The 57,470-nt window shown below is 70.5% G+C and carries 52 protein-coding genes and 3 pseudogenes (1 of these 55 running past the window's edge); 33 read left to right on the top strand and 22 right to left on the bottom strand.

Features of this window, described 5'->3' with window-relative positions; all coding sequences use genetic code 11:
* Window positions 1-527 carry the beginning of a tetratricopeptide repeat-containing diguanylate cyclase gene (locus ACNTMW_RS29430; protein WP_426637177.1) on the bottom strand. The gene continues 1,207 nt to the left of window position 1, outside the view, so only the first 527 of its 1,734 coding nucleotides appear in the window; it begins with the start codon at window positions 525-527; the stop codon falls past the left edge of the window.
* A gap of 216 nt (window positions 528-743) precedes the next feature.
* Between ACNTMW_RS29430 and ACNTMW_RS29425 the strand changes: the two genes are divergently transcribed.
* The 3 genes from ACNTMW_RS29425 (at window position 744) to ACNTMW_RS29415 (ending at window position 6,180) form a co-directional block, all read left to right on the top strand.
* Window positions 744-2,093 carry a carotenoid oxygenase family protein gene (locus ACNTMW_RS29425; protein WP_426637176.1) on the top strand — a complete coding sequence of 450 codons (1,350 nt, stop codon included), beginning with the start codon at window positions 744-746 and terminating at the stop codon, window positions 2,091-2,093.
* Between the two features lie 253 nt (window positions 2,094-2,346).
* Window positions 2,347-3,039 carry a SprT-like domain-containing protein gene (locus ACNTMW_RS29420; protein ID WP_426637175.1) on the top strand — a complete coding sequence of 231 codons (693 nt, stop codon included), beginning with the start codon at window positions 2,347-2,349 and terminating at the stop codon, window positions 3,037-3,039.
* A gap of 54 nt (window positions 3,040-3,093) precedes the next feature.
* Entirely contained in the window at window positions 3,094-6,180 is a 3,087-nt protein-coding gene (locus ACNTMW_RS29415; protein ID WP_426637174.1) for a DEAD/DEAH box helicase, read from the top strand.
* 33 nt (window positions 6,181-6,213) lie between these two features.
* Here the strand turns inward: ACNTMW_RS29415 and ACNTMW_RS29410 are convergent, their stop codons facing one another.
* The 8 genes and pseudogenes from ACNTMW_RS29410 to ACNTMW_RS29375 form a co-directional block, all read right to left on the bottom strand.
* Window positions 6,214-6,522, bottom strand: coding sequence for a hypothetical protein (locus ACNTMW_RS29410; protein ID WP_426637173.1), 309 nt, complete (start codon window positions 6,520-6,522; stop codon window positions 6,214-6,216).
* A gap of 206 nt (window positions 6,523-6,728) precedes the next feature.
* Entirely contained in the window at window positions 6,729-7,103 is a 375-nt protein-coding gene (locus tag ACNTMW_RS29405) for a hypothetical protein (protein ID WP_426637172.1), read from the bottom strand.
* A 167-nt stretch (window positions 7,104-7,270) separates the two neighbouring features.
* Complete coding sequence (locus ACNTMW_RS29400) at window positions 7,271-8,431, bottom strand: WXG100 family type VII secretion target (protein ID WP_426637171.1); 1,161 nt, start codon at window positions 8,429-8,431, stop codon at window positions 7,271-7,273.
* On the bottom strand, window positions 8,428-8,748 hold the full coding sequence (locus tag ACNTMW_RS29395; RefSeq protein ID WP_426637170.1) for a type VII secretion target: 321 nt from the start codon (window positions 8,746-8,748) through the stop codon (window positions 8,428-8,430). Before ACNTMW_RS29395 ends, ACNTMW_RS29400 begins: the two co-directional genes overlap by 4 nt.
* A gap of 293 nt (window positions 8,749-9,041) precedes the next feature.
* Entirely contained in the window at window positions 9,042-10,325 is a 1,284-nt protein-coding gene (locus ACNTMW_RS29390) for a S1 family peptidase (RefSeq protein ID WP_426637169.1), read from the bottom strand.
* A 4,930-nt stretch (window positions 10,326-15,255) separates the two neighbouring features.
* Window positions 15,256-16,479 (bottom strand): annotated as a pseudogene (locus tag ACNTMW_RS29385) (DEAD/DEAH box helicase); the annotation flags it as partial.
* Between the two features lie 610 nt (window positions 16,480-17,089).
* Window positions 17,090-22,348: a RecQ family ATP-dependent DNA helicase gene (locus ACNTMW_RS29380; RefSeq protein ID WP_426637168.1), complete on the bottom strand. Its 5,259-nt coding sequence runs from the start codon at window positions 22,346-22,348 to the stop codon at window positions 17,090-17,092.
* Between the two features lie 530 nt (window positions 22,349-22,878).
* A complete protein-coding gene (locus ACNTMW_RS29375) occupies window positions 22,879-23,400 on the bottom strand; it encodes a DUF1707 domain-containing protein (protein ID WP_426637167.1) in 522 nt (173 codons plus the stop codon).
* A gap of 528 nt (window positions 23,401-23,928) precedes the next feature.
* Between ACNTMW_RS29375 and ACNTMW_RS29370 the strand changes: the two genes are divergently transcribed.
* From ACNTMW_RS29370 to cutA, 14 genes are all read left to right on the top strand, one after another.
* Window positions 23,929-24,198, top strand: a complete 270-nt coding sequence (locus ACNTMW_RS29370; protein ID WP_426637166.1) for a hypothetical protein — start codon at window positions 23,929-23,931, stop codon at window positions 24,196-24,198.
* A gap of 45 nt (window positions 24,199-24,243) precedes the next feature.
* Window positions 24,244-25,200 (top strand): methionyl-tRNA formyltransferase, encoded by a 957-nt coding sequence (locus tag ACNTMW_RS29365; protein WP_426637165.1) that lies wholly within the window; start codon window positions 24,244-24,246, stop codon window positions 25,198-25,200.
* 391 nt (window positions 25,201-25,591) lie between these two features.
* A complete protein-coding gene (locus ACNTMW_RS29360; RefSeq protein ID WP_426637164.1) occupies window positions 25,592-25,978 on the top strand; it encodes a hypothetical protein in 387 nt (128 codons plus the stop codon).
* Between the two features lie 77 nt (window positions 25,979-26,055).
* Entirely contained in the window at window positions 26,056-26,232 is a 177-nt protein-coding gene (locus ACNTMW_RS29355; RefSeq protein ID WP_426637163.1) for a hypothetical protein, read from the top strand.
* A gap of 120 nt (window positions 26,233-26,352) precedes the next feature.
* Window positions 26,353-26,943 (top strand): flavoprotein, encoded by a 591-nt coding sequence (locus ACNTMW_RS29350; RefSeq protein ID WP_426637162.1) that lies wholly within the window; start codon window positions 26,353-26,355, stop codon window positions 26,941-26,943.
* Window positions 26,944-27,308: 365 nt separating this feature from the next.
* Window positions 27,309-27,962: a hypothetical protein gene (locus ACNTMW_RS29345; protein ID WP_426637161.1), complete on the top strand. Its 654-nt coding sequence runs from the start codon at window positions 27,309-27,311 to the stop codon at window positions 27,960-27,962.
* Window positions 27,959-28,336 carry a hypothetical protein gene (locus tag ACNTMW_RS29340; RefSeq protein WP_426637160.1) on the top strand — a complete coding sequence of 126 codons (378 nt, stop codon included), beginning with the start codon at window positions 27,959-27,961 and terminating at the stop codon, window positions 28,334-28,336. Before ACNTMW_RS29345 ends, ACNTMW_RS29340 begins: the two co-directional genes overlap by 4 nt.
* A gap of 12 nt (window positions 28,337-28,348) precedes the next feature.
* Window positions 28,349-29,176: a hypothetical protein gene (locus ACNTMW_RS29335; RefSeq protein WP_426637159.1), complete on the top strand. Its 828-nt coding sequence runs from the start codon at window positions 28,349-28,351 to the stop codon at window positions 29,174-29,176.
* Window positions 29,173-29,787: a hypothetical protein gene (locus ACNTMW_RS29330; protein ID WP_426637158.1), complete on the top strand. Its 615-nt coding sequence runs from the start codon at window positions 29,173-29,175 to the stop codon at window positions 29,785-29,787. The genes ACNTMW_RS29335 and ACNTMW_RS29330 overlap by 4 nt, the downstream gene beginning before the upstream one ends.
* The gene (locus tag ACNTMW_RS29325) at window positions 29,784-30,119 is read left to right on the top strand and encodes a hypothetical protein (RefSeq protein WP_426637156.1); all 336 of its coding nucleotides are present in this window, start codon (window positions 29,784-29,786) and stop codon (window positions 30,117-30,119) included. The genes ACNTMW_RS29330 and ACNTMW_RS29325 overlap by 4 nt, the downstream gene beginning before the upstream one ends.
* Before the next feature lie 652 nt (window positions 30,120-30,771).
* Window positions 30,772-31,797 carry a type IV toxin-antitoxin system AbiEi family antitoxin domain-containing protein gene (locus ACNTMW_RS29320; RefSeq protein ID WP_426637155.1) on the top strand — a complete coding sequence of 342 codons (1,026 nt, stop codon included), beginning with the start codon at window positions 30,772-30,774 and terminating at the stop codon, window positions 31,795-31,797.
* Window positions 31,794-32,693 carry a nucleotidyl transferase AbiEii/AbiGii toxin family protein gene (locus ACNTMW_RS29315; protein ID WP_426637153.1) on the top strand — a complete coding sequence of 300 codons (900 nt, stop codon included), beginning with the start codon at window positions 31,794-31,796 and terminating at the stop codon, window positions 32,691-32,693. Before ACNTMW_RS29320 ends, ACNTMW_RS29315 begins: the two co-directional genes overlap by 4 nt.
* A gap of 106 nt (window positions 32,694-32,799) precedes the next feature.
* The gene (locus ACNTMW_RS29310; protein WP_426637151.1) at window positions 32,800-33,171 is read left to right on the top strand and encodes a nucleotide pyrophosphohydrolase; all 372 of its coding nucleotides are present in this window, start codon (window positions 32,800-32,802) and stop codon (window positions 33,169-33,171) included.
* Window positions 33,172-33,332: 161 nt separating this feature from the next.
* Window positions 33,333-33,665, top strand: coding sequence for a divalent-cation tolerance protein CutA (gene cutA / locus ACNTMW_RS29305; RefSeq protein ID WP_426637204.1), 333 nt, complete (start codon window positions 33,333-33,335; stop codon window positions 33,663-33,665).
* 2 nt (window positions 33,666-33,667) lie between these two features.
* On the opposite strand, the pseudogene ACNTMW_RS29295 reads toward cutA, so the two are convergent.
* A pseudogene (locus ACNTMW_RS29295) lies at window positions 33,668-34,951 on the bottom strand (NsdA family TPR-like regulatory protein).
* 329 nt (window positions 34,952-35,280) lie between these two features.
* Here ACNTMW_RS29295 and ACNTMW_RS29290 point away from each other — a divergent pair.
* The 3 genes from ACNTMW_RS29290 (at window position 35,281) to ACNTMW_RS29280 (ending at window position 36,301) form a co-directional block, all read left to right on the top strand.
* Window positions 35,281-35,562 carry a hypothetical protein gene (locus ACNTMW_RS29290; RefSeq protein ID WP_426637148.1) on the top strand — a complete coding sequence of 94 codons (282 nt, stop codon included), beginning with the start codon at window positions 35,281-35,283 and terminating at the stop codon, window positions 35,560-35,562.
* 5 nt (window positions 35,563-35,567) lie between these two features.
* Window positions 35,568-35,825, top strand: coding sequence for a hypothetical protein (locus tag ACNTMW_RS29285; RefSeq protein WP_426637147.1), 258 nt, complete (start codon window positions 35,568-35,570; stop codon window positions 35,823-35,825).
* 107 nt (window positions 35,826-35,932) lie between these two features.
* A complete protein-coding gene (locus ACNTMW_RS29280) occupies window positions 35,933-36,301 on the top strand; it encodes a nucleotide pyrophosphohydrolase (protein ID WP_426637146.1) in 369 nt (122 codons plus the stop codon).
* Window positions 36,302-36,581: 280 nt separating this feature from the next.
* Here the strand turns inward: ACNTMW_RS29280 and ACNTMW_RS29275 are convergent, their stop codons facing one another.
* A complete protein-coding gene (locus ACNTMW_RS29275) occupies window positions 36,582-36,833 on the bottom strand; it encodes a hypothetical protein (RefSeq protein WP_426637144.1) in 252 nt (83 codons plus the stop codon).
* Window positions 36,834-37,096: 263 nt separating this feature from the next.
* Window positions 37,097-37,357 (bottom strand): hypothetical protein, encoded by a 261-nt coding sequence (locus ACNTMW_RS29270; RefSeq protein WP_426637143.1) that lies wholly within the window; start codon window positions 37,355-37,357, stop codon window positions 37,097-37,099.
* A 248-nt stretch (window positions 37,358-37,605) separates the two neighbouring features.
* Here ACNTMW_RS29270 and ACNTMW_RS29265 point away from each other — a divergent pair, with 248 nt between their 5' ends.
* On the top strand, window positions 37,606-37,851 hold the full coding sequence (locus tag ACNTMW_RS29265; protein ID WP_426637142.1) for a winged helix-turn-helix domain-containing protein: 246 nt from the start codon (window positions 37,606-37,608) through the stop codon (window positions 37,849-37,851).
* 274 nt (window positions 37,852-38,125) lie between these two features.
* Here ACNTMW_RS29265 and ACNTMW_RS29260 read toward each other — a convergent pair whose 3' ends face one another.
* The 5 genes and pseudogenes from ACNTMW_RS29260 to ACNTMW_RS29240 form a co-directional block, all read right to left on the bottom strand.
* The gene (locus ACNTMW_RS29260) at window positions 38,126-39,418 is read right to left on the bottom strand and encodes an AAA family ATPase (protein WP_426637141.1); all 1,293 of its coding nucleotides are present in this window, start codon (window positions 39,416-39,418) and stop codon (window positions 38,126-38,128) included.
* On the bottom strand, window positions 39,415-40,878 hold the full coding sequence (locus tag ACNTMW_RS29255) for a hypothetical protein (RefSeq protein WP_426637140.1): 1,464 nt from the start codon (window positions 40,876-40,878) through the stop codon (window positions 39,415-39,417). Before ACNTMW_RS29255 ends, ACNTMW_RS29260 begins: the two co-directional genes overlap by 4 nt.
* Window positions 40,875-42,002 carry a hypothetical protein gene (locus ACNTMW_RS29250; RefSeq protein WP_426637138.1) on the bottom strand — a complete coding sequence of 376 codons (1,128 nt, stop codon included), beginning with the start codon at window positions 42,000-42,002 and terminating at the stop codon, window positions 40,875-40,877. Before ACNTMW_RS29250 ends, ACNTMW_RS29255 begins: the two co-directional genes overlap by 4 nt.
* Before the next feature lie 19 nt (window positions 42,003-42,021).
* Complete coding sequence (locus tag ACNTMW_RS29245; protein WP_426637137.1) at window positions 42,022-42,822, bottom strand: hypothetical protein; 801 nt, start codon at window positions 42,820-42,822, stop codon at window positions 42,022-42,024.
* Window positions 42,823-42,869: 47 nt separating this feature from the next.
* Window positions 42,870-43,118, bottom strand: a pseudogene (locus ACNTMW_RS29240) (FG-GAP repeat domain-containing protein); the annotation flags it as partial.
* A 153-nt stretch (window positions 43,119-43,271) separates the two neighbouring features.
* Here ACNTMW_RS29240 and ACNTMW_RS29235 point away from each other — a divergent pair.
* Window positions 43,272-44,123 (top strand): polysaccharide deacetylase family protein, encoded by an 852-nt coding sequence (locus ACNTMW_RS29235; protein WP_426637136.1) that lies wholly within the window; start codon window positions 43,272-43,274, stop codon window positions 44,121-44,123.
* Between the two features lie 47 nt (window positions 44,124-44,170).
* On the top strand, window positions 44,171-44,719 hold the full coding sequence (locus ACNTMW_RS29230) for a CcdC protein domain-containing protein (protein ID WP_426637135.1): 549 nt from the start codon (window positions 44,171-44,173) through the stop codon (window positions 44,717-44,719).
* A gap of 64 nt (window positions 44,720-44,783) precedes the next feature.
* Here ACNTMW_RS29230 and ACNTMW_RS29225 read toward each other — a convergent pair whose 3' ends face one another.
* Entirely contained in the window at window positions 44,784-45,473 is a 690-nt protein-coding gene (locus ACNTMW_RS29225; RefSeq protein ID WP_426637134.1) for a hypothetical protein, read from the bottom strand.
* A gap of 269 nt (window positions 45,474-45,742) precedes the next feature.
* Between ACNTMW_RS29225 and ACNTMW_RS29220 the strand changes: the two genes are divergently transcribed.
* Both ACNTMW_RS29220 and ACNTMW_RS29215 read left to right on the top strand, forming a co-directional pair.
* A complete protein-coding gene (locus ACNTMW_RS29220; RefSeq protein ID WP_426637132.1) occupies window positions 45,743-46,606 on the top strand; it encodes a hypothetical protein in 864 nt (287 codons plus the stop codon).
* The gene (locus ACNTMW_RS29215) at window positions 46,603-47,100 is read left to right on the top strand and encodes a SigE family RNA polymerase sigma factor (protein ID WP_426637130.1); all 498 of its coding nucleotides are present in this window, start codon (window positions 46,603-46,605) and stop codon (window positions 47,098-47,100) included. Before ACNTMW_RS29220 ends, ACNTMW_RS29215 begins: the two co-directional genes overlap by 4 nt.
* Window positions 47,101-47,118: 18 nt before the next feature.
* Here ACNTMW_RS29215 and ACNTMW_RS29210 read toward each other — a convergent pair whose 3' ends face one another.
* Window positions 47,119-47,826, bottom strand: a complete 708-nt coding sequence (locus tag ACNTMW_RS29210; RefSeq protein ID WP_426637129.1) for a nucleotidyltransferase domain-containing protein — start codon at window positions 47,824-47,826, stop codon at window positions 47,119-47,121.
* A gap of 251 nt (window positions 47,827-48,077) precedes the next feature.
* Between ACNTMW_RS29210 and ACNTMW_RS29205 the strand changes: the two genes are divergently transcribed.
* Window positions 48,078-49,625, top strand: coding sequence for a CBS domain-containing anti-phage protein (locus tag ACNTMW_RS29205; RefSeq protein WP_426637128.1), 1,548 nt, complete (start codon window positions 48,078-48,080; stop codon window positions 49,623-49,625).
* Window positions 49,626-49,667: 42 nt separating this feature from the next.
* Here the strand turns inward: ACNTMW_RS29205 and ACNTMW_RS29200 are convergent, their stop codons facing one another.
* Complete coding sequence (locus ACNTMW_RS29200; protein ID WP_426637127.1) at window positions 49,668-50,585, bottom strand: TIGR03620 family F420-dependent LLM class oxidoreductase; 918 nt, start codon at window positions 50,583-50,585, stop codon at window positions 49,668-49,670.
* Between the two features lie 159 nt (window positions 50,586-50,744).
* On the opposite strand from ACNTMW_RS29200, the gene ACNTMW_RS29195 reads away from it, so the two are divergent.
* Both ACNTMW_RS29195 and ACNTMW_RS29190 read left to right on the top strand, forming a co-directional pair.
* Window positions 50,745-51,464, top strand: coding sequence for an AzlC family ABC transporter permease (locus tag ACNTMW_RS29195; protein ID WP_426637126.1), 720 nt, complete (start codon window positions 50,745-50,747; stop codon window positions 51,462-51,464).
* Window positions 51,461-51,763 (top strand): AzlD domain-containing protein, encoded by a 303-nt coding sequence (locus ACNTMW_RS29190; RefSeq protein ID WP_426637125.1) that lies wholly within the window; start codon window positions 51,461-51,463, stop codon window positions 51,761-51,763. Before ACNTMW_RS29195 ends, ACNTMW_RS29190 begins: the two co-directional genes overlap by 4 nt.
* Before the next feature lie 33 nt (window positions 51,764-51,796).
* Here ACNTMW_RS29190 and ACNTMW_RS29185 read toward each other — a convergent pair whose 3' ends face one another.
* Window positions 51,797-52,873, bottom strand: a complete 1,077-nt coding sequence (locus tag ACNTMW_RS29185; protein ID WP_426637124.1) for a MerR family transcriptional regulator — start codon at window positions 52,871-52,873, stop codon at window positions 51,797-51,799.
* 222 nt (window positions 52,874-53,095) lie between these two features.
* Here ACNTMW_RS29185 and ACNTMW_RS29180 point away from each other — a divergent pair, with 222 nt between their 5' ends.
* Together ACNTMW_RS29180 and ACNTMW_RS29175 are read left to right on the top strand one after the other, a co-directional pair.
* Window positions 53,096-54,142, top strand: coding sequence for a lipase family protein (locus ACNTMW_RS29180; protein ID WP_426637123.1), 1,047 nt, complete (start codon window positions 53,096-53,098; stop codon window positions 54,140-54,142).
* Window positions 54,143-54,237: 95 nt separating this feature from the next.
* A complete protein-coding gene (locus ACNTMW_RS29175; RefSeq protein WP_426637122.1) occupies window positions 54,238-54,918 on the top strand; it encodes a DUF429 domain-containing protein in 681 nt (226 codons plus the stop codon).
* Between the two features lie 2 nt (window positions 54,919-54,920).
* Here the strand turns inward: ACNTMW_RS29175 and ACNTMW_RS29170 are convergent, their stop codons facing one another.
* Window positions 54,921-55,211 carry a HesB/IscA family protein gene (locus ACNTMW_RS29170; RefSeq protein ID WP_426637121.1) on the bottom strand — a complete coding sequence of 97 codons (291 nt, stop codon included), beginning with the start codon at window positions 55,209-55,211 and terminating at the stop codon, window positions 54,921-54,923.
* 238 nt (window positions 55,212-55,449) lie between these two features.
* Here ACNTMW_RS29170 and ACNTMW_RS29165 point away from each other — a divergent pair, with 238 nt between their 5' ends.
* The 3 genes from ACNTMW_RS29165 to ACNTMW_RS29155 all read left to right on the top strand — a co-directional run bounded on the left by ACNTMW_RS29165 (window position 55,450) and on the right by ACNTMW_RS29155 (window position 57,384).
* Window positions 55,450-55,842 carry a hypothetical protein gene (locus ACNTMW_RS29165; RefSeq protein WP_426637120.1) on the top strand — a complete coding sequence of 131 codons (393 nt, stop codon included), beginning with the start codon at window positions 55,450-55,452 and terminating at the stop codon, window positions 55,840-55,842.
* Window positions 55,843-55,921: 79 nt separating this feature from the next.
* The gene (locus ACNTMW_RS29160; protein WP_426637119.1) at window positions 55,922-57,061 is read left to right on the top strand and encodes a hypothetical protein; all 1,140 of its coding nucleotides are present in this window, start codon (window positions 55,922-55,924) and stop codon (window positions 57,059-57,061) included.
* Window positions 57,058-57,384 (top strand): hypothetical protein, encoded by a 327-nt coding sequence (locus ACNTMW_RS29155; protein WP_426637118.1) that lies wholly within the window; start codon window positions 57,058-57,060, stop codon window positions 57,382-57,384. The genes ACNTMW_RS29160 and ACNTMW_RS29155 overlap by 4 nt, the downstream gene beginning before the upstream one ends.
* Window positions 57,385-57,470: the final 86 nt, after the last annotated feature.

The raw sequence follows: 57,470 nt of genomic DNA, 5'->3' as shown, positions 1-57,470 counted from the left end.
GCCACGCACTGGACCGCGTGCGCCAGCGCGTCGGCGAAGTCGCCGACGTAGTAGAAGAACCGCGCGAGCTGGCAGTGGCTGCGGGCCCGCAGGTACGCGTCGTCGTGCTCGGCGGCCCAGGCGCGCGCCTGCTCGGCGATCCGGCCTGCCTCGATCGCGTCGCCGTCGCGCAGCAGCGCGTCCGCGCGCACCAGCCGGGCCCGCATCCGCAGCTCGGGCCGGTCCCACTCGGTCGCGAGCCGCTCGGCCCGCTCGGCCGGCACCGCCACGGTCCGGACCTGCGCGTTCGGCACCATCTCCATCGCCCGCAGCGCGGCGACCACCCGGTACTCGGCGTACGGGGTCTCCACCGACACGTCGGCCAGATCGTCGATCACCCCGGGCGGTGGAGCCGGGAGATCACCGATCGCCGGGAGGTCAGCGGTCATCGCGGTGCCGCCGGTCGCCGGTGCGTCACCGCCCCCGGGCGTCCCCGGATCGTCACCGGTTCCCGCCGTTCCCGTTCCGCACAGCGTATCCATGGCCATCCGTATCCATCGTCTACTCCCCGAGCCTGCGACGCTACGGCGGCCCGGTTGCCGGTCGCTGTGTCCGCCGGTTGCGGTTCAGGATCCACTTCCGGGCACGGGCTCCGGCGGTCCGGGGTTCAAGGTCCGCTCCCGGGCACGGGCCCGGCGGCCCGGGGTTCAAGGTCCGCTGCGCGGGTATGGGCACCGCTCGTCCCGAAAGGCATGGGGGCTGTCGTGACCGGACCGGCGTATCTGCGCGGCTATCTGGCGCCCGTACCCGACGAGATCGACGCCTACGACCTGCCCGTGACCGGGGCGCTCCCGCCCGCGCTGACCGGACGGTACTTCCGCAACGGCCCCAACCCGATGCCCGGCCAGGATCCGGGGCACTGGTTCACCGGCTCCGGCATGATCCACGGCGTGCGGCTGCGCGACGGGCGGGCCGAGTGGTACCGCAACCGCTGGGTGCGCACCGCCGCGCTGGCCGGTGCGGCATTCGTCCGCCCCGACCTGACCCTCGACCTCACCGCCGTACCCGCGAACACCCACGTGATCCGGCACGACCACCGGATCCTGGCCCTGGTCGAGGCCGGGCTGCCGTACGAGGTGACGCCCGAACTGGAGACCGTCGGACCGTGCGACTTCGACAACCGGCTCACCACGGCCATGACCGCGCACCCGAAACAGGACCCGGAGACCGGGGAGCTGCACTTCTTCGGGTACTCCGCGCTCCCGCCGTACCTGACGTACCACCGCCTGTCGGCCACCGGTGAGCTGGTCGAGAGCTACGAGGTCGCGGTACCCGGCCCGACGATGATGCACGACTTCGCTATCACCGCGCGTCATGTGGTCTGGTTGGACCTGCCGGTCGTGTTCGATCCGGGCCTGGTCGAGCGGGGCATCCCGTACCGGTGGGACGACGGCTACGGCGCCCGGCTCGGGGTGATGCCGCGCGACGGCAGTGGTCAGGTCCGGTGGTTCGAGGTCGAGCCGTGCTACGTCTTCCACGTCGGCAACGCGTACGAGGACGGTACGGGCACGGTCGTGCTGGACGCGGTGCGGTACGACCCGGCGGCGTTCCGGTCGGCGTGGATCTGGGTCAGCGGGCATCCCGACCCCGCTCGCGCCGTGGCGACCCGGGCCGCCCGCGCCGCCGCGGGGGCACCGGAGACGGCGGCCGCCCACCTGCACCGGTGGCGGCTCGATCCGGCGGGCGGAACCAGGGACGAGGAGCGGCTCGACGACCGGGGCGTGGAGTTCCCGACGCACAACGATCGACTGACCGGGCGGCCCAGCCGGTACCTGTACACGGTCGGCGACCGCGCGATCGTCAAGTACGACACCGGTACGGGTGTCGTGAAGACCCTGCACCTGAGCGCCGACCGGCACCCGGGCGAGGCCGTGTTCGTACCGGCCGACGGGGCGCGCGGCGAGGACGAGGGCTGGCTGCTGACCATCCTCACCGACCCGGGCGGGTCGGAGCTGTTCGTCCTGGACGCGGCGGAGCTGGCGCCGGTGGCGTGCGTACGGCTGCCGCGGCGGGTACCGGCCGGGTTCCACGGTTCGTGGATCGCCGACGGTTGAGCGACGTCGGGACGGTTGAGCGACGCCGGGACGGTTGAGCGACGTCGGGACGGTTGAACGGCGCCACCGCCGAACCGGCCCATCGTCGGTGGCGTCCGCCGTCCCCGCCATGCCCCATTTGTGATCTCGGCATCGACGTGTCCGACCCCTGGTCAGGGCTCTGCTGCGATACCTTGCGTCTCACACGAGCCGGTCTGAGCACTGCCTGGTGCGTCAGCGGAAGCCACGAACGACGCTCGGGGGCGGGTGCAGGGTGGACCTGGAGGAGGCGCGGGTACTCGCCGTCGGGTTGATGGCCGAGCACGGCCTCACCGGCTGGCGGCTGGTGTTCGACGACGCGAAGACCCGCGCCGGGGTGTGCCGGTCGGACCGCCGCGAGATCGGCCTGTCCCGGGTGCTGACCCTCCTGTACCCGCCGGCCCAGGTGACCGACACCGTGCTGCACGAGATCGCGCACGCCCTGGTCGGCACCTGGCACGGGCACGACCGGTTGTGGCGGGCCACCGCGCTGCGAATCGGCTGTTCGGGTATGCGCTGCGTGCCGGAGGACGCGCCCCGGATCGACGGGGCGTGGGAGGGTGTCTGCCCGGCGGGGCACCGCAGCACCGCCCACCGCCGGCCGATCCGGGTCAAGTCGTGCCGCCGCTGCTCGACCGTGTTCGACGCGTCGGCGCTGCTGACCTGGACCTATCGGGGACAGCCCGCACCGATGCACCCCCGGTACGAGGCGGAACTCGCGCGTATCCAGGGCCGCGCGGTGGAACCGGTCGCCGCCGGCTCGCCGGCGCTGCGGGTCGGCGACCGGGTGCGGTTGACCGGCGGCGGCAAGTACGGCGGTCTCGTCGGCACGATCGAGAAGCGCGGCCGGACCCGGTACCAGGTGCAGACGAGCGTCGGTGTGCTGAGCGCACCGTTCGCGATCGTCGCGCCGATCAGCGCACCCTGATACGCCTCGATCGGCTGATCGACGCGGCGATCGAGGCTGACGTACGTTGCCCGGGTGACGGATCTTGCCCGCGGCGCGTACGAGCACCTCATCACCCGCCGGCTCGACGAGCAACTGCTGCCCGTCGCTCGCGACCTGGTGGACCGTCAACGGATCGATCCGGCCGAGGCCGACGTCGTCCTGTCCCGTCACATCGCGGGATTGGCCCAACGCGCGCTCAAAGCCGTACCCGGGGACGACACGCAGCGGCTCGCCCGCCAGGTGGAGATCGCCAACCGGCTCGCCGAGGCGATCGCCGCCCTCTCCCCCGCGGCGGTTGAGCCGGCCGACCTCGTCGCCGCACCACCCGACCTGCTGCTGCGGGCGATCGTGGACCGACCGCCGGCACCGGTCGCGGTCACCTTCCCGCCCCACCCGGAGACCCCGCTGTCGAGCGGGGCGCTGCTGGTCAACGGTCGCCGACAGCCACGGATCGGGCACGAGGTGGCCACCGAGCTGGCCTCGGCCGACCAGGTCGACCTGCTGTGCGCGTTCATCAAGTGGCACGGCCTGCGACTGCTGGAAGAACCGATCCGGGATCTCATCGGGCGGGGCGGGCGGCTGCGCGTCATCACCACGACGTACCTGGGGGCCACCGACCAGCGGGCGCTGGACCGGCTCGCCGAACTGGGCGCCGAGATCCGGGTGTCGTACGAGACGAGGACGACCCGGCTGCACGCCAAGGCGTGGCTGTTCCGGCGGGAGACGGGTGCCAGTACCGCGTACGTCGGCTCGTCGAACCTGTCGAAGTCAGCGCTCGTCGACGGGCTCGAATGGAACGTACGCATCGCCGCGCTCGAACAGCCGCACATCCTCGCCACCTTCGCGGCGACCTTCGACGAGTACTGGGACGATCCGGCGTTCGAGGAGTACACCCCGCAGCGCGACGCCGACCGGCTGCGCCGGGCGTTGGAGATCGAGTCCGGCGCCGGCTCACCGGACCTGGCCATCGACATCACCAGCCTCGACGTGCGCCCGTACGGGTACCAGCGGGAAATCCTCGATGGGTTGGCCGCCGAGCGGGAGGTCCACGGGCACCGGCGCAACCTGGTGGTGATGGCGACCGGTACCGGAAAGACCGTCGTCGCGGCGCTGGACTACAAGCGGCTGCGCGACGCGGGCACGGCCGACACGCTGCTGTTCGTGGCGCACCAGGAGCGCATCCTGCGGCAGAGCCGGTCGGTGTTCCGGCACGTGCTGCGGGACGGGCGCTTCGGCGAGACATTCGTGGGCGGCGAACGGCCGCGCGAGTGGCGGCACGTCTTCGCCTCGGTGCAGTCCCTGAGCCGGGTCGACCTCGACGAGCTCGACCCGGCACGCTTCGACATGGTCATCGTCGACGAGTTCCACCACGCGCAGGCCCCGACGTACGCCCGGCTGCTCCACCACGTGAGGCCACGGGTCCTGCTGGGCCTGACCGCGACCCCGGAGCGGGCCGACGGCCAGGACATCCGGGAGTGGTTCGACGGTCGTACCTCGGTCGAACTGCGACTGTGGGAGGCTCTGGAGCGGCAGTTGCTGGCACCGTTCCAGTACTTCGGCATCCACGACGACGTCGACCTGTCGGCGATCCGATGGAAGCGCGGGCAAGGGTACGACCAGGGCGAGCTGAGCAACCTGTACACCGGCCACCACGCCCGGGCCAGACTGATCCTGCAGGCGGTGCGCGACAAGGTCGACGTCAACCAGATGCGCGCCCTCGGGTTCTGCGTCAGCATCCCGCACGCCGAGTTCATGGCGGACTGGTTCCAGCGGGCCGGCGTACCGGCGCTGGCCGTCACCTCCCGGCTCGACGCGACCGGCCGCCACGAGGCCGTGCAGAAGCTGATGACGGGTCAGGTGAAGGCGCTCTTCACCGTCGACCTGTTCAACGAAGGCATCGACCTGCCGGCGGTCGACACGATCCTGATGCTGCGGCCGACCGAGAGCGCGACCGTCTTCCTGCAGCAACTCGGGCGCGGGTTGCGGCTCGCCGACGGCAAGCCGTGCCTGACCGTCCTGGACTTCATCGGCGCCCAGCGCACGGAATTCCGCTTCGACCTGCGGTACCGCGCGCTCACCGGCATCAGCCGGCAGGAGCTTGCCCGCGACGTCGACCATGACTTCCCCACCCTGCCTGCCGGCTGCCACATCCAACTCGACCCGGTCGCCAAGCAGCTGGTCCTGAAGAACGTGCAGGCGGCGCTGCGGCTGCGGTGGCCCGACGTCGCCGCGGAGCTGCGCCGGCTCGGGGATGTCAGCCTGGACACCTTCCTCGCCGAGACCGGACTTGAGCTGGAGGACCTGTACCGCTCGAAGGGTCGGGGTGGATGGACCGGCCTGCGGCGGCTCGCCGGGCTCGACGAGTCACCGGCGGGGCCGCACGACGCCGTGTTGAGTTCGGCGATCGGTCGGATGCTGCACCTCGACGACGTCTTGCGGCTCGACTCCCTGTCGGCTCTGGCCGGCGGTTCCCGGCTGCCGGCTGGTCGCCTGGCTGCCATGCTGCACGCGCTGCTGTGGGGCTCGTCGTGCGAGATTGAGGAAGGCGTGGCGCGGCTGTGGGACGATCCGCAGCGCTGCGACGAGCTACGGCAGGTGTCGTCGGTACTGCGGTCACGGATCCACCGGGTCGGCCGGCCCGTCGACCTGTCCGGCCGGATTCCGTTGACACTGCACGCGCGCTACAGCAGGGATGAGGTACGGGCGGCCTTCGGGGTCACCGAACCGGTCCGCGAGGGCGTGAAGTGGGTCGACGTCGAGCAGGCCGACCTGTTCTTCGTCACGCTGAACAAGACGCTGGAGCACTACTCCCCCACGACCATGTATGAAGATCGGGCCATCACACCGGAGCTGTTCCAGTGGGAGTCGCAGAGCACCACGTCCACGGCGTCGCCTACCGGGCAGCGGTACGTGCACCACGCCTCACGTGGCTCGTCGGTGCACCTGTTCCTCCGGGAGAGCAAGGAGAGCGACGGCGCGCTCGGGGTGCCGCCGTACCTGTACGCCGGGCGGATGCGGTACGTGGAGCACAAGGGTGATCGGCCGATGCGGATCCTGTGGCGGTTGGAGAAACCGTTGCCCGCTGACGTGTACCACGCGGCGCGAGTCGCGGCCGGGTGATCCGGTAACAACTCACTCCCTGATGTGAAAGGCCTACCCGAAATTCGTGTGCGCGGTCTGCGATGCTTTCCCAGTCTTGAGGAAAGACTTGAGGATGGCGGCCGCGATCCTGGTAAAGGTAGCTCGGCTGACCCCAGCGGCGTCGCCGGTCACGTTCCCGCTGTCCGCACCCAGGACGAGGTCGCCGAGAACTCCGCCGTCGGCGGCACACGGCCGAATAGCCGGAGCGGCTGTCTCCAGGAGAACGAATCCGGTGCTACTCGCCCCACCGTCAGCTTCCCAGCGGAATATCACGCCGCGCGGCACCTGCCCGTGGACCCAGATGCCGATGGAGTAGTTCACCAAGGTTTCTTCCCGAGAGGACCAATCGCGCGACGCGCGGATCGGTCTGACACCGCCGTCGCGCTAGGAACGGAGAGTGATCTGGTCCTGCGTCAGAGTCACCAGCGCGACGGTCCTGTCACGCTTGTGGTGAAGTTCCACCTTCCGCGCAGCTCCGCTGATCGCCTGCGTCACTCAGCCCTGTCGAGCGCCAGGTACATTTCCACCTAAGAAAGCTCTGCGATTGCGTCACGTATGTGTGTCTCCAGGTCCGCGCCTTGGATCATCGCCACAAGGGCGTGCCGCAACAATCTGCCCGTCTGGTTGAACGCGGACTCCGAGGAGCCCATGACGTCATACCCGGCTCGGTCAACACGCAGCATCCCGCCAGGCAGAGGTGCATGCGCAGAGTCCGCCATGACTCCGGCCAAAGCAGAACTGGCGAAGTCCGAAGGCAGGCCAGGAACCAAAGGATCACCGAGGAAGCTCTCGCAGGTCGGAGGAAGCCCGCTGTCGAACGGTTCCGCCGCGACGCACACCTCGTAGCGCGCCTGGCCGCCTTCAGGAAGGAATTCTCCACCCAATTGCGCACGCATGATCATGCCGCCCAAGTTCCGCCTGAGCTCCACCACGGCTCGGACCGACCCACCCACGACCCGACCCAGGCCGACTGCCGAAGAGATGTCAGACAGCGTTTCCGCGCACAGATACCGGGCCGACGCAGAGTCCCGATCGATAGCCACGGCAAACCTGCCGTCAATTGTGATTATCATCTTGGATCGAGCCCCCACTGTTTGCGCCACCAGTTATTGAACAGATGAGCGAACTCATCGATGACTTCCGGGGCATAGTTCCTACCCGGCGGATGGGTTGTCAATGCAATCTTATGCGCCTCGTCATAAGACATACCGCGGTCCATCAACGACTTTTCCACCATCTCGTGCTTCATGAAGTTCTGCTCACCCTCGGTCAGCGGTTCTCCGGCGGAGAGCTTTTCCCGAACCCGGCTGATCATAGCGTCATTAGCCGGAGAATGATCAAGGCGTGCGAGGTGATCTACGACGGAATCGACGTCGGATACCGTGAAGTTTTCAGGCACGGTGATCGGCATGTCATCGGCCCGCGCCAGGTCGTCACCCTCCTTGCCCGTGTAGCCCCCGTACCGGCCCTTACCGCGTAGACGGCTGAGGATCTTTTTGAGTTCGTCGATCAACTCGCCGAGCCGACGCACGATCGGCTCCAGTCGACGCAGGCTGGACAGCAGCCCCTTGAGCCAGCGGGCGATCTTCGCCGCCCAGGAGGCGACCAGGGTGGTGACCTGTTCGACCACCAGCGGGGTGGCCGCACCGAGGGAGGCGAGTTCCTCAACGGCGTACACGACCAGCCGCGACACGCAGGTGGCGATCGCGTCGCGGACGAGGATGCGGACGGCGGCGATCAGCGCGCCGGCGCCTTCGGTGATCACGGCCATGGCGTCAGCGGCCCGGGAAAGCGCGCCGAGTGCCTGGGACTGCTCCTGAGCCCAGGTGTGGTAGGCGGGACCGGCGGTACCCGTCCAGTCGGCGACGTCCCAGCGCACCGCCTTGTCGAGATCGGCCGCCTCGTCGCGCAGGGAGGCGGCGACGTTGCGCCAGGTCTGGGCGTGCCCGGCGATCTGGCCGGGGTCGCCGGCCAGCCAGTCCAGGGCTTCGCTCAGCGGTTTGACGTGCTCGATGATCCAGGCGACGCCGTACTGCAGCAGGACGCCGACCGGGTCGGACACGAAGGCGAGGGCGTCCAGGCCGGCGCCGACCACGCCGAGGCTGGTGTCGATCCAGTCGCCGTTCTTGACTCCCTGGGCGATCAGCTCGATGTCTTCGGCGATCCACACTCCCGACCAGGCGTCGGGCTGGTTGTCCAGCCGGCCGGCGACCAGCGGGTTGACCGTCACTGCGGGCCCCGTACCTGCTGGTGGCGGGTCTGGGCACGGTCGTCGGCCGATTGGTAGCCGTCGGCCGCGGTGCGCAGCCGCTGGCCGGAGTCGTGCAGCGAGTGCGCGGCGGCGTCGATGCCGTCGACCACCATGTCCTGGAGGCTGGCCAGCAGCGTCGGCACGATCGTGCAGAGCTTGCCGTACGCGGTCATGCTGGGCCGTACCGCGGCACCGGCCTGTTTGGCGGTGGCGACCCGGTCGCCGATCGCCTCGACGTGACCGGCGTGGGCGATCAGATCCGACGGCGTAACGCCGATACCGTCACCGGACGACATGGGCGTCCGGTCCCGTGCCGAGTGGATCCTCCCGCATCACCGCGCCCCTCCCCGTAGCCGCCTGTGAGCCTTCCGGTCGCCGAGCGTGTCGCGGGGCTCACCCTATCGAGGGCCGTCCAGATCCGAGAACCCCTCGACGGGGACCGTCGTGAGATCCTTCCGCCATGGTCGTCGGGCGTACCGGTTCGCCGCAGGAGGTACTGGCCCGGTTGGCGTCGGGAGGCTGGAACCGTCGCTGCGGGTCGCACCGCGCGCGGCGGTCCGCGCCGCCGCGCGTGGTGCGACCGGTCGGGTCAGCGGGTGGCGACGTCACCGGGTAGCGCGTTCACCGCGTCGGTGATCTCGGTGAAGAACTCGGTGCACGCCGAACTACCGTGTCCACTGTGCACGCCCTTGGCGTGCACCTGACCGTTGCTGTCGGTGTAGTAGACGGCACCGCCGGAGTCCCCGCCGGCGGTGCAGGTGCCGCCCTTGGTGCCGCGGGTGACGTTGCGGGCGACCTCGCCGTCGTCGTACTTGACGTCGTAGCTGGTCTCCTGCGCGGTCCAGCCGCACAGTTCCCCGGTCTTGGCGCCGCTGGTGCAGTAACTGTCACCCTTGATCGACTTGCGGTTGTAGCGGGTGATCACGTTGCGCCAGTCGGTGGAGTTGACGCCGTAGACGTAGACCCGGGCGTCGCTGGCCGCGGCGCCGCCGGCGATCTGGATCAGGCCGAGGTCGCCCCGGTCGTACGGGTCGCCCGGGTAGCGCACCGTGCCGACGCCGTCGTTCCAGTTGTTGCTGATGACCGTACCGATCTTGGCCCCGGTCCCGCTGGTCACGGTGCCGCCGTTGGACACGCAGTGCCCGGCGGTCAGCATCCCGTGGTAGCCGCCGTTGCGCCAGGCGAACGCGGTGCTGCACCAATAGCCGCCGGGGACGTTGATGTAGGCGCCGCCGAGGAACGGGCTGGAGTCGTTCTGCCGGCCGCCGTAGTCGGCGCTGGGCAGCCCCACGTCCGGGGTGAGGTGGATGGCGACCCGCGACACCCCGTAGCGGTCGGCGAGGGCCTTGCGCAGCGCCGGGGTGACCGTCTTCGCCTCGACGACGACCCGGTTCTTCTCCTCCTGCACGAACGTGCCGTAGACCGTGTCACTGCCGGGCAGTTCGGTCGGGCTGAGCCCGATCGCCTCGTGCTGGATGCGGGTGAGCGTGGCGTGGCTGTTGGCGACCTGCCGCGCCCGGCCCCGGCCGGTCACCCCGGCGGGCAGGCTGGCGGCGGTCCGGACGCCGGCAGTGGTCGTCGCCTGCGTGACCACCTCACCGGTCGCACGGTCCAGATAGGCCCCGGCCAGGTCGTCGGGGTTCTGCTCGACCCGCTCCTGGGCGGCGGCCAGCGCCGTGGCGACGGTCTCCGACAGCGGCGAGAGGTCGCCGAACACATCGCCGGTGAACACCTCGACGCCGTCCGGGCCGGCGGCCGCGACCACGCGCGTGTCGGACGGTTCGGCGACGGCGGGCGCGGCGGGCACGGCGGCGGCCGCCAGCCCGCCGACCGCCAGCACCGTCAGCAGGCTGCTTCGATACCGCAGTTGCATCTGCACTCCTAGGGGAAAGGGAGCCCAGATCATGTGCGGCGCCGGTATCGCCGTGGTATCGCCGGCTGGGACTGGAGAACCGGGTACCGGCGGCGATCCTCGCGTACGAGGCCGGTCTCAGCAGGCAGTGACCGTTCCGCATGCGGCCAGGACGGGTACGGGGATCGACACGCTAGCGACCGGCCCCGACCACGACCTGTTGGAAGAGACCTAGCCGTGGGCCGTTCAGGGGGAACGCGACGGTGCCGTGTTGGCCCGACCGCTCCAGCGTCCACTGCTCTCGCGCCCGGATGACCGTGATCGTGGTGTGGGTGTCTTTCGCCTGCCACACGGACGCGGACAGGGGCTTCCCGAGGCGCCTGCGTTCGAGCATGCCGAGTTTGCGGAAGTCGACACAGGCGACGCAACGGCCGTCCGCCGCGGCGATGCAGCGCCCGCAGACGGTACGGACACACAGGCTGCATCGCCGTACCCGGTCGGGGCACACCCCACACGTCGGCTCATCGCACGACGCGCATCGGTCCGGCCGCTCAACCACGTGACGGGACCGGCAGAGCCGGGCGACCCGCAGCGGCTTTCCGGTCACCGCGTCCGTCAGACAGCCGTCGACCTGCCCGGGGAGCAACCGGTAGGTGACCGTGACGATCTCATCCGCGGGCAGCCACCACTGCTCTTCGACGTGCAGTCCGAGGTCGCGCGTCAGCCGCTCGAGCGGACGGGCCGCGACCCGCTCGCGCAGGCGGGCAGCCAGCGGAGCGGGCAGGCTCCCCTGGTCGTACGGCACCCGCGGTTCGACCCCCGGGGAGTGGTCGGCGAGCGCTTCGTGCATCGCGGTCACCGTTTCCGCCACCCTCGGATCGGTACCCTCGACGAGCTGTGGTGCGGTGCGCCTGCCCCGCAGTTCCGCTCCGATGATCCTCGGTCCGCGTACGTGATCGGGTCGGGTGCTCCGACCGATCGAGAGCAGTGCCGGCCGGCCCAGGAGCGCCTGCCCCAGGGCGGCCCTCAGCAGGTCCGACCGGCCGTCGTCGGCCAGCATGAACCAACGCGGTGACTCATCGGCCTTTCGCACGCCCAGCAGTCCGTACTCACCGACGGCGGCGATGACCGCGGTGTACCCATCGAGTTCGGCCACGGCGACAAGCTCGGGCGCGGGGAACCAACCGGCGACGGCCCACTCCGGTGCGGTGCCGGCCGTCTCCCACCTCGCCACCTCTTCGCTCAGGTCCGGGCCGGCGATGGTACGCCGGACAAGGCCCCGCCCGTCGATGACGACCGACTCCTCCGAAGGCTGAAGGCACGCGGTGACCACGGCGGTTCCTTCAGCGAAGGACACCTCCCGGGCGCGTCGCCGGATGCTCATGACCCGGGAACCGGAAGCGGGGACGGGAACACGATCGAGCGGACTGTCGCCGGTCAGGGTGCGGGCCAACTGCGCGACGAGGTCGGTCGACGGCTCGTGCGGATCCCGTACGCCGGCAGGTGGAGTGGCGCTGCCCGCGCGCCGCTCTCCGTCGGATTCCACCGCCCACAACAGCCTCTCGTCGGTGTGCCGTTCCAGGACGAGCACGTCCGGGTCGGTCCGCACCGGCGGCACCGTCAGCGTGCGCAGGTCGACGTCGCCGGAGCCGGCCAGCCGCGCGGTCGCGAGCCGTACCTCGACGACCTGCGCAGGCTCGGAGCGTACGGTCTCCCAACGGTGCAGCCCCGACGCGGAGAACACGGCGAGTTCGGTGCGGTGCGCACCGACGAGCAGGGCGACGGAGCCGCCGTCATCGTGGCCGATGGCCACCGCGAGCCCGTCGGCGAGCAGCTCCGGGGGTAGAGCGGTGAGGTCGCCAGCGGTGGCCGGGGCGAGAGCCCAGCAGGTACGGCAGAGCCTGCCGTCGACGCAGGCGGCGCAGACGCTGCGGGCGCACAGCTCACATGCCACGGTCGACAGGTACCGGCCGCAGTCGTGGCAGGAGGTGTCGCCGCACCGCTCGCAGTCCTCGGCAGTCCGTTGCGGTTCGCCACCGAAGCAGGACCGGCACCGGCCGCAGGCCGGCCGCTCGCAGGTACGACAGCCCGCGATCGTGCCTTCCTCACCGCAGGCGGGACAGTAGGTCTCGGCACAGACCGGGCACGTGACCGCCCGCTCCGGCGCGTACAGGTGCCCGTGACCGTCCATCCCGACCAGGCTCTCGACCGGACCGCCGTCGTCGAGCCGGCCGAGGACCGGCTCTTCGGGGTGCACGAGAAAGCGGCCGGCGAGTAGCGCGGCATCAACCGGTTCGGCCGGAGCCACCAGGTATGCCCGGGTCGCTTCGCCATGGTCGGACCGCCACCGTTCGTCGACCGTGACACAACGGGTCACCGACACGGGAACCACCGGTCCGGCGAGCTCACGGAGGGCGCCGGCCAGGCTGTCGTTGGTCCACCGCTCGGCGCCGGTGAACTCTCCGCTCGGGGTGGCGTCACTGACCGGATCGGTCATCGGGTCACCGACGTCGGTGTTGAGCAGCGCCCACGCGGTCGCCACCGTACGACTGACCGCGGTTCCCGCAGCCGCCTTGACGTACCGGGGGCCGCTCGTACCCGTCTCCGGGTGACGGACCACGACCCGGTCCGCGGGCAGCTCGGCGGCGGCGAGCATTCTGGCCAACTGCTCCTCGACGTGGAGGGCGGCACCCACCGCTCCGGGGACGAACCGTGTCGAGGTGTGCGAGCCGTCCGTGAGGAGTACCACGTAGGAGCGGTGGAGCCGGTCGATCTCCACCGTGACCGGACCGGTTCTGGTCGCCGCCACCGGCTGGCAGAACGGGAGCACGTCGTGGGCGCTCGCCGCGAGCGCCTGGCTGTCCCGTTCGACCTCCACCGGCTCCCGGTCGCCGTCCTGCCACAGCTCCCGGTAGACGAACTGTCCCTCCTGCCAGTCCACCCGGCGGACCACGGTGAACGGCACCGCCGCCACGGCCGGCGGTGCCGGTACCTCACCGCCGCTGCGCAGCATCGACAGCAGTGACGCCAGGCCCAGGCTGCTCTCCCCCACCGCGTCCGGACCGGACAGCTCGGGCAACAGGTCAGCCACCTCGGCGCTGACGGTGCCGTCGGCGTCGGGGGTCCAGGTCCACCAGATCGAGTCCTCCACGTCCGCCCAGGCCGCGCCGGCGACCAGGTCGGCAACGGGCGGGCGGGCGGCGGAGGCGACCAGACCGGCGCCGGCCGGCAGGTTCAGCCGGTCGGCGAGCCCGCGAAGCCTGGCGCGTACCGGGTCGGTCAGGTCGCCGTCGGGCACGATGTCGACCCGGGCGCCGTCCTCCCGGACCAGGACGGCGTGGCGGGCGCCGACGAGAAGCTGCGCACCGCTGCCCAGCCGCCAGCCGCGCTCCCAGGCGCTGTCGAGGTCAGGTGCCCGCTCCGGCTTCAGGCACTCCGTGCACAGGATGCCGTGCGGCCGGCACCCGCCACACGCGCGCCGATGGCATCCGGGGCAGGCGGCCACGGCCCAGGCCGGCCCACACGCGGCACACCGGTCCAGGTCGCAGATCTCGCACCGGTCGAGCGCCGACGCATCGACGACGTGGGCGTCAGTGCACAGCGCGAAGGTGCCGACCGCGACGCCGGTGGCCTCGCACATGAAGATGTGGTCGGCAAGGTCTCCGGTCCACGGGTACCGGATCTCCCGCACCGCCCCGTTGACGTGCTCCCAGCGCTCGACCACCCGCAGCTCGTCCGAGCCCTGGAACTCGACGGCGAGCAGTTCGGCCCGCAGCTCCGTGTGCCCGCCGACCACCACCCGCTTACTCGCGGTCCGGATCGCGCGGTCCAGCTGGTCAAGGCGCTCGTACAACTCGGAGCGCTCATAGGGGCCCCAGGTATTCGCGAGCTTCGTCTCGACCTCGTCGACCTCCTTGCGCAGGTTGCCGAGCATCTTCTGCCGGGCGTCGTCCTCGCGTTGCTGGTCGGCTCTGCGCGCCGCTTCCAGCCGGTCGGTGAGTTCGACGGCTGCGTGCAGGTCGACCTCCTGCAGCACGTCCGCGGCGGTCAACCCGGCCGGCAGCCGCGCGCCGTCGGCGAGCGGTTCGCGTTCCCCGTCCTCGGAGACCCGCGCGCCGACCTGGATGGTGACGAGTTCCTGGGTACCGCCCGAGGAGCTGTCCTGTACCCGGTACGTCGCCCGCGCCGACCAGTCCTCGGTCGGTTCGATGCGCCGGTCGGCCAGCCGGACCATGGGCGCGTGCGGGGTGATCGGGTCGGCGTGGACGGCCGGCAACGTGCGTACCGATCCGGTGAGGTCGCCGTGCTCACGCATTACCCGCAGCACCTCGTCGAAGACCTCCGAACCGACCACGCACAGCTCCGCCTCGGGGTGGTGCTCGAGGGCCGCGTTCGTGAACGCCAGATACAGCTCCTCGCGCCCGTCCATCACCTCCGTGAGGTCGGCGGGGAGCTTGACGATGACGAAGCCTTCGGCGGAGTAGGTCTCCTCAGCTCCGGCGAGCTTCAGGAAGCGGCGCACGAACTGCTCCACGTCCTGCTGGCGGCGGCGGGCGCGCTTGGCCGGGTCCGGCAACAGTTCGCGGGCCTGTTCCTGCTCGGCCCGCGCCTTGCGTTCCTCGTTGCGCTGGGCGATCCAGTCGTTGAGGCCGTTGTCGGCCTGCATCATGTCCAGTGCCCGGCTGCGCGCCTTCTCCAGTTGGCTGCCGAGCTCGTTGAGCCGCTGCTGCATGGTGCCGTCACTCTTGGCGTACAGCGCCTCGAGAACCCGGTTCTCCATGCTGGCGTCCTGGGTGCCTTCGAGCTCGCCCAGTACCGTGACGACCTGCCCGAACAGCAGCTCGAACATGGCGAGCTTGTCGTGCAGCAGCCGGTAGACGGCTTCGTCGACGGTGTCGCGGGCGAACAGGTTGGCGATGTACACGTCGCGGGTCTGGGTGAGCCGGTGCACCCGGCCGATGCGCTGTTCGATGCGCATCGGGTTCCACGGCAGGTCGTAGTTGAGCACGCAGTTGGCGACCTGCAGGTTGACACCTTCGGCGCCGGCGTCGGTGGAGATCAGTACCTGCGCCTTGCCGGCGCGGAAGTCGGCCACCGACCTGCCTTTGGCGGCGTGGGCCATCCCTCCGTGGAACGGCGCGGCGGTGATGCCTTCGGTGGCCAGCAGCCGCAGCAGCCCGTCGAGGGTGTCGGTGTGCTGGGTGAACAGCAGCACCCGGCCGTGCTCGTCCAGCCACTTGTGCAGCACCTGCAGCGCGGCCTGTTCGCGGGCGGTGTGGTGGATGTCCCCGGCGAGGTGGCCGATGTCGGTCATTACCTGCCGGACCTCGGGGTCGGAGTGCTTTCCGGCGATCCGCAACGCACTCTTCATGACCGCGCGCGGGGAGGCGGTCAGGCGCAGGGCGAGCTGGCGGCGGCGCATCGTGTCGCCCGGGTGCGTCATCTTGTGCCGGAGCGCATCGATGATCAGGTCGTACAGCTGCCGCTCGGGTCTGCTCAGCGTGATCGGGAGGTCCAGCGGCGGCATCCGCCTGACCTTGTCCAGCCCCGCCTGCTGGCGGGTGGTGCGGATGATGACGTCCCTGACCAGCGTGCGCAGCTCGGGCGCGTTGACCGGCCGGCGCGGATCGGACCGGTCCACGAAGCGGTTGATGAAGTCGCGTTCGGACTGGAACGTCTCGGGGCGCAGCAGCTCCACGAGGCGGTACAGCTCAAGCAGGTTGTTCTGCACCGGCGTGGCGGTGAGGAACAGGGCCCGGGGCGCCTCGGCCACCAGCCGGCCGAGCTTCTCGCGGGTGACGCGGGCGCCGGCGCCGGCCAGCCGGTGCGCCTCGTCGATGATGACCAGGTCGAACGGCTTGTCCATCCGGTCGGCATTACGCATGGCCAGCTGATGGGTCATGATGAGGCGGTCCTGCGCGAAGGCGGCCCGGTCCTGGCCGCTGCCGAGGACCACGAAGTCCTCGCCGAACTTGTCGCGCAGCTCCTCGCGCCACTGGTCGCGCAGTGGCGCCGGGCAGATGATGAGCACCCGCTCGGCGAGGCCGCGCAGCAGCAGCTCCTTGAGGACCAGCCCGCCCTCGACGGTCTTGCCGAGACCGACCTCGTCGGCGAGGATCCCGCGTCCGTTCATCCGCGCCAGTACGGTGCGGGCGGCGGCCTCCTGGTGCGGCATGTGCTCGATGTTGGCCACGTCGACGGCCAGTAGTTCCTCGAACTGGTCGAGGGTGGCCAGCCGCTCGCCCTCCAGGCGGATCTCCACGGCGTCCGCCGGATCCCAGCCGCCGGCCTTCAACGCGCCGAGAAGGTGCGCCCGCGCCTCCGTGAGGAAGCCGATCCCACCTTCCCACGCGTACTCGTCGCGCTGGCGCAGCCGGTACCGGTCGCTGCGGTTGGTGCGCCGGGTACGCCGGGCGGGGGCCGTGGTGCCGGTACCCGGCGTGGCGGCCGGCGACGACGCGCCCCACAGCGGCGAGTGCGACCGGGTCGAGAAGTCGTTGCCGCGGCTGGCGAGCACGACGAGTTCGAGCTGCCCGCCGTCGCGCCGTTCCAGCCGGACAAGGCCGCCGATCCGGCCGGTGTCCTGGAGGTACTCCAGCAGCGGCTCCCCGGTCAGCCGGCGGCGCCCGCCCGACCAGGCAACGGACAGCTCGTCCCCGTCCGCCACCAGGGTGAGCGCGGTCGAGCGGTCGGGAATGCCGAGTCTCTGCTGTTCGACCGGCCCGAGCGGGATCTCGCCGCTGTCGAGCATCTCCTCGGTGATGGTGCGCTCGACGCTGCTCCGCTCAGCCATGTCGGCCTCCGAGTATCTGCCTGCCCGCGGGGGTGAGGGTGAGGGTCGTGTACTGGGCGGCCTGCCGCTGGACGTCCTCGCGGGCGATCCGGCCGGCCTTGATGAGGTCACGGACCGCCTCGTCCCAGCGCCGGTCGTTGGCGCGCACGTAGCGCAGCGCGCCGAACTGGGGGCAGCGCTGCAGGCCGGCGCCGAGGGGACGGCCGCCGGGCATGGTCTCCGCGCCGAGGACTGCCTGCTTCAGGCCGAACTCCCCGTACCGTCCCTTGGTCAGGGTTCCGGCCCACGCCACCGCCTGGAGGACGACCAGGTCGACGTTGACCAGCAGCTCCGGGTCGGGTACCGCCGACGCCGGCAGGTCGAGCCAGGGCGAGCGTCCGCCGCAGCCGTCGCACGCCTCGTCGTCCGGCCCGCAGTCGCGCGGCGGGAACCCGAAGTAGCTGACGATCGCCGCGCGCCGGCAGCCACCGTCGCGGGCGTAGGAGACCATCGCGTCGAGTTGCCGGCGCTGCCAGGCGGTCCACCGGCTCACCTCACGGTGCAGCGCCACCTCGTCGACCCGCTGCGACAGCAGCCGGACCCGGCGGTACCGCTGCGACGAGGAGAAGGTGACCAGTCGGTCCAGCGACCAGACGACCAGGTCACGTTCGAGCGCGTCGGGGTCGAGCCGGTGCTCCTCGCGCAGCCGCTCGAAGTCGATGCGGCTGCCGACCTGCGGCCGGAACTTCAGCAGTACCGACAGCTCGCGGAACCGGCGCCGCTCCTCGGCGTCCGCCGGCTCGCGCAGGCCCACGTGCACGGTCCCCCGGGCCGTGCAGTCGGGCTGCTGCTCGATCGCGCCGGTACGTTCCAGCCAGGCGAGAAGCACGTTCAGCTCGTCGACGTCGACCCCGACGGCGTCGGCCAGTTCTTCCGGGTCGAAGACGACGTCGGCGCCGCGCCCGCGCTGGCCGGCGAGCTGGCCGAGCAGCGCGGTGACGTGGGCCAGCCGCTTGCCTCCGGCGTCGTCGGTGAGGTGCGACCGGCGGCGCCGCACGTCGGCACCGCTGTAGAGCAGGACGCACTCCCCCTGCAGCTCCGCGGCGCGCGCCGCCCGCCCCGCCTCCTGGACGTACGCGTCGAGCGACTCCGGCAGGTCGTAGTGCACCACCCAGCCGATGTCGGGCTTGTTCACGCCCATCCCGAACGCCTTGGTCGCCACGACGACCTGCGTGGTACCGGCGAAGAAGTCGTCCTGCACGGCTTCGCGCTGCTCGGGGACCATGCCGGCGTGGTAGTGCCGGGCCTTGAGACCGGCCCGCCGCAGCAGCGCCGCGACCTCCTCGGTGACCGCACGCCGGGACGCGTACACGATCCCCGGTGTCTCCCCCATCGCGGTGACGATGCGCAGCAGCTCCCGGGCCCGCTCCCGTTCGCCGGACACCTGGACGACGCGGAACCGCAGGTTGGGACGGTCGGACGGCTGGACGACCCGGACCGGCGCGTCGAGTTCGAGGGTCCTGCTGATGTCGTCGGCCACCGGTTGGGTGGCGGTGGCGGTCAACGCCATCCGCGGCGCCCGTCCCAGGTCCGCGACCGCCGCGGCCACCTGCCGGAACTCCGGCCGGAAGTCGTGGCCCCAGTCGCTGATGCAGTGCGCCTCGTCGACCACCAGCGCCGCCAGGTCCTGCCGTTCCAGGGCGCGGCGCAGGACCGGGTCGCGGACGAGCCGCTCCGGGGACACGTACAGCAGACGCACCTTTCCCGCCGCCACGTCCCGCAGGATCTCGGTACGCAGGGCGGTGGACGTGTTCGCGGTGATGCCCTGGACGCGGGAGATGCCGCGGCGGCCGCGCAGGTCGTCGAGCTGGTCCTTGATGAGCGCGACGAGCGGGCTGACCACGACCGTCGCCCGGTCGTCGGGCCGGATCAGTGCCGGCAGTTGGAAGCACAGCGACTTCCCGCTGCCGGTGGGCAGCAGGCCGAGGGTGTCCTCGCCGCGCAGATGCGCGATCATCAGTTCGAGCTGGGCGTCGCGCAGGTGCTCGATGCCGAACAGCAGGCGGGCCGCCTCGCGCAGCTTGGCTTCGGGATCCTCACCGTCGACCAGGCGCAACCGGTCGAGAATCGCGTCGACCTCGCTGCCGGCGAGCGCCAGGGCGTCCGACAGGTCGGGATCCTCGCCGGTGACGAAGCGCAGCGCGTACCGCCAGGCGTCGTCCCGGTCGAGCGCGTAGTGCACCTCCGGGCCGGGCAGGGTCGACAGCAGCAGCCGGTTGGCGGTGCTGGGCGACTGCATCCGCCGGTCGCAGACCAGGGCGACACCGCGGTCGTTCTCGGTGCGGATGAGCCGGCCGAAGCCCTGGGCGAACAGGATCGCCGTCTTGGGTACCACGTACTCGAGGAACGGGTCTCCCCCGCGGTCGGCGATGGCGCGTACCCGAGCCGCGACCACCGGGTCGTCCGGATGGGGGTAGGGCGGCTTCTCCAGCACCAGGTAGCTCAGCGTCTCGCCCGGTGCGTCGAAGCCCTGCCAGTACGAGCGCAGCCCGTAGACCACCGTCCCCGGCTCGGTCCGGAACCGCTCGGAGATCTCGGTGCGGCCCGCCTCGCCCTGCACCAGCAACTGCACGCCGCGCTGCTCCAGGTCGGCGGCGCGTTGGCGGACGAGGTCGGCGACCGCCTCCATACGTTTGCGGGCGGCGAAGAGCGTGAGCGCCTTCCCGCCGGTCAGCGACAGGAACCCGACCTGGTCGCGGGCGAACTCCTCGACGAACTCCTGTTCCTGGCTCGGCACCGGTACCGGGAGGTGGCTGGTGAGGACGACCGCGGACTGCTGGTCATGGTGGAACGGGCTCTCCAGGAGCTTGCCCTGGAAGACCCCGGGTTCGCTGCTGCCGGCCTCGACCCGTACGCCCAGCCGGGACTGGAGGAAGTCGAATGTTCCGCCGGTGGTCAGCGTGGCGCTGGTCAGGCTGACGCTGCGGGCGGGGGCGACGATACCGTCGGCGAACGCGGTGCTGACGTCGATCGGTACGCACTCGAAGGCCCAGTCGACCGGCCCTTCCTGGTTCTCGGGGTCTTTCCGACTCTCCCGTTTCTCCCGGCTCTCCGGGTCTTCCGACAGCCGGTACACCCACAGATGCTCGTCGTCGAGGCTCCTGAGGTGGCCGAGTACCTCGCGGGTCTTCTCCACCGCCCGCGCCGCGCCGGTGGCGCGGACGACGACGCTACGCAGCAGGCGGCGGGCCCGGGGCGGCGCCGTCGCCGACACGTCACGGCCCGCCTCCGCGACGGAGGTCAGCGCCAGGAGCGCCTGCTGAAGGGTCCGGTCGAGGCCGATCGTGGCGTCCCAGACCTGCCGGTACTCCGACCGGCCCCGGACGATCCCGGCACGCAGGACCGCTGAGCGGGCGCTGCCGCCGTACTCGTGCAGGTACTCATCGACCGTGTCGGTGAGCTTCTTCGTACCCGCGAGCAGGTGCCGGCCGAGGCGGGGAAACGTGTGCTCACCGCGCAGGTCGACGCCGCGCTTGGCCAGCCGGCGCAGCTGCCGGTCGAGCCCGGTCCGCCCGTCGAGGCGGGCGGCGAGCGCGACCAGGTCGACGCGGCCCACCGACTCGGTCCAGGCGCCGGTCAGCGAGTCCTCGAGTTCGTGCGCCTCGTCGAAGATCAGGTCGGTGACCCCGGCCGCCAGGACGTCGCCGGGGCTCGGCACGCCCTCCCGTGCCAGCTTCGCCCAGGCCGCGACCAGCGCGTGGTTGACGGCGACGACCCCGGGGCGCTCGGCCATCCCGGCGAGGCGGGTGAACAGCGGACACTTCGCGGCCCACTCGCACTCGGCCCGTTCACAGGAGTCGGAGTCGGTGCGCAGAATCGCCCGGGTGGCCGCATAGCCGGGCCGGTCGCGGGCCACGTCAGCGTCGGCCACCTCGTCCCACACCCCGGTGGCCGCGGTGGCCAGCGCGCGGACGGCCACGGCGAGGGCCAGCCAGTGCTCCGGCCCGGCGTCGGGCTCCGACGAGTGCAGGCCGTTGGCCAGCTCCCGCGGGCAGATGTAGTTGGCGACGCCGAACAGCTGCCGGAACGGTACCCGGAACAGCCGCTGTTGCTGCAGCCTGGCGACGTCGCGCCGGAGTTGCTGCTGCAGCACCTTGGTCGCGGTCGCGACGACCACGGGCCGGCGGGGGCGCGCCGCCCGGCCGGCCGCGGGCACAAGATAGGCGAGGGACTTCCCGGTGCCGGTGGGCGCCTCGACCGCGAGCAGTCCACCGGAGTCGAGAACCTCGGCCACCGTGTCGGCCATCTCGCGCTGCGAGCGGCGCGGCGCGTACCCGAAGTCGCCCAGCCTGGCGAACGCGTCGCGTACGGCCTCGTAGGCGGTGCCCGGCGCTTGCGTGGCTGCCTCGGGCAGGGCGAGCAGCGGGTCCACGGCGCACTCGATGCCGTCCGTCGCCTCCCGCGGCAACGGCACGGCCGGCAGCACCCGGACCAGGTCCGAGCCACCGGCGACGAGACAGGCCGCGGCCAGCCGCCACGAGGCGTCCGACAGGTCGGACTTCTCGACCAGGATCCGGAGGCACTCGGCGATGGCACGGGCCTCCTCGACGAGACCGCCGCGCAGCTCGACGCCGAGGGCGGCGCACAGCTCCGAGAGCCGTCCGTACGGTCTGCCGGGCTCGTCGAGCAGCGCGAGCAGCCGCAGGTCGATCAGCGCGCCGGGCAGGTCCGCCAGCACGGTGGATCCGCCGGGTACCGCTCCGTAGCAGACCACGCCGGACGCGCCGGCCGCGAATTCCCGGACCTTGGCTGCCTGATCGGGCCCGGCCGGTATCAGGGCCGCGTGCCCGTCGCGGAGCCGCAGCGCGGCAAGGTCAGCTGCGGGCCGGCGCGCGGCGAGGTCCGCCGCGGGCCGGCGCGCGGTGAGGTCCGCCGCGGGCCGGCCCGCGGTGATCACGACCAGGTCCTCGATGGAGATCGCCAGCGGTCGCTCGACCCTCAGCCACGCGGGACCGTCGGAGTCGTCGTCGCCGCCCGGTTCGTCCGCGTGATCGCCGTCAGTGTCTCCGGCTGGGCCGGGAAGCACCAGGTGCCCGCGCTCGTCGAACGCGAAGGCGTCCGGGTACCGGTCCGGCAGCTTGGCCAGTCGCGCCGCGCCCAATACGACACCGCTGTCGCGGAGCACGGCGGCGAGCTCGTCAGGCGACAGTGGCCCGCGTGCGGCCAGCAGCTCGCGGGCGAGCTCGAGATTGGGTGGCAGCAGCCGACCCATTGGCCGTCCCCTCACCCTCTCTTCGACCCGGCGGTGAGCCGCATCGCGACCACCGTCCGGAGCTCACCTCACCCGCCCCGACGGACCCGCGCCAAGACGTTGACCAGCGGGAACTGCCTTCACGAGCAGCCACGTCACAAGGCGCCGTCCGGTCGAGCCGGCAACGGGCCGCCCCACCGGGCGATCGTGCATCCGCACCGGACGTTTACCGTGCGTGCTGTAGCTCAGCAGAGTCACGCCGTCACCCACAAGAGCCGACCGGCGAGTGCGAACTGTTAAGCCAGCCGGGTCTGTCCGACCGGGCGAGCCGCCAAGGGTGAACGTCGCGGTGACGCTGGACGACGGACGGGCGACTGCCGATCGATGAGTGTGGTGTCCGCCCCCGTGACCCGCTGGCCGATCTCCGTCCACCTCGGTCCGCGCCAGGACGGCGCGGCCAGGTGTAGTGGAACCAGGCGCATCGATCCGGAACAACAGAGGCAGGCCTCGACGCGCTGCGCACCGTTCACCTGCCGCAGCGGCGGTAGAGCCTACGTACCGTCGGGCTTGGCCGTGTTGCCGAAGATGAGGATCGCGACGAGGCCCAACTCGATGACGATGCCCAGGATGCCCAGGACACGGCCCACGAACGCCTTGGTCCAACTGCCGGTCCCCTTGGCGCCCGGGACGCTGAAGATGATGGCGGCGATGCCGAGCAGCCAGCCGACAAAGCAGACCGACAGGGGTATGGACGCGGCCCCGAACACCAGCGCGGTGAGGGCGAACGTCCGCGCCTTCTCCTCGGTGAGAGGCTGAACAGCCGGTCCCGCGACGGGCTGCTGGACGGGCGACCACCCGCCGGACTGCTGGGCGGCCGGGCGCGGATCCCATCTGAACTGCGCCGGCAGATCTGCGACCTGGTTGTACAGCACGGACATCGTTTGCGCCGCGCTCACCGTGGCCATCCGCTGCTCGTACTCCTCGAGCGTGATGTAGCCCTGTTCCAAGGCGGCGCCGAGCAGTTCCAACACCTGGGTCCGCTGCTGGTTCCCGACCCGCTCGTCTTCCATCATGCTTGTCGACGCCTTCCGTACGCTCCGCGAGTGGATAGCAGGGTCGCGGTCTCAGCCGCCGCCGAATCTCCACGTCACGCCGTCGACGCAGCATACTCGCGTGATCACCGGGACAAGCGGTCGGTTGCCCCGTCGAACACGGCATGCGGTGGCATCGGGAGATGAACTCGGACCGGGTGGGATAGACCGCTTCCAGGTCATCGAACCGTGGACCGACGGGTTGCTCAAGGCGCCCGACGGTGCCCAGCCAAGCGTCGACGCAAGCATCCCAGCGAACGCTTCAGGGGCAAGCCCAACGCTGATCGAGCCGGCGACGGAGCCGAACCGCTCCCTGCTCACGCCGCCGTGCGATGACGGGACAGGGAATCCCGGTCGGCTCGCCGCTTTTCGGAGTGCAGGCCCCCGTCTTGTCCGTTGCCGCTATGGACGCGAGGTCGTAACGTGACGCGTGCCGAATGGCCCGTAGGGCAACGACGCCATACGGCTGCCACCCGTTGGCACGCGCATGGCCTCGTCAGAGGAGGCGAAATGCAACGACCATGGGAAGCCGATCCATCCGCGTCCCTGAAGCGCCGCCTGGGCAAGTCCGCCGCAGAACTGGGACAGACCTCCGGCGGTTCCGGATGCCCGGACATCTGGGAGCTCGACAACGGTGACATCGCGGTGGTCGGTCGCGACCTCACCTCAACCTACACGGCACGCCTTCCCGACGGCGTCAGTGTCGCCCCCGACGAGCGCCTGGTGGTGATCCCCCGAGCCCTGCTGGTCGCGGCAAAGCCCGACATTCCAGAAGCGTAGTCGACCGGACCAGGACTCCCGATATTCTGCAGCGCTGCGACGAGGGTGGGTGTGGCGGAGAAAATGCGCCTCGTTTTGTTGTCTCACGGCGCTGACGACTTCGCCCCACTCCAGACTGCGTGCACCCGGGCAGGGCATGAACCGGTGGCCTATGTCTCCGCCCGCTCCCCACGACCAGCCGGCCGGGCGGACGCGGCGACGCGGTCTGCCATCAGCGGCGTGATCGACGCCGTCCCGAGCGGGACGGATCTGCTGCTGCCGGCACGTGCGGCGCATCTGGAACGTGCGCTGGCCGGCTACCGGCCGGACCTTCTGGTGTGCTACTGCTTCCCGTGGAAGCTTCCGGCATCCGTACTGCGAATCGCCCGACTGGGCGCCATCAACGTCCACTCGTCACTCCTGCCGAGGTACCGAGGACCGATACCCGTTCACTGGGCGATTCGCAACGGCGACCGCGAGATCGGTGTGACCGTCCACCGGATGGACGAGGATTTCGACACCGGGCCGGTCGTCATCCAGAAAGGCGGCATCCCCGTCGCCGAGGACGCGGTGGCGGAGCGGCTGTTCGGCCACGTCGCCGCCGCCGTTCCCGACCTCCTCGCCGACGCCCTCGCTCTCGTCGGCGACGGGCACGAGGGCGTCCGGCAGGATTCGAGTGCCGCTTCGTACGCGGGTTGGATGGAGCGGGAGTTCCTCGCCGTTGACTGGACGCGCACCGCCGACGAGGTCCACAACCAGGTCCGCACGTTCCGGTTCGCCACGTCGGGCACTCACGGGCCGGTCGCCGACGTCAACGGTGACCGGTTGGAGGTGCTCAGGACCCGCACGGAACCGTCGGACGGGATCCGGGTCGAATGCGCCGACGGCCCCATCTGGATCGTCGATTGCATGGCGCCGCACGACCACAGCGCCGAGGACTTCCCGTGGATCCGCCGTACTCCCCCGGGCGGCGAACCTGTCTCATCCATGCCACAGAGTGCCCATCTCACCGAAGGTAGCTAAAGCCGATGCATGACCGGGGCTGATCTCCCTCGCCCTGGCGGCCGGCACGTCGCGGGCGGCGTACCTGCACGGCTCCTTCGGCTCCGGTAGGTCGCACTTCATGGCCGTGCTGCACGCGCTGCTGCGCGGCGAGCCCGCCGCCCGGGACCGCGACGAGTTCGCCGGCCTGGTCGCCAAGCGCGATGGCGGGCCGGGCCGGCGGGCCGCCGTGTCGTCGTTCGCCTCCCCCGGCTTGCGGTGCGACCAGTGCGTTCAAGGTCTCTCCCAGATCTGCACAAGGTCGCCGTGTGACCGTCGCCAGGTACGAGTAATCGCCAGCCGCAGTCAGACCCACCGGCAACGGCACCGGTTCGGTTCGGGCACTGACGGCGCTCCCAGGAAGGTGGGATAGATGTCCGTATCACGTAAGGCAATAGGTGTCCTGACCGCGGTCGCGGCGACCACGGTCGCGCTCGTTCCGGCGACAGCGGCGGCGGCCTCGGAGTCCTCGACCCGTTCCGTCTCGCTCGCCGCCGAGTGCGACATGATCACGAAGCCGCCGTACAAGTCCGGCTCGAGGGTGTACGGATACTTCGAGTCTTACTGCGCCTCGGGCTCTCCGTCGTTCACGGCGACTCTCTACCGGGACGGCACCCAGTACGCCTCGTCCACGTACCGGGGTACCAGGGCCACGAACCTGTCGATGACGTGCTCCTCAGGCAAGCACTACTACGTCATCAGCCTGTGGGACAACACCAACGGTTTCGGGGTCTCCAACGGCGCCTGGATCACCTGCTGACGGAGGGACGACCTCCGCCGGATCGGCGGTACCGGCCTTCATGCCACGCCGGTACCGCCGGCACCCCGAACGCAACGATGCCCGCCGAACTCGGTGACGTCGTCATCTGCCTGACCCGGCTGGCCGACGTCCTCGGCGTCGACCTGGTCCGGGCCGCCCTGGACACGCTGGAGTCCTCCGCGAAGCGGTACCCGGCCGAGGCATCCCGCGAATTCAGCGCGAAGGCGCCTCACGATCGTCCGCCAGCCGCATAGCCGGCGCCCGCCGGACGCGTCGCGGCCGTCCCACGCGCGCGGAGCGAGCCTCGCCGGCAGGCGTTCACGCTCGGCCGGCGCGGAGTACCGCGGAGTACATTGCGGTGCCGCGAAGGAAGAATGGCCCTCATGGTTCCCACTCGCGCACCGGTGCTCTACCTGGTCGCCTGCGGCGGCAGAGCAGCCGGCGATCTACCCACCGCTATCCCCGAGTTGCAGCACGACGGCTGGGACGTTTGCGTGATCGCCACCCCGACCGCACTGCGATTCCTGGACGTCGAGGCCCTGTCAGCACTCACCGGCCATCCCGTCCGCCACGAGTACAAGCAGCCCGACGAGCCGGACGTGCTCCCGCCGGCGGACGCGTTCGCGGTCGCGCCCGCGACCTTCAACACCATCAACAAGATGGCCGCCGGGATCAGTGACACCCTTGCGCTCGGCATCCTGAACGAGGCGGTGGGCCTCGGACGGCCCATCGTCGCGGTACCCACCGCGAACGTCGCCCTCGCGCGGCATCCGGCCTTCGTCAACAGCATCCGCCAGTTGAGGGAATGGGGCGTGCGGCTGCTGTTCGACCCGGACGCGTACCCGTTGCCGACGCCGAACATGGGGCCGGCATCGGCGGGCCTGTTTCCCTGGAAGGCGCTGCTGTCGACCCTGCATGACATCCGGATCGAGGTGCTGGAAAGCGCGAGCGGGATGCCGGACTAGGTTTCCTGTCCCGCCCGGTACTGGCAGCCTGTGCGCAGTGTCGACCCCGGCAAGGACTGCCCGCTCTGTCGCGCGCCGGTGCGGCGCACACCCCACGATGGAAGACCCGGCCGGCGGCGCGTGGACAGCGGACCATCAGGCAGCTACCCACCGACCCGCGAAGCGGTGAGGCACGTCACCAACGCGGTCGCATACTTGACGCATAAACAGGAGTTTCTCGTGCACAACGCCTACCTCCCGTTCGGTCGGCCGTCACGATGACGCCGTTCTGACCGGAACTATCCCAGTTTCCGAGTGGAAAGCGTGCCCCCACAGCTTTGGCCCTCGCGCATACCATTCCGCGCGGGACCTAGCCAAGGATGCGAATGACAGATTTCGATGAGTTCCGGATACGTGACACCCGGAGGTTCGTCGAGAACCTCGAGGACGCGCTGGCGCACACCCCACCGGGCCAGCCGGTGCCGGGCCTGGACAGCATCGAGGGCGCGGACGCCTCGGGAACGGTGTACTGCGTGATCCGGCTCGACGGCCATCCGGTTCAGGTCGGCATCACCGACGGCTGGTGGAATGCCGTCGGCCCGCATGCCATCGCGAGCGCCGTGCTGCAGGCGTACCGTTTCGCCCGCGAAAAGGCCACCTTCGCCCGCATGGTCCTCCGTCGCCACGGCCGCACCTGGGAGCCGCCGTCCGAGGGCCGCGACGAGGATCCGTACGAGCCGTCGTACCCCGCCGGCCACTCCGGCGCCGACGATCTCGACACCTTGCGCCGCCAAATCGACCAGGCCACCGCCGACATGGCCGCAGCGATGCGCTTGTTGGACCAGGTCAGCAGCGACGAGCCGCGCGAGGTCAGCGGTCCGCGCAACCTGTTCACCCTGGTGGTCCGCGGCACCGTCATCGAGAGCGCCCGGGTCAACGAGTACGGTCTACGTCCCGAGGACGCCTCGGAGCTGGCCGCCGACGCCCGGGACGCGCTGCTCGCCGCCCGTCCCAGCTATGCACGTCACGGGGAGAGATGATGGGCAATGACTACAACTGGTACTCCGAGAAGAACATCGCGGTCGCCACGGACGGCCTGCGCAAGGCCGCCAAGAACTGGAACGACCTCGCCGACCGCATGACGACGGTCTCGACGCTCGCCTCCCAGCAGACCCTCGAACTGAGCGCGTTCACCGTTATCATCGACGGTCCCGTCGGCATCGCCACCGCCAGCGACCTGCACAACGCGTACCAGAAAGAGTTCGACAAGCTGACCGGCCTGTTCAAGGAGGCCGTGGTGCAGTTCGAGGCGATGTCCAACGCGCTGAAGCAGAACGCCGACTGGTACGACGGCGCGGATGCCGACTCGGTGCAGAACTTCGACGGGATCGCCAAGGGCGACTGGCCCAGGTAACGGGAGGACGACATGGCACCGACGGACGACACCTTCGCCCCGGCCCTGTTGGGCACCTTCAACGCCGCGATCGAGACGCTGGAGACGGGCGTCAGGAACATCCACACGGCGTGGGACCAATTGACCCAGGCGGTCGAGCACTTCATCGCGGCCGTCCGCAAGAAGCTCGAGGAGGACCACTGGTGGAACAAGGTCGTGGAGTGGTTCACCGACGAGATCAAGGATGCGCTGAAGGGCTTCCAGGCCGCGATCGAGGAGGCGCGCAAGAAGGTCGGCGAGATCCTCGACAAGCTGGAGAAGACGCTCAACGGCTCGGTGCCGGTCCTGTCGCTGTTCCAGGTCGGCCTCGACTGGTCGACCCAGGTGAACACGCACCTCAGCGAAATCATGCCCGACGTCGCCCAGTCCGGCGAGATCGACACCTGGCACGGCCCCGCGCACGACACGTACAAGAGCCGCGAGACCTACCAGAACGACGCCGTCGGCCAGGCGATCGACGAGGTCAAAAGCCTCAGCAAGTGGCTGTCCGACGTGGCGACCGCGAACGTCCACTTCGTCACCGATTTGGCCAAACAGGCCATCCCCGTCGTGGATGAGATCACCGTGGTGATCGGCGACCTCACCGAGGCTACTGGCGCGCTCGACCCGTTGAGCGCCCAGGAGGCCGCCAACGACCTGTCGGAGACCCTCGGCAAGATCGTCGCCAGCATTGTGGAGTACCTGATCAGCCTCGCTGACCGGCTCGCCGACGTGCTGAACCTGGTCGGGGAAGTCGCGAGCGAGCACAGCGACCACCGGGCGTTCTCCGGCGGCCACTGGCCCCAGGCGGTGAACGCGTGAGGGCCCGACTGCTGTTCACCGGCCTGGCCGCCGCGACCGCGTCGGCCCTGGTCGGCTGTTCCGGCCCCGACGTCCCGCAGCCCAACATGGGCCTGTCCTCCCGCAGTGCGAGCCCCCTGCCGTTCCCGGAGTCCTCGGTCGCGCCCTGGCCAACGCCGCCGGTCAGCCACAAGTGGAAGACCGACGGCCTCAGGTGCCCGGAGCTGACCAACCCGGCGGCGCGCGCCCTCGGGATCAGCGGCGCCGGCACGGTCACCAACTCGAGCAACTTGAAGACCGGCAACATAATTGACTGCCGGTGGGGCCCGGGCGACGACACGGCCACGAGGGCAACGCTGCACGTCATGACAACAAAATCGCAGGAAGCGGCCGATGCCGCGTGGCAGACCCCCAGCATCATCCTGCCCACGCCGCTGAACGGCGTCGGTGAGCTGGCCTTCATCTCGAACCCCCCAGGCCTGCACGAGATCCAGGTGGCCGTGCGCTCGGGCAACGCCAGGCTCACCATCACACTCACGCCCAAGAAGGGCGACGCCGAGGGCGAGGACGCCCTACGCGACGCGGCATCGGCGATCGCCACGGACATGCTCACTGCGCTGGTCCCCGCGTGACGCTTCCCCGCCCGCCGCGCCGGGTTTTCGCCGAAGACGTCCTCGCCGGACGGGTGAACATCGACGCCTACCCATTTCGCTACATGTTCCTGACGACCCGGACGCCGATCCAGGTCGTCCCCTATAACCGGGCCGAGCTCGATGTCAAGGTCGACACGGTCCTGGCGACGGTCGAACTGTTGGAGACCCGCGGCTGGGAACTGGTCAATTTTGAGAGACTCGGGCACATCGCGTTCATGCGCAGAGCCGCGCACCCAGCGCGTTACCCCGAGCGTTACGACGGGCCCGGCGCCGAAACGAATCCGACGACCGGGGCGACCTCGAACCCCTAGCTCGACGAAGACCGTGCCACCCGGTAACCCCGGCCCACGGCGGCGCCGCCAGCATCTCCACTGGCAGGCGCCGCCGTCGTCTTGTGAAAACCAAATGATCGACGGGTGGGTGAGCTACCCGGAGCACCGGGCCCAACGGGGCGGCAGCCGGAACGTACGACCGGGCTCGTCATACAAGTCGACGCGTGCTCGTCGTCCGCCGTCTGGCTTGACGCTTCGCCGTCCTGCCACATCGTTCCCGAGCGAGACGAAACGCGGACCGCGTCGGTGCCGCAGCGGAAGCTGAGCCTGGGGTGGACCTGCACGGCCGGGCTGTGAGCCGGCGGTTCACCGGACCGGCCACGGTCAGCTGCACGGGGCCGGTGCATCTGAGCGTTCAGCCGTGGCCGGTCGGGCTCTGGCTGGCCGGCCACGCTTGCGTCGTCTGTGAACTCCTCGTACGAGTCGCGCAGGTAGGAGAACTTGACGTTGGCCAGGCGCCGACTCGATAGACGACAATCGGCCTCTACCAGCCGCCCGAGCATCGTGTCCCACGCGAGAGAAGATGCTGGTGACGTAGTACTAGCTGCAGTTCCCCCATCCTTGCTGCAAAATTACCTCTGTAGGGTAAGATTGCAGCAAGGTACGGAATTTCGCAGTTAGAGATTGCATCGTGAAGCGGACAAAGCTCCCAGAGATCGCCGGAGTTGCCTCAGACCAATGGGGCATGATCAGCACCGCGCAGGCTACCGCCGTGGGCGCTGACGCGCGTACGCTGGCCCGACTCGCTGCCAACGGACAGGTGGAGCGGCTTACCCATGGGGTCTACCGTCTGGTGGGCAGCCCTCCGGGGCCGCACGATGAGCTACGCGCCGCCTGGATCGCGCTCGACCCTCACCGTACCGCCGCCGAAAGAATCGCCGCCGGCCCGATCGACGTCGTGTCCCACCGCTCGGCCGCCGCCCTCCAGGAACTTGGCGATCTCGACGCCGACGTGCTCGAATTCACCGCTTCAGTGCGCCGCCAGACCCGCCGAGAGGACGTTCGCATTCATCGCGGGAAGATCGGCGAACACGACTGGACGCTCGCGGACGGACTTCCGGTCACCACCCCACTGCGCACGATCGAAGACCTCGCCACCGCCCGCATCGATCGGGGACACCTGGCGGGGGTCGTTCGTGACGCGCTACTACGCGGCGGTGTGAGCCTGGGCCAAGTCGCTACCGCCCTCGCACCGCACGCCCGGGCATACGGAGTCACCGCGGGTGACGGCGGCAAGCTTGTCGACCTTCTCGTGCAGGAAGCGGGTGCACCGCAGTCCGCACTCGACATGGCGACGCGCGCCGGCCCCGAGACCCAGCAACTGCTGGTCAATCAGCTGATCCACTCAGGGGCGTTCAGCGATTCGGTACGCGACCACGTGAATTCCCTCGCCGCCACCGGGTTCTTCGAGGCAGTCGCCCAGATGCAGCGGACGGCGGCGCCTGATCTCCTCTCCCACCCTGTCGTTCAGGTCACGATAGGCAAGACGATCGCCGACCTGATCGCGTCGCTGGATAGCACCGCCGACACAAGAGCAGCAATCCAACGATGGCTGGACGGACTCCCGGCAGGAGTCAAGGCAGCGGTACAGCAGCAGATCGAAGCAGCACCATCGCCTGCGGACAGCGCGCATCCAGACAGAGGACACGAGCGATGAGTGGCGACAAGTCGTACCAGACGGCAGCGGCGTTTCGCTCCGCGGTGGACGCGAAGCTGAGAGCTCTGGCCCGTGAAACGCACCGGCCGTTCACCGAGCTACGACGCGAATTCCTCTACCAACGCTTTCTCGCCCGAGTGTTCCAGGACGGGTCGCTGTGGGTCCTCAAGGGCGGGATCGGCCTGCTGACGAGGATTCCCGGCGCACGGCACAGCCGGGACATCGATCTACTGCACCTCGAAGCGGAGCCCGCCCTGGCCGAAGCTGAACTGCGTGCCATCGGCCGCCGTAACCTCGGTGACTATCTGAGGTTCGAGATCGTCCGATCAGTCGCGCTGTTGGTGGACGATGCCCTTAGGTTGAAGACCGAGGTGTACGCCGGCACCACCAAGTGGGAAAGCTTCGACATCGACGTTTCCTGTGAGCGCCACTTCGTGGCGACCGTAGAGCCAATCCGGCCGAGGCCGATCCTCGAAGTTGCCGGCGTGCCGGAACTCCCCACCTTCCGCCTGTATCCGCTGGTAGACCAGATCGCGGACAAGGTGGCCGCGATGTACGAGATACATGGCGGCGGCGAGCCTTCCAACCGCTATAGAGACCTCGTCGACCTGGCCCTCCTCATCGGCTCCCAGGAGGTCGACGCCGCGCTGCTCCTCGCCGCACTACGCTCACGAGAACAGAACGCCCGTAGCCGGGTGACACTGCCCACCGCCATGCACTCCCCTGGGACCGGCTGGACCGACGGCTACCCGGCCGAGGCCCGTCGCAGCTCACTACGTGCTGATCTGCAGCAACTCGATGCGGCACTGGCATACGTGGGTGCCTGCCTGAATCCCATCCTCGACGGCACGGTGGCCACCGGTAAGTGGAGCCCAGACACTCTCACGTGGAGATAGATCAGGAAAAGGAGGGCCACGCCGAGGAGCCCTGCTCGCCGACCGGTGCTCTACGTCGTAGCCCGCGGCGGCAGGGCCGCTGAATAGGCTCGATAGCCTCGGCTACGTGCCATCAGTCGAAGAACTCGCCCAGCGCCTGCGTACCTTCGCCGACGAGCGGGACTGGGGTCAGTTCCACACTCCCAAGAACCTCGTCATGGCGGCCGCCGGCGAGATGGGCGAACTGGTCGCGGAGTTCCAGTGGCTCACCCCGGAGCAGTCCGCCGCCGTCATGAACGACCCGGAGGCAGGCGCCCGGGTACGCGCCGAACTCGGCGACGTCGTCATCTACCTGACCCGACTGGCCGACGTCCTCGGCGTCGACCTGGTCCAGGCCGCCCTCGACAAGCTGGAATCCTCCGCCAAGCGGTACCCGGTCGAGACCGCCCGTGGATCCATCACAAAGGCACCTCACGATCGTCCGCCAGCGCGGGCGTAGTCGCGATCCAATTCGCCCCACCGGACAAACCGTCGCCGTCTGGTGGTCGGCCCAGCGCTGCTTCGGACTTGAACGGCGCGCCCGGCGTGACCGTGCAGCTCACAGGGATGCTGGGCAGCGAACGTGAGGGTGCGGCGACGAAAACCATTACGCTCGACACCATGACTGGCTTCATCGAGGTTTCGACGGCGACTGAGAGCCGGGAAGCTGCCCGGAAGCTGGCACGATCGGCGCTGGAAGCGCGACTCGCCGCCGGTGCCCAGATCGTGGGGCCGGTGGAGTCGGCGTTCTGGCACCTCGGCGAGTTCGGGACGGGCCAGGAGTGGCGGTTGCTGCTCAAAACGCACACAGACCGGTACAAGGAACTTGAGGCCCACCTCCTGGAACACCATCCCTGGAAGAACCCGGAGATCTCGGCCGTACCGATCGTGGCGGCCTCGGATGGCTACCTGGACTGGATCCGGCGTACCACCGCAACGAATTCTGGAGCGTGAATTCAGCAGCCGGCTTTGTCCAGGGCTTCGGCCACGGCCGGTACTTCTCGGTACTTGGCGAGCCGCGCCAGCACGGGCCGGATCTGCTGCCGTGGTCGTACTGAGGCGACGCCCGCAGACAAGTCGAGGGCGCGGTTGGCGACAGCGGCCGCTTCCTCGACTTCTCCGGCTGTGAGGTAGGAGTCGGCAAGCCAGGACAGGTACAGGGCCTTGTCGCGCGCGTACGCGTCATCAAAGTCGGCGAGCGCCTTCCGAAGGATCGGGACGGCACGCAGGGGTCGCCGGAGTTCGGTCCAGCAGCGACCCGCCATGATCTGAAGCTCGTTCTGGTCGACCCATGCCGCTCAGTCTGGCTGAGGGTCGCCTGTTCCGTCTGTGAGCGCGGCCTCCGCAGCGGCCAAGGCGTGCTCGGCGTCGGTTGCGTTCCCAGCGACCGCATGGGCCCACGCGAGGCGTTCATGAAGGAGCGCACGGACGGTCACGGGTACGTCAGCACCGGCCGTGCGGCAGGATTCAGTTGCCGTCTTCACCGCGTCGGACCGGTCGGTGCCGATGCGCTGATAGGCAAGGAAGGCGAGGGCGTTTCCCGCCAGTGGCGCGTCGGATGCCTGACTGGCCGCCGCGTAGCTGGCCCGGTACAGCCACGTCGCGCGCGGATGGTTACCGGCGTCGAAAGCAGCCCATCCTGCCTGCTGGGCTTGTTCCGCGAGCACGGACAGCAGTTGGCGTCCGGTCGCCTCGGTGTAAGTACTCTCGCGCAGCAGAGCCTTCGTGGTCTCGTACTCACCGAGATACAGCCGGTATGTGTCACCGCCGCCCACGATGTTGTCCAACCGACGCAGCCGGGCAGCGCGTTCACGAAGCAGGATGGGCACGTCAGCACCGATGCGCTGGCCGGTTGCTGCTGTGACGGCCGGAAGCCCCAGTGTGATACCGGCGCTGACCGCCGAAGTCCGGAGAAAGTCCCTGCGTCGCACCGTCTCATCTCCGATCTCTTGGAAGGGGACACAGGGCCGTACGGCAGTGAGGTGGCGGGAGGTGGGTTCGATTGCCGTCTCCCAGGCCCTCGGTGCCAGACCAAGCATGTGCCCCGGAATGCGCAGGGCATCCGCTATCTGCGCGATCTTCTGGTACGAGGTGACACTTCCCTCGCCTCGCGCGAGCGCACCGACGCGCTCCGGCTTGATCGCGCATGTTTCAGCGATCTTGGAATAGCTGATGCCTGCCCACTTACGCGCAAGCGTGAAGACGGTTCCGAAGTCATGCCGGGCGATGGCCTGCCGCATGTCTGAGCGCTCCAGGACGTGCCGCGGCAGCGCCGTCACCGGTCGATAGGACGCCATCGGTACACCTCAGGTCTGATCCGAGTGGGCAGTGGCTGACGTCGCCCGCATCCCCCTCATGGGTACACCTCCGCCGGGGATGAAGAAAGCCCTTATGCAGCGCACTCTTGCTGGCATCGAACGTCGCTGGTGAGCGATTCGGTCTCGCAAAGAACCGATTGCTCACATGGCCAAAGACTTCGACACCGAGATCACTGATGCCTGCACCTGACGCAACCCTCGCCTGAATTCCGGGTTGGTTGGGCGCGATCCCTATGTGACGGAGCCGGACCATGGTTACATCGCCGCCCTTCGACCCGAACGTGCCCCCGGTCGAGCCACCGGAGGGCTGCCCGCGCCCCATGGTGTGGCGGTTGGCGCGCGGTCTCTGGCAGGCCCATCAGCCGGCGGTCGACGGGTTCTGCCAGCAGTGCGGCCGGGCTAACCGGCTCTACCCGTGCCCGCCGTCGCGACTGGCGCTCCAGGGGCTGGCGTATGCCTGCGGCGTGCCGGCCGAGGCGGGCGGCTGGGCGGAGTACCTGCGCCGCCGGCACCGGCAGACCGGACGGTGGTGACGCCGATGGGCCTGTACCAGTCACAGGTCGTGGCGTTCGCCCGGTACGCCGCCGCCCAGGTCACCTACCACCGTCAGGTTCTCGCGCTGCACGAGATCGACGGCACCGGATGCTGCCGGCAGTGCGGGCGGATCTGGCCGTGCGACCACGTCCGGCACAGCCGACAGATGGCCGAGCACTTCAGCCAGTGGGCGCTGACCGAAGAGCACCAAACAGATCCGGAACTCGTCCGGCGGTACATCAGCCTCGGTACCGACAGCTGAGGCATGTTGTGGTCTGCTCGCCATCCACCGGGTCCGGCGGAGTGCCAACCACGCGTCCGGCACAGCATCCGACCTTCCTGAAAGCCCGCGTCGATACTCTCCTAGGCATGTCATCGGTCGAGGAACTCACCCAGCGCCTACGCACCTTCGCCGACGAACGCGACTGGGGTCAGTTCCACACTCCCAAGAACCTCGTCATGGCGGCCGCCGGCGAGATGGGCGAACTGGTCGCGGAGTTCCAGTGGCTCACCCCGGAGCAGTCCGCCGCCGTCATGAACGACCCGGAGGCAGGCGCCCGGGTACGCGCCGAACTCGGCGACGTCGTCATCTACCTGACCCGACTGGCCGACGTCCTCCGCGTCGACCTGGTCCAGGCCGCCCTCGACAAGCTGGAATCCTCCGCGAAGCGGTACCCGGTCGAGACGTCCCGCGGATCCATCACAAAGGCACCGCACGATCAGCCGTCCGCACCGTAGCCGGACGCTGATCCGGTCGATACCGTCGTGGCAATAAGCGCGGTCTGACGGACTTCCGGCTGCCCGAGATCGCGACCGTGTACGTCCGGCCATTCCGATCGGGTCGGCCCGCACCCGCGGCAGGCCCTGCCGGTACCGCCATACAAGCCAGCCCACGTATCAACCACGGCAAACGCTCAGCCATCGAGCTGGACGAGACGCGCCAGCTCTTCGAGTACGCGGGCGTCTCGGGTGATATTGGGTGCGTCCTCGCTACGGCAAAAGTCGAAGTACCACCCGGCTATGGCCCCTGGTCGCCGTAGGGCGTGGGGCGATATCGGATCCAGCCCATGAACCGGTCGTACAGGTCGCCGGCCGGCTCGCCGATCAACTCGGCGGCGGCGTCGAGGAAGTACCCGCCCATCAGCAGCGCCAGCGAGACCGGCGCGCGATCGTACTCGGCGAGCAGTTGCCCGCGCCGCGTCGGGCAGGGCCACGGCACGCCGCAGCCGGCGCACCTCCAGGTCAGTGACAGCGGCCTGTGCAGACTCATGCCGGCCAGTGACCCGGCGCGTCGGCGACGAGTGCGCGCAGCACGGCGCAGGGCCATCGCTCGCCGCATACGCACACCCTGCGGAACCTCCTCCACGACCACCTCCACGTGTGCCTGCTGCGGATCGCTGCCAGGTACCCCTCGATGTAGGCGTTCGGCACGGGACGGACTCCTTCTCACGACAGTGGAGCGCGGCGGCCGATGGGCCAGCGGGAGGCAATCGCCCGACGGCCGCCGCACTCCGGCATGTGATCCCCGGCCGGTCACGACCAGGGGACGATCCCTCTCCTGGCGCGACGGACCAGGCCGGCGACGTCCGCCTCGGCGTAGCCGGCGGAGCCGAGCACCCCGCGCCCCCAGCGGTTCACGGGGCACGGCCAGGGCACGTGACAGTTGACGCACTGCATCCCGGCAGGCCAGTCCTCACCCTGGTGGATGATGACGGCCTTCTGCGCGTACCCGATGTCGTCGTCGGTGGGGTGCGCCGGCACCGGGTACGCGATGCCGTCCGCCTCGCTCGGCAACTGGACCCTCCGTCATGGTTGGGCACGATTGCCCCAGCGAGGAGACGGCGCTACCGCACGGCTCCCCGCCGGGTTCTTTGCAGGTGAAGCGCCCCAACAGGGGGAACCTCCCGCTGGCTGCCACGCAAGGGGAAGTCCACGACCAACTTAGGTACTGACGTTGACTAAGTCAACGGGGATGCCTGGGCTACTTGAGATGAGAAGTGGGCCGTGATCGGATGGGCTTGCCACGCAAGGGAGCCAAGTCCATGCCCGTCACACCTGACTACATCCGCATCTCGGACGCACTGGAAGACGAGATCCGATCCGGGGCGCGCAAGCCACACAGCAAGCTGCCGTCCATCGCCGAACTACGCAAGCAGTACGGCGTTAGCGACAGCACGGTGAAGATGGTGCTCATCAGACTGGAAGCACGGGGCGTCGTGTACCGGCACCAGGGACGTGGGATCTACGTGACCGACACGTCGGAGTGGTACGACCGGCGAGGTTCATAGCCGACGTCATCGGACGTGACGACTCGGCCATGCAGGCATGTGTTGTCATCGGCTACGAACCCGCTCACATCCATATGAGCAGTTTCGTAGCACACGAATACAACGTGGTACCGGTCGTCGGCGCGCTCGCGCCAGCAGCGGAACCGGCGCGAGCGCAGGACCGCCCGTACCGACCTCCACCCGGCCGAGTAGAGCGACCGAAGCCTCAGACCTCCGGGCCGGCTACTCCACGAACTCCGTCCAGGGTGGCGTTCGGGGCAACGCTCTCCGTCGTTCAGGCGCTGACCCGGTGGCCGGCCAGGTGCGCCATGATCGCCTGATTGGCCTCCCACCCATCCGGGAACTTCACCGGTACGTTCAGGTGCACCGGCTCCGTCGACGGGTGCGCGTCCAGCAGCTCCGGGATCCCTTCTCGCGCCACCACGATGCAGGCGTGCCGATGCCGGGACGTCAGCACGCACAGCCGCCCCGACTCCAAGTGGAACGCGGTCGCGTCCCGCCGCCCCGACAGCGGGTGCAGCACGATCGTCACGTCGTACTCGCGTCCCTGCAGCCGGTTCGCCGTATCGACGGTCACGTCCAGGTCCCCGAGGAACGACCGGATCACCGCCACCTGGTCCCGGTGCGCCGCCCCGATCGCAATCCGGGAAGCCGTCACCGGCGCGCCCTCCGCCGCCCGCTCCGAGTACGCCACCGCCCCGCGTTCCAGCACCCGCCGCGCCAGCTCCGCGCACGCCGCCGCCGCTTCCGCATCGGTCCGCAGCGTGTGTCGGGCCGGCAGTTCGTACAGCGCCCACCCCGTCGACGCCGCCATCTCGACGGCCGCGTCGATCGGACCACCCCCGAGGGACGACGTCGACAGTTCCAGCCGCCGGTCCCCCAGCGCCGTCCCCGCCTCGAACCCCGTGAACGGATAGAACGCCTGAGAAACAACCGGAGCCGCAGTCGCCGGCAACCGCCACGACACCGGCAGCCGATGAACGGGCAACGAAGGATTGTGGCGCAGCAGCACCGCCACCGCGCTCTGCATCGGGTCCCACGTCAACCCGGTCCACCGCTCCGACTCCACCACCGAGAACGGGTCGAGCTGCCCCGGATCCCCGACGAACAACGCCCGCTCGAACCGGTTCGCGATCCGCAGCAGCATGTCGGAGCGCATCTGGTACGCCTCGTCGACGATCGCCCACGGCCACCGCCCCTCGGACAGCATGGCCCACTTCGCGGCGGTACCGATGACGATCAGCGCCGGCCCTAAGTCGGCCACCTTCGAGCCGATCGCCACGTTCTGGTGCGCCAGTACCCGCTGCGGCGGTACGTAGCTCTGCGCCGACAGCCGCCCGATCGTCACCCCGGCCGGGATCTCCCCGGCCAGCCGGTCGATCAGGTCGTCCACCTGCTCGTTCGTCTGCGCCACGATCATCAGCGGCAGCTGCCCCGACTCGACCATGGCGCGGGTCGCCCGGACCACGAGCGTCGACTTCCCCGCCCCCGGCGGCGAGTCGACCACGACTCCCCGGTGCAGCCCCGACGTCAGATCTTCCAGGACCGCCGGAAGTACATCGGTCACGCCCACTCCTCCGCCGCGTCCTCATCATCGGGTACGTACTCGACCGGCGGCCCGCCGTGCGTCCAGGGCGTCTCGTCGCGGGACGGGAACGGCGCCGGCGCCACGTACGCGTCCTTGACGGTCGTGTACGTCAGCTCCTCCCCCACCACGGGCACGCTGCCGGGCGGCGCGGTCAGGGACCGCCCCATCCCGCCGGACAACTCCAAGGTCACGTCGGAAAAGGACCCGGACCCGACCACCGACACGATCGTCCCCGTCTGCGACGGCCGGACCGGCGACACCACCTGCGTACCCGGTGTCAGGCGTACCGGATCTGCCGTCCGTACCGTCACGTGCGGCCGCAGCACCCGCCGCTTCCCGCTCTCGTCAACGCGATCCGGCGCCGAAGCGACAACGGCCCCCGCGAACGCCTCACCCGTCAGCCGGTACTCCGCCAGCACCAGCGGGTCGTCGTACGCCCGCTGGGCGTCGTACATCGCCTGGGCCCGCTCCAGCCGCGCCAACCGCTGCGCCGCGGCGACCGCCCCATCGAGCCTCGGCTGCGGATAGCCTCCCTCGGCCACGTACTGCGCGAACCCGGTGAACGCGTCCCGGTCGTCCGCCCAGCGCTGCTCGACCCTGGCCCCCGGCGGCAACTGCCGCAGCAGCCCCACCCCGCGCCACATCAGCTCCCAGGTCGGCTGCAACTGGCTGTGCAGCGCGGACTCCAGCCGGGACAGCGACCCGGACTCGATCGCCGGTGACAGGATCTCGTTGTCGAACGTCGGGTCGGTCGCCGGCCCGGCCGGTGGCCACCGCAGCGGATCCTCCGCCTCCAACGCGGCTTCCGCCCCGGTGAGACCGGCCGGCGGGTCGATCCAGCCGATCAGCGCCGCCAGGTTGGCGTCCTCGACGGCGCTCTGGCCGGTCGCCCAGTGCTGCGACAGCGCGCCGGTCATGCCGACAAGCAACGACGATCCCGGGTACTCGGCCCGTTCGGCGAAGAACGTCAGCCACCGCCCCAACAGCGGTACGGACGGATCGACCGCCCACTCCCCCATGGTCCGCCGGAGTCTCGTCGACCGGCCGAACAGCCGCACGAACCCGGCCCCGCCACCGTTGGGTACCAGGATCTGCGGCGCATCAAGGTATCTCTCGCGAACGTCCCGGCCCCGGTCGACCGTCACGGTCTCGGTATCGCCGCAGAAACTGTCCACATACGACACCACCACGGCCGCCAGCCGCGCCGCGAAGTCGAACCGCTGGTCCCGGTTACGCGGCTGCGGCACCACCAACAACTGCGGCGCATCCGGCGAAGACCCGACGAGAGCGGCCAGCGGCGCGTTCGCCTCCCCCGCCAACGACAACGGAATGAACACCAACGGCCGTGCGGACAGGTGCACGTGCCGTACCGTCGCGATCGGTTGCGCCACTCCTTCCGCCACCGCCGACACCCGGGCCAGCGCGGTCAGCGCGCTCACCGGCCACACTCCGCGCGTAGCCGGGCCGCGAACCGCAGCATCGCCGCCGCCTCCGCCTGCTCCTCGGTCGGCTCCACCTCACCCGACGCGAGTGACAACGCCAGGTCGACGGACGACACCCCGCCCAGCTCCTCACGCACGGACTTCCCCAGCGTCGTGGTCGTCCCGCGCGCCTCGTGCCGGCAGAAGAACGACAGCTCGCAGTGTGCCAGGCACTCCGGCGAGTACCGGGCGTCCAACTGTCCCAGCCCGTCGACCAGTTCGGCGACCGGCCGGCGCGGCACCCCGGCGTCGTCGACGGCCAGGTCGAACGTCAGGTCCGGCGCCACGGTCTCCAGGATGGTGTCCACCCGCCGCATCCGGGCCAGCTGCCGCTCCAACACGAGCAGCTTCTTGCGGACGTCCACGAGTGTCCCCGTTGGACGGTTGGAGAAGTTCTCCGGGCACACCAGAACAACGTCGTGCGACACGAGCTCGGGATCGTGCCCGGCCTCCGCCAGCAGCCGGCGCAGCGCCAGCACGTACACCGCCGCCTGGGTGGCCGCCGCGGACACCTTCGTACCGTCGGCCTGCCCGTCGATGACGGCGAACGACTTGATCTCGACGACGTAGAACTTCCCGCCATATTGCAGCGCGATCAGGTCCGGTTCGAGGTACACCCACCGGCCGCCGACCTCCAGGCGCAGCAGCGGGTGGTCGAACAGGGTTCCCGCTTCCTCCTCGCCGGAAGCGGCGCGGGTCAGCAACTGCCGCGACCGGGCGGCGCGCGCATCGACCTGCTCGACCGACTCCAGGTCGTCGTACGACGCCTCGGGAATCGACAGTCCCAGCACCTTTCGCAGCAGTGCCAGCAGTTCCGCGCAGCCGTTCGCCTTGAGCTGTGCCTCGAACGCGTTGCCGCGGGTGATGGCGAACTGCGACTGGCCGAACCGGCCCGGGAACCCGACGTGCGCCGCCATCCGCTCCTTGTCGATCCCGGCGGCGTCCATGACCGCCCGCCGTGAGCATCCGGGGTTGGCGGTGAGCGCGGCGATCGTACGGGCGTTGTGGTTCTTCGGTACAGCGGCGCCGCGCAGGCTCTCCAGGGAGGCCGTGCCACGGCGCAGGTGCTCGGCGTCGGTCATTCGCGGTCAAACCCCCGGGTCAGGATTCGGTACCGGTGCGGGAGACCACCCGCAGCCGGCTGCCGAACAACTGGGTGACGTCGTCGAGTCGGGTACGGGCGCGTTCGGCGGCCGCCTCGCGGTGCGACCGGTCGGCGTCGGAGTGCACGGCGAGTTCGGCGCGGGCGGCCCGTACCACCGCCTCGGGCGTGACGTCGGCGAAGCCGCCGGCGGCGCCGGGGATGCTGGCGGCGAACCGCCACAGCAGCCGCTCGCCTCCCGCATTGCGCGCGACCTGTTCGGCGACGCGGATCGCCGCGGTGAGGAAGTCGACCCGGGCGCTGAGCGGCCCGACGATGCGGCGGGCGAGCGGCCAGGTCGAGACGGCCAGCAGGCCGCGCGCGGGTGCCAGCAGGTCGGCGGTCAGCGCGGCGCACAGATAGTACGGGCGCAGCCGCGGCGCCGCCCGGAACGACCGTTCCTCGTCGCGGCGCAGGCTGGTCAGCCGCGCGCCCACGATCTCCCCGGCGAAGAACGCCTCGTGGACGGCGATCACGAGCTTCGGCGTGGCCGGCGCGCCGAGCAGGGTCAGCGCGTTGTGTACCTGCTCGCGGATCGGCAGCAGCGGCCCGGCCTGCTTCGGCACGGTGGCGGCCGGCGGCTGTCCGGCCGGCGGCCCCGGTGGCACCTGCTCGGCGAGGTCGTCGAGCGCGTCGTCCCACTCCCGTTCGGCCCGGCGCAGCTCGGCGCGCAGGGCCCGGGCCTGGGTCCGGTCGCCGGCCAGCACCGCCTGCCGCACCGCCGAGCGCAGCCCGTCGATGCGGCGCTCTAGTGCATCCACCGGATCGGCCACCGGCAGACCCTACGACTTCCAGTGTTTACCAGCAATCACCAGTACGGGCGACACGCCGACCCGGACCGGCGACCTCGGCAACGGCCCGCCGGCAGCTGCCCGGACCCGTAGCGGGCCTCGGCGGCGAGGGTGCCCGCCGGCTGCTGGAGGTACACGCCGATCGTCCCCCAGTTGTGGTGCCCCACCACCAGGTCGTCGCGGCCGTCGCCGTTGAGGTCGGCCACCGTGACCGAGGGCGGGATGCCGGCGGACGCCACGGGGAAGGTGACCGGCTGCGGCGCGGCGAACGTACCGTCGACGCGGACGGGGCTTCACCCGCGATCAGAACCGACAGAACAGTTGAAAGGGAGCAAACAACGCCCACGAAGCATGATGAAGGACATACCTGTCCAGGTACCGTCACCGGGCGATGACCGTGTGTGGTTTGCTGCCGCCCCATGACCGCCCTGAACCGGCCGGTGGGCCGCCGGCTACTGCTCTCGGTGGGCGCGCTCTCCCTGCTGGGAGGGTGTACGTCCGCCGGGTACGCCGCATCGGGAACCTGGAAGTCGGCCGAAGCTCCCCACCCGACCCCGAGCCCGGCCAGCCCGCCGCCGAGCGCCTCCCCCAGCCCGTCCCGGACTCCCTGGCAGATACCGACGCCGTTCCACCCCACCCCCGGGGTCTGTCCCGTCGATCCGACCATCGTCCAGAGGCCCGGCGGCCCGCAGCACTACCTGCCCTGCAAGGGCACGAACATCGCGTTGACCATCGACGACGGCCCACACCCGGAGTGGACCCCGCGCATCCTCTCGGTACTGGCCCGCTTCCGGGTCTCCGCGACCTTCTGCATGATCGGACGCCAGGCCGCCGTCTACCCGAGCCTCGTTAAGGCGGTCATCGCCGGCGGGCACCGCGTCGCCAACCACAGCTTCACCCACCCCCTCAACCTGCCCGAGCTGCCCCCGGAGCAGATCGACGAGGAGATCAACCGGACCACCGACGCGATCACCACCGCCTCCGGCGGCCACCGCCCCACCCTGTTCCGCGCCCCCGGCGGCAACTGGTCCCAGGACGTCCTCGACGCCTGCGCCACGGCCGGCCTGCGCCCGTTGGACTGGTCGGTCGACCCCCGGGACTGGTCGCTGCCGGGAGTACCGCACATCGTGGATACCATCCTGACCAAGACCCGCCCCGGATCGATCATCCTCGACCACGACGGCGGCGGGAACCGCCAACAGACCGTCGACGCCCTGACCATCGCCCTGCCCCGGCTCCTCGAGGCCGGGTACCGGTTCACCCACCCCTGAGCAGCTAGGCCTCCGAACCGAGCCGCCGGTTGGTACGGTGACGCACCGTGACCGCAGCCCGCGTTGTGCCAATCGTCATCATCGGCGCCCTCGTGATGTTCCGCGTCCTCCGTCGCGCCCGCCCGCAGCAGGTGCGCCCGCGCCGGATCGCGATCGGTACCGCGATCATCGGGGTCGTCCTGCTGCTCGCCATCGCCAGCAGCGCGCCGATCCTGGTCTCGTCACCGCTCGGCCTCGCGCTCGCGCCGGTAGCGCTGGCGGCGGGCTGCGGTATCGGCTGGCTGCTGGTGAAGGCCGTCCGGTTCTACCCCCATCCGGAGACCGGCGAGCTGTGGATGCGCGGCGACGCCGTGTTCATCGCCGTCATCCTCGCCACGGTCCTGCTGCGGATCGGCGTGCAGTACGCCGCGGGAGGCCCGGCGACCGCCGGCACCACGTCGCTGACCCACCCGACCCCGCTGCGCGTGATCTCCTCCGACCTGATCTTCCTCAGCGCCGGCATGTGGCTCACCCGGGGCGCACTGCTCCTGGTACACCACCGCCGGCATCAGGCTGGGCAGCAGAGCAAAGTGGACGCTCCGGAGTCCCAGCGGTAACCGCGGTACCGGCCGGCCGGCCGGCGCGGGCCGGTACGGCCGGTACCGCGACCACCCGACCCGCCTACTCGTGCCAGCGGGGGTCCGCGGCGATCGCCAGCGCCTGAGCCTCGGTGAGCGCCATCCGGCCGGGCGGGTTGGTCGTGCCGTTCCAGGCCAGGCAGCTGGAGACCTGGACCTCGACGACGATGACGCCGTGGTGGTCGACGTCGACAAGCATGCGCTGGACGCAGTTGTCGGCGATCCGGGTGGTCACCGCCCGGATCCCGCCGGGCAGGGTCTGACAGGTCCGGCTGATGGCACCCGCCGACGTGCAGGAGTCGGCCGGGAGAAAACCGCCGCGCACCCGTGCCTGGATCATCCCTGGACCCCGGCCGTCGTCGAGGGTGAACCGGACCCACTCGTCGGTGGAGTCGATGACGGTCACCGTGCCCGCCGGCAGCATGGGCCGTAGCTGCGCCATGATCGGTCCACCGTCATCGGATCCGGCCCTGGGCGACGGCGCCCCCGGCGACGGGACACCCGTGCTCGGCGACGGTACGCCCGCGTTCACCGCCGTGCCGTCACCGGCCTTGGTCAGCGCGACCGTCCGGGCGGACGCGGTCAACGGGGCGTTCAGCAGCAGCCCGGTGACCGCCGCCGCCCCGAGGAGCAGCCCACCCGCTGTCCACCACCGTCCCCGTCGGGGCCTGCGCTCTCCGTCACCCGCGCCGTGGCCGGCTGCGCCGTTACCGTCGATGAGCTGATGGCTCACTCGGTACCTCCCGTGTTGGCCTGGCACGCCCGGACGGGCGTGCTCTCCCGTACAGACGGCGCGAGGGGCGCGGGTGGTCACAGCCGATGGGTGCCGGGTTCCCGGTTGCGGCGGCCGGCTACCGTCTCCGGTCGATGGATCGGACCGCAGCCGCCGGGCGCGGCGGAAGGGTGTCGGGCATGCGGATCGGCGCGACCGGTGCGGCCACGACGTGGCGTACGCGGCGCGGCGGCGGACCGCATCCGCTCGACCGGACGGGCGGCTGAGCGGTGTCCGTACCGCAGCCCGACCGCTCCTGGCAGCGGATGCTGGACGAGGAGTTGGCCCGGCAGCAGCCGCCACCTCTGGCCGGCCTGATCGAGGACTCGATCCGGCAGGGGCGCCGGATCCGGCGCGTCCGTACGGTCGGTCGCGCCGGCGCGACCGTCATGGCGGTCCTCGTCGTCGCGGTCGCCGGTTGGCGCCTGTCGCCGCAGGTCCTCGGCCCGACGGCGGACCGGCCGCCGACCATCGCGTCGGCCTCGCCCTCGGCCGCGCCGTCGCCCGGGAACCGGACGCCACCGTCCCCCGGGAACCGGACGCCGGGCCCGGGGTCGCCGGCCACTTCCCCGCCGACCGTCCCCAGCCCGAACGGCGCGGTCGACCGAGCACCGGCCACGCCGGCGGCCCTGATGGCGCTGCTGACCGGGCTGCTGCCGAGCGGTACCACCAGCCACCTGTCGGGGTCGACGCAGGGCGACATCTCGGTACAGCTCTACCTCGACGACGGCCGCGGTCCCGGGATGTTGCGGGTGGCGGTGCGCAGCGGTTCGCTGTCCGCCGGCCAGTGCACACCGGCCGCCTGCCGACAGCTGCCGGACGGCGGCAGGGCGGTCGTCACCCGCCACGCCGACAACTGCGTACAGTCGCTGCTCGTCGATGTCGACCGGGGCGCCGGCAGTGTCGTGGAGGTCCAGGTCTCCAGCTGCCTGGCCTGGGACGGTACGGCCACCCCGGCCGGGCGGATGGCGCTCACCGAGGAGCAGGCGATCGCCGTCGCGTCGGACCCCCGGTGGGGTACGGAGATGGACGCCGCGCTCGTCCAGGCGGGTCAGCGCGACTTCCCGCAGCTGGCCACCGGGTCGGGGTCGTGAGCGTGGCCGACGACGACTTCATCGCCTTCGCGCAGGCACGCGCCGAACGGTTGCGGCATCGGGCGTTCCTGCTCTGCCAGGACTGGCACCTGGCGCAGGACCTGACCCAGATCACCCTGGCCAAGCTCTACGCCTCGTGGCGCAAGGCCGCCGCGGCGGACAACCTGGAGGCGTACGCGGCGAAGGTGATGCTGCGCGCGTTCCTCGACCACCGCCGCCGCAGGAGCGCCTCGGAGCTGCCGTCGGACACCCTGCCCGAGCACTCCACCTCCGGGCCGGAGCCCGAACTGCGGCTGACCCTCATCGACGCCCTCGGCCGGTTGCCGCCCCGCGACCGCGCGATCGTCGTCCTGCGGTACTGGGAGGACCACAGTGTCGAGACGGTCGCGGACATCCTCGGCGTCCGCCCGGGGGTCGTGAAGACGCAGGCCATGCGGTCACTGGCCAGGCTGCGATCGCTGCTGGGCAGCGACGTCGACCTGCTGCGGGACTGAACCGCGACACCCGCGGGCTCACCGGCCGAACGTCGCCTCCCGCCGGTACCCCTCCAGCAGCCGGCCGCCGGCCCGGTCGAGGATACCCCCGGCGACCCGCGCCAGCGCGTCCTTCTCCCCCGCCACCGCCGCGCGGAACGCCGTCATCAGCGCGTCGTGCACCTCCCGGTCGGCGGTGCGCAGCTGGCGGGCCAGCCACTTGCCGGTACCCAGCCACGCGCCGCGCAGGGTGAGCGCCGCGACCGCGGTCTGCGTGAACAGCAGGGTGGCGATGGCGGCCGTCTCGTCCGGGTCGGTCGCGCCGGCCAGGTCGTCGAGCAGGTCCGACAGTCCGTACCGGAGGTCTTCGAGTTCCTCGGCCGACACCGGCGCCGGCCCTCGCCGCAACAGCTCGACCGCCTCGGCCCGCAGCCGGGAGGCGTACCCGTCGACGTCGACCAGGATCGCCCCGTGGCCGACCATGTGTGCCAGCGGCGAGCGGCGGGCGGTCACCTCCCGGTCGAGGAACCGCGGGTATGTATCCAGTGTGGACACAAACAGCTCGACCGGCCAGCCGTGGTGGCGCACGGTCTCCCGGTACGTTTCCCCGTCCGGCCTAACCACCACGATGTCCAGGTCCGACATCGCGGTACGGGCCGGTGACAGCACGGTGCCGCCGAGGAACGCGGCGACCGCGTGCGGGAAGCGCTGCCGGACGAGACCGGTCGCGGCGTCGATCGGTTCCATCCGGTCAGCCTAGGCACAGCTAGCGGTCACGTCTTCACCCGCCAACCGACCGTCGCCGAGCCCGATCGCCATCTACACCCGATGCACCCCGACGCACCATCGACACCGGAACACCGCACGGTCGTACCTTCGGAGGACATTGATTAATTCCGATCACGCCCCCTGGCTGCGACGCGCGTGCTGCCGCTACCGTGCGCCCCAAAGAAGTTACTGACAGCGCTCAAACCCTGCTACGTGAATAGGTTGGTGCAGTGACTGCGGCGTGGGTGATACGTGCGGGACACCTGGGAGAACGCGAGGATGAGGCGCTGCGCGAGGGCTTTGCCATCGCCGGGTGGGCGGAGGTGGGCGATCTCTCCTCCGTCGCGACCCGGGACGAACTTCGCGCCATCCTGCGGCAGACGTACCCGGACCGACGCTCCGCAGTGATCGCTAACTGGACCGGTCAACTCTGGCGACTGTTACGCCGGATCGAGGTCGGCGACCTGGTGGTCGTACCGCTGAAGACCCGGGAGGGTCAGATCGCGATCGGGCAGGTCACCGGCCCGTACCGATACCGCGCCGACGCTCCCGAGGGGTTCCGCCACGTACTGCCGGTCACCTGGTTGCGCACCGACGTGCAGCGCGCCGACGTCCGGCCCGACCTTCTCAACAGCATGGGATCCCTGCTGACGGTCTTTGGGCTGAGCCGGCACAGCGCGGTCCACCGGATCGCCCATCTCGCCAAGCACGGCAGCGATCCAGGGCGCACACTTGACGAGAACGGCGGTGACACGTTCGCCACCCGCGACGAACTCTTGGACCTTGCCGCCGGCGGTGCGCTGCCGGAACCGCCCAAGCTGACGATCCGCGAGTTGCTCGACATGTGGGGCGCGGGGCGGCGCACGGATCGGGTGGTCGCGGAGATCGAGGCGGACCTCGCCGATCGGGGACTCACCACCCAACCGCCGTTCACCGAAGGTTGGATCCACAACAGGGTCCAGATCGTGCCGGTGGGCGGCGAACCGGAACCCACCGGCATGGATGACACGACCGCCGGCCCCGAAGACAGCCGGGAGCCCGATCCCGAACCCGAACTGCCGCCGGTGTCACTTCGCATCGGAGATCTCCAGTCCGCCGCGAGCGGAGTGACCGGAGTACGGGTGGGCGATTCGCTGGATGCCGCCATCACCCTGATGCTGATGAACAATTTCTCCCAGCTGGTCGTGTTTGACGACAACGACGTGCTGGTCGGCGCGGTGAGCTGGGAGTCGATGGGGAAGGCCCGGCTGGCCAGCCCGGACCTCGGACTGGCCGAAGCGACCGACCCGAGGGCCCGGGTCGTGCGCTACGACGAGGACCTGCTCGGACAGATCGACGAGATCTACCGGAACGGGTACGTCTTCGTCCGCGGCGCCGATCACAAGATCACGGGAATCGTGACCGCTGCCGATCTGACCCAGCAGTTCGGCAGCATGTCCAGGCCCTTCGCCCTGATCGAAGAGGTGGAGCGCCGGCTGCGCCGCCGGGTCGACGAGACGTTCCCGGTGGAGGTGCTCCGCGCCGCCTCCAAGAAGTCAGGAATCAGTTCGGCAGCCGACCTGACACTGGGCAACTACGAATACGTACTGAAGGACCAGACGGATTTCAACCGCCTGAAATGGCCGCTCGACCGGGTCCTGTTCCTCTCCCGCCTGTCGGAGGTGAGGAAGATCCGTAATGAGCTGATGCACTTCTCACCCGATCCGCCGGCAAACACGCAACTGGATGCGATCGAAGGTTTCCTCACCATGCTGCGGAGCGTGGACCCTAGGCCGTGAGCCGGGCGCCCCCGCCGACCGCGACTGGGGGCCATCCAGGGCTCAGCGGACCTTCAGGACCGCCGGTGCCAGCTCGGTCAGCTGCTGGGCCGCCGCCCTGGCGTCCGGCCCGAGCGGTTGGAGCAGGACGTGGTCGGCCCCGGCATCGAGGTGCTCGCGGACCCGCGCCACGATCGTGTCCGCGTCGCCCCAGGCGACGATCGCGTCCACCAGCCGGTCGCTGCCCCCGCCGGCCAGGTCGTCGTCGGTGAAGCCGAGCTGCTTGAGGTTGTTGACGTAGTTGGGCAGGCGCAGGTAGTAGCTGGTGTGCTCGCGGGCGACGGACCGGGCCTGTTCGGCGTCGGTACCGAGGTGGACGGCCTGCTCGGGGATGAGCAGCCGGTCGGGGCCGAGGATCTCGCGGGCCTGCCGGGTGTGCTCGGGCGGGACGAAGTAGGTGTGCGCGCCGCCGGTCCGGTCCCGGGCCAGTTCGAGCATCCTGCGGCGCAGCGCGGCCAGTACCCGCGGCGGCCGGGCCCGGTTCGGCGTGAAGGTCTCGATCGCGGCGTCCATGCCGTCGAGGTACTGGCGCATCCGCTCCAGTGGCCGCTCGTACACCTGCCCGGTCCGCTCGATCACCGGGGCGTGGCTGACGCCGATGCCCAGGACGGTCCGCCCCGGGAAGGCCGCCTCCAGCGACGAGGCCGCGACCTGCATGGCCGCCGGGTGCCGGGCCCAGATGTTGGCGATGCCCGCGCCGGTCGCGAGGCGCTGGGTGGCGCTCAGCCACACCGCCTGGTCGACGAAGATGTCGTTGGCGCCGACGACCTCACCGGCCCACAGCGACCGATACCCGAGCTGCTCCACCCGGTGCGCGAAGGCGCGCTGGACGTCGGCGGTCTCGCGGCGTAGCGCCGCCAGCCAGACGCCGACCGGTCCGAGGTACTCCCGGGTCGTGGTCACGATGTCGGATGTGGCCATCACGCACCTCCTGCGGACGATGTTCCAGCTCCCCAGACTCGATCTTCCCTTCGAGACTATGGCGCCCGCCCGCCTCCGACGACGCGACAAGGAACACAGAAATGATCAAGGTAGTCGGGAATCGGCTGATCATCGGCGGTGGCATACGATTCAGCCAGCATGAACACCTCAAACAGTACGAAGCCCGTCAATGACCCCGAACGGTCGGCGATCATCCGGGACGCCCTCGGCATCGGCATCGCCACCGGCGCGTACAGCCTGTCCTTCGGTGCCATCTCCGTCGCCTCCGGCCTGTCGATGCTCCAGACCTGCGCCCTGTCCCTGCTGCTGTTCAGCGGAGGCTCACAGTTCGCCCTGGTGGGAGTGCTCGGCGCGGGCGGCTCACCGGTCGCGGCGGCGGGCACGGCGGTGCTGCTCGGGTCGCGCAACGCGCTCTACGGGCTGCGACTGGCGCCGCTGCTGCGGGTACGGGGCCTGCGCCGGGCCGCCGCCGCCCAGTTGGTGATCGACGAGAGCTCGGCGATGGCGGTCGGCCGCGAGTCCGGTACCGACGGCGGTCGCGCCGCGCGACTGGCGTTCTGGTCGACCGGCCTGTCGGTGTTCGTCCTGTGGAACCTGGGCACGCTGCTCGGCGGGTTCGGCGCCCGGTCGCTGAGCGACCCACGGGTACTCGGCCTGGACGCCGCCGCGCCGGCCGCGTTCCTCGCGCTGCTGGCGCCACGCATGCGCTCCCGCGAACCGTGGGTGATCGCACTGACCGCGGCGGCCGTCGCGCTGGTCGCGGTGCCGTTCGTGCCGGCCGGCGTACCGGTCCTGCTGGCCGCCGCCACGGCCGCGCTGCTGGTCCTGCGGGCCCGGACCGGGGCGGCGGCCAAGTGATCTGGGCCGCCGTCCTGGCCGGCTCGATCGGCTGCTACCTGCTCAAGCTCGCCGGCCTGTCGGTGCCGCCCCGGGTACTGGAGAACAAGCTCGTCCAGCGGATCGCCGCGGCCCTGCCGGTCGCGCTGCTGAGCGCGCTCATCATGATCCAGACGTTCACCACCGGTCACCGGCTGACCCTCGACGCCCGCGCCGGCGGGCTCGCCGCGGCGGCCGTCGCGGTCCTGCTGCGCGCGCCGTTCCTGGTCGTCGTCGGCGTGGCGGCGGGCACGGCGGCCCTGATCCGGCTACTGGTCTGACCTGGCGGGCTCTACCCTTCTGACCTGGCTGCCCTATACCTCCACCACGTCGGCCACGACGCAGGCGATGTTGTCCGGTGCGCCGGCCCGGTACGCCAGGTCGATCAGCCGCCCGACCACCCGCTCGGGGTCGCCGGCCGTGGTCAGCGCGGTACGCAGCGGCCCGGCACCCACGACGGCGGACAGCCCGTCGGAGCAGAGCAGGTACCGGTCGCCGACCCGGGCCTCGTGCAGGGACAGGTCGGGCCGCGCCCGCCCCTTGCCGTCCAGCGCCTGCAGCAGCATGGCCCGCTGCGGGTGCGACGCGGCCTCGTCGGGGCTGAGCTTCCCCTCGTCGACCAGCGACTGGACGTACGAGTGGTCGTGCGTGATCTGGAACAGCTCGCCGTCGCGCAGCAGGTACGCCCGCGAGTCGCCGATGTGCACCAGGGCGAGCTGCGAGCCGGCCCACAGCATCGCGGTGAGGGTCGTGCCGACGCTGTCGGCGCCGGGCTCGGACGCGGCGATGCCGTGCAGCGCCCGGTCGGCGTCCGCGACCGCGTCCCGGAGGGCGTTGAGCAGGTCACCGGCCGGTACGCCGGCCTCCAGCGGCTTGAGCGCGTCGATGGCGGCAGCGGCGGCCCGGTCCCCGCCGGGCGTCCCTATCCCGTCGGCCACGGCGAGCAGCCGGGCCCCGGCGTACGCGGCGTCCTCGTTGCTGGTGCGGACCTTGCCGGTGTCGGTGCGGGCGGCGTAGCGGATCCCGAGCGTGGTGCGGTGCGTGTCCGGCATGGCGGTTCCCTTCCCTGACAGGTGGTCGACGAGGAAGGTGGCCAGCCGTTCGCGGGCGGCGGTCTCGGCGACGATCCGGTCCCGGTACGCGGCGACGTCCCGCGCGGCGTCGGCGGGCGGCAGGTCGCAGACGACCCTGATGCGGGCCAGCGGCATGCCCAGCCGGCGCAGCCACGCCACCAGCCGGGCCCGTTCCAGCTGGGCCGGCGCGTAGAACCGGTACCCCGACCGCGGGTCGACGTGGGCGGGCACGAGCAGCCCCAGCTCGTCGTACAGGCGCAGCGCCTTCGGCGACAGCCGGCACGCCCGGGCGAACTCCCCGATCGTCAGCAGCCCCATGGTCACCTCCCCGTACCGGGCCGGTCGCCCGGTACGCCGCCGATGCTGTGGCTTCCCCAAGGGTGAAGGTCAACCGGCGCGCCGCGCCGCCCGGGTCACCCCGCGTGCGCGCTGCGGCCCGGACCGACGGGATCGGTCCGGCACCCCGGGTCGGCGTTTGGCCGGGAACCGAACTGGAATCTTCTCCCGGCAGCCCGTTGCCGCCACAAAGGATGACCCCGGATGAAGACCCACGAGAGTGTGGCGCCGACCTACCGGCACCTGCGACCGCTGAAGAAGCCGGAGTCGGCGACCTTCCCGGTGTACAAGAAGCTCGAGGACATCCTCACGCAGGTCAGCGAGCACCCGGACCGGGTCGTCGCGCACGTGCTGGCCACCTGCGCCGGGTACGCGTACGCGGACGCGGCGACGCTGACCACGATCATGGCGCGGATGGGGTTGGAGTCCAACCAGTGTCGCCAGCTCAGCGAGGACGTCGACGCCATGTTCATCAGCTCGCACGCGTACCTGGTGCAGAGCGCCGACGGCCGGGTGGTGATCCTGTGCTTCCGGGGAACCCAGCCGCTGGACTTCATCAACTGGCTCACCGACGCCGACGTCAACCCCGAGACCGTACCGGTGCCGTTCGCCGACCCGCCCGTGTCGTTCGCCGTCCACGGCGGGTTCTACCGCAACGTCCGGGCCGTCCGGCACGAGGTGATCCACGCCCTGCACCGCGCGCTCGACGGCCGGTCGGTGCGGGCCAAGGGCAAGGCGATGCCGCAGCGGATGGAGGCGCTGTACCTCACCGGGCACAGCCTCGGCGGGGCGATGGCCGCGCTGATGGCGGTCATGCTGCGCACCGAACCCGCGTACCGGCCGCTCGCGCGCACGCTGCGCGCGGTGTACACGTACGGGCAGCCGATGATCGGCGAGCCGGGCCTGGCGGCGGCGTGCGACAACGACGAGTTCCTCCACGACAACGTGGTCCGCTACGTCTACGGCAGCGACGTCGTACCGCAGCTGCCGCCGACCGTGTCCGGCCCGTTCGCGCACTTCGGCCGGGAGCTGCACTGCGGCCCGGACGGCGCGCCGACCGCCGCCACCCGCGCCACCCAGCAGCTGGGCAACCTCACCGGCCTGGTCGCCGCGCCGATGGCGTTCCTGACCCACCAGTTACGGCTGTTCCGCAACATGCCGTTCCAGCAGTCGCTGTACGACCACGGGCCGCAGCACTACATCACCGCGCTCACCCCGGCCGGGGTCAGCAGCGAGTACGGCGACCCCTGAGCCCGGCCGGGCGGCCGGTGGCGGGAACGGCCCCTGAGCCTGGCCGGGCGGCCGGTGGCGGGAACGGCCACGCCGGCCGGCGGGACAATGCCGGCGTGATCCGGGTCCTGGGAGTCGACGCCTGCCGCGCCGGCTGGGTCGCGGTGGAGCTGCGCGACGGGGTGTTCGCCGGCGCCCACCTGCACCTGGCGCTGGCCGAACTGCTGGACGCCGCGGGTGAGCCGGCCGCGGTCGGGGTGGACATCCCGCTCGGCCTGCTCGACACCGGCTGGCGGCGCGCCGACACCCTCGCGGCCGGGCGCCTCGGCCCCCGGCGCAGCAGCGTGTTCCGGGTGCCGCCACGCGCGGTCTGGGAGATCGAACCGTACGCCGCGGCCAACGCCTACTGCCGGACGCTGCCCGGCGGGGCCGGCTTCAGCGTCCAGGCGTACGGGCTGCGGGCGAAGCTGCTGGAGGCGAACGCCTGCGCCGACTCCGGCCGGTACCGGCTGTACGAGGTGCACCCGGAGGTGTCGTTCGCGACGCTGGCCGGCGCGCACCTGCCGTACCCCAAGCACACCTGGGCCGGGCACGCCCTGCGGCGCCGCCTGCTGGACGGCGCCGGCATCGCCGTACCCGACGATCTCGGCGCGGCCGGGCGGGCCGGGCCCGACGACGTCCTCGACGCCGCCGCGGCGGCGTGGAGCGCGCACCGGATCGCGACCGGCCGCGGCGGTTCACTCCCCGACCCGCCAGAGGTCAACGAGCGGGGGCAGCGGCTGGCGATCTGGTACTGAAGTTACGCCCGGGTGGGCTGGTCTTCGACCGCGAACTGCACGCCACCCTGCGCGTCGACGGCGGCGTCGAGTGACTTGTCGTCGAGGATCTGAGCCGCCTGGCGGTCCAGGAACAGCCGGGCGCCTTCGGCGTCGAGCACCTGGTCGCCCTCCTGCGGTTCGGGCTCGAGGCTCAGCCGGAGCGCCCCGGCCGACTCGTCGGTCGCGATGCGCAGCCCGGCCCCGTCGGGTACCTGTTCCTGGTCGGTGAGGTCGCGGATCACCGCTGCCGCGTTGTCCGTCACAGCAAGCATCGTGTACTCCTCGAAGGTTCCTCGGATCCGATGGGCAGCCGTCCAGTTCCCACAGTTCCCTCCCGCACCGGATACGTCAAATCGGCCCGAACCACCGCAGGCCGACCGTCCGGCGATCGGGTGACGGGCGCGGCAAGGCGATGGCAAGGGTGTTGGCATGGCGGGGCCCTCAGGCTGACCGGTGTCCGGCCGGACGAGCCGGCCGGCGGATGCCGATTCAGGCTGGGGAGGAAACGACATGGCAACGCGCAGGATCGCACTCGCCGGTGCGCTGACGGTGGCGATGGCGGGCACCGCCGTCCTGGGGTTCCCGGGCGCGGCACTGGCCGGCTGGGACGCCTCGGTCGGCAACAGCGGCGGCTACGGCTACTTCTACTCCAACGGCGACCGGTGGAGCGCCTGCGACCGGGTGGCCGACGGGTACCGGGTCGTCGTCTGGGCCGACTGGAAGGGCCGCGACGGCACCTCCTACTCCGACACGGCGGTGGACGCCGACGGCGCGAACGGCAACTGCCATGTGAACAACGCGCACAACATGCCCGAGGGCGCCAAGGTGCTGATCACCCTCTGCCTTCAGGACGGCGCCAAGGGGGTCCCGTTCGACTGCAAGCAGACCGAGGGCACGGCGTAGCGCCCGCCGGGACGCCCGAACCGCGACCACACCGACCGACGATGACGAACACCGTCGGCACCCACCCGGGAGGTACCCCGTGACGTTCCACGCCGACCTTCACGGACTCGACCGGCTCGCGGGCGCCCTGGAGAACGCCGCCGCCGACGTCGGCCAGATCACCTGGCGAATCAGGAACAAGGCCGACGTCGGACTCGGCGGCGAGGGGTTGATCAACGCCCTCCGGTTCGGCGTCCAGCACAGCTATCAGTGGGGCCAGGAGCACAGCGACCACATCTCACGACTGCTCACCGCCAGCGCCACCGGCGTGCGCTTCGCCCGTAAGCAGTACGCCGAGACCGACGACCGGAGCGCGCGCGACTTCGACCTGCTCTTCCGCGACCCGAGCCCCGACCGTCGCGCCGCGCTCGACGCGGCGGCACCGCCGCGTACCGGAGGCGTCCTGTTCGGCAACGCCGGAGCGGTCGACCCGGAGTGGTTCCTCGATCGGGGCCATCACGCGGAGAACCCGCCGGACTTCACAGTCACGTACAACTACCTGGTCGACACGCTCAGCCCGAGCGCGAACGTCCGGATCATCGTGTACAAGCTCTTCGGCAAGGACATCTTCGAAGCCTTCCTCAAGGATCTCTCCGGGGACTGGAACGGGCTGTGGAACGCGGGCACGGAGTTCGGGAACTGCGCGCCCGCCATGGAGGCGGTGGGGCGCAACGTGTGCGCGATCGCCGACGACCTGCCGGCGGTGTGGCGCGGCGAGGCGGCCGACGCCTGCCACGTCTACCTGCGCAACCTGGGCCTGGCCATCCAGGGCCAGGCCCAGCTGTACCGGATGGTCGGCGAGAAGTACCGGACGGCGGCCGAGTACTCCTGGTCGCAGTTCGACCTGATGGGCGTGGCCCTGGGCAAGATCCTCGACCAGCTCGTCGTGCTCGCGGTCGCGGTCGCCGCCGGTACCGCCACGATCGAGACCGGACTGGGCGCGATCATCGGCTACGGCGCCAGCCTGTACCTGGTCCTGAGCATCTTCCAGCTCTGGGAGGAGTTCACCGGCTTCTACGACAAGGTGGACATCGCCCTGAAGGTGGCCGACACCGCCATGCGCAGCCTCGGCGGCACCAACGGCGGCCTGTGCCCCAGGCCGCTCCCGCCCGAACCGTACATGTTCCAGCACCACAAGGCCGGCCCCCAGCCGCCCGACTTCCCGAGGGAGCAGCCGTGACGACGGACCGGATCAGCCGGGAGGAACTGGTCGGCCACCTGGAGCTGGGGCTGCTGCGCACCGTCCAGCGCACCGCCGACGACCCGCTGCTGCGGGAACTCGCCGGCGAGGTGTTGGCCGGAAACACCACCCTGACCGAGGCGATGCGCAGCTCGGCGTACGGCGAGCCACTGGCCGTCCTGCTCGACCGGGTCGCCGAGGACCCGGACGCGCTCGGCGACGGCACCCTGGACCGGTACCGGGAGCAGGTGCGTGCGTTCGAGGAGCGGCTCTCCGCCGAACAGGGGATCACGATCGAACCGGGGATCGCGATCGGCGGCTGACCGCGCCGGGTGACGCACCACCACCGGCACGGGCGTGACGCCCGACGGGCCCACCCGTCGGGCGTCACGCCCGTACGCAGAGGCCC

The organism is Planosporangium spinosum (genome assembly GCF_049999945.1).
Classification (GTDB): domain Bacteria; phylum Actinomycetota; class Actinomycetes; order Mycobacteriales; family Micromonosporaceae; genus Planosporangium; species Planosporangium spinosum.
Note: the sequence above shows the minus strand (reverse complement) of the source record. Positions and strands in the feature narration are given on the sequence as shown.

Coding starts and splice junctions, on each gene's coding strand:
- ACNTMW_RS29375 (WP_426637167.1), bottom strand. CDS start 23,400: ATGATGGAAGACGAGCGGGTCGGGAACCAGCAGCGGACCCAGGTGTTG.
- ACNTMW_RS29200 (WP_426637127.1), bottom strand. CDS start 50,585: ATGGCCACATCCGACATCGTGACCACGACCCGGGAGTACCTCGGACCG.
- ACNTMW_RS29340 (WP_426637160.1), top strand. CDS start 27,959: ATGATGGGCAATGACTACAACTGGTACTCCGAGAAGAACATCGCGGTC.
- ACNTMW_RS29235 (WP_426637136.1), top strand. CDS start 43,272: ATGACCGCCCTGAACCGGCCGGTGGGCCGCCGGCTACTGCTCTCGGTG.
- ACNTMW_RS29345 (WP_426637161.1), top strand. CDS start 27,309: ATGACAGATTTCGATGAGTTCCGGATACGTGACACCCGGAGGTTCGTC.
- ACNTMW_RS29405 (WP_426637172.1), bottom strand. CDS start 7,103: ATGATCATGCGTGCGCAATTGGGTGGAGAATTCCTTCCTGAAGGCGGC.
- ACNTMW_RS29275 (WP_426637144.1), bottom strand. CDS start 36,833: ATGAGTCTGCACAGGCCGCTGTCACTGACCTGGAGGTGCGCCGGCTGC.
- ACNTMW_RS29165 (WP_426637120.1), top strand. CDS start 55,450: ATGGCAACGCGCAGGATCGCACTCGCCGGTGCGCTGACGGTGGCGATG.
- ACNTMW_RS29185 (WP_426637124.1), bottom strand. CDS start 52,873: ATGGGGCTGCTGACGATCGGGGAGTTCGCCCGGGCGTGCCGGCTGTCG.
- ACNTMW_RS29280 (WP_426637146.1), top strand. CDS start 35,933: ATGTCATCGGTCGAGGAACTCACCCAGCGCCTACGCACCTTCGCCGAC.
- ACNTMW_RS29180 (WP_426637123.1), top strand. CDS start 53,096: ATGAAGACCCACGAGAGTGTGGCGCCGACCTACCGGCACCTGCGACCG.
- ACNTMW_RS29170 (WP_426637121.1), bottom strand. CDS start 55,211: ATGCTTGCTGTGACGGACAACGCGGCAGCGGTGATCCGCGACCTCACC.
- ACNTMW_RS29265 (WP_426637142.1), top strand. CDS start 37,606: ATGCCCGTCACACCTGACTACATCCGCATCTCGGACGCACTGGAAGAC.
- ACNTMW_RS29335 (WP_426637159.1), top strand. CDS start 28,349: ATGGCACCGACGGACGACACCTTCGCCCCGGCCCTGTTGGGCACCTTC.
- ACNTMW_RS29350 (WP_426637162.1), top strand. CDS start 26,353: ATGGCCCTCATGGTTCCCACTCGCGCACCGGTGCTCTACCTGGTCGCC.
- ACNTMW_RS29210 (WP_426637129.1), bottom strand. CDS start 47,826: ATGGAACCGATCGACGCCGCGACCGGTCTCGTCCGGCAGCGCTTCCCG.
- ACNTMW_RS29290 (WP_426637148.1), top strand. CDS start 35,281: ATGGTTACATCGCCGCCCTTCGACCCGAACGTGCCCCCGGTCGAGCCA.
- ACNTMW_RS29315 (WP_426637153.1), top strand. CDS start 31,794: ATGAGTGGCGACAAGTCGTACCAGACGGCAGCGGCGTTTCGCTCCGCG.
- ACNTMW_RS29395 (WP_426637170.1), bottom strand. CDS start 8,748: ATGTCGTCCGGTGACGGTATCGGCGTTACGCCGTCGGATCTGATCGCC.
- ACNTMW_RS29355 (WP_426637163.1), top strand. CDS start 26,056: ATGCCCGCCGAACTCGGTGACGTCGTCATCTGCCTGACCCGGCTGGCC.
- ACNTMW_RS29390 (WP_426637169.1), bottom strand. CDS start 10,325: ATGCAACTGCGGTATCGAAGCAGCCTGCTGACGGTGCTGGCGGTCGGC.
- ACNTMW_RS29360 (WP_426637164.1), top strand. CDS start 25,592: ATGTCCGTATCACGTAAGGCAATAGGTGTCCTGACCGCGGTCGCGGCG.
- ACNTMW_RS29370 (WP_426637166.1), top strand. CDS start 23,929: ATGCAACGACCATGGGAAGCCGATCCATCCGCGTCCCTGAAGCGCCGC.
- ACNTMW_RS29380 (WP_426637168.1), bottom strand. CDS start 22,348: ATGGGTCGGCTGCTGCCACCCAATCTCGAGCTCGCCCGCGAGCTGCTG.
- cutA (WP_426637204.1), top strand. CDS start 33,333: ATGACTGGCTTCATCGAGGTTTCGACGGCGACTGAGAGCCGGGAAGCT.
- ACNTMW_RS29250 (WP_426637138.1), bottom strand. CDS start 42,002: ATGACCGACGCCGAGCACCTGCGCCGTGGCACGGCCTCCCTGGAGAGC.
- ACNTMW_RS29285 (WP_426637147.1), top strand. CDS start 35,568: ATGGGCCTGTACCAGTCACAGGTCGTGGCGTTCGCCCGGTACGCCGCC.
- ACNTMW_RS29195 (WP_426637126.1), top strand. CDS start 50,745: ATGAACACCTCAAACAGTACGAAGCCCGTCAATGACCCCGAACGGTCG.